Below are 50,294 nucleotides of genomic sequence, written 5' to 3'. Positions count from 1 at the left end.
TGGTCGCGCGCATCCGCGCGGCCCTCGACGCGCCGCCGACCCTCAACCCGGACTCGCACCCGGACCTGCTCAAGGCGCTCCAGTACGCGGGAGTCGGCGTGCGGTCGCTGCGCAAGTGGGAGCTCGAGCGCACGGACCACCCCGTCGTCGAGCCCCTGCTCGAGTACAAGAAGCTCTCGCGGCTCCTCACCGCGAACGGCTGGTCCTGGCTCGACACCTGGGTCCACGACGGGCGGTTCCGCACCGAGTACGTCGTGGGCGGCGTCGTCACGGGCCGGTGGTCGTCGAGCGGCGGCGGGGCGCTGCAGCTGCCCAAGCAGGTGCGCCGCGCGGTCGTCGCCGACCCGGGCTGGAAGCTCGTCGTCGCCGACGCCGCGCAGCTCGAGCCGCGCGTGCTGGCCGGGCTCGCGCACGACGAGCGCATGGCGGCGGCGGGGCGCGGGGGCGACATGTACGCGGGCATCGTCGCCTCGGGAGCCGTCGCGACGCGCGACCACGCGAAGGTCGGCATGCTCGGCGCGATGTACGGGGGGACGACGGGCGACAGCGCGCTCGTCCTGCCGCGGCTCGCGAAGGCGTTCCCCGACGCGATCGGCCTCGTGGAGCGCGCCGCGCAGGCCGGCGAGCGTGGCCAGGTCGTGTCGACCCTCCTCGGGCGGAGCTCGCCACGACCCGGCGAGTCGTGGCAGGCGGCCCAGGAGGGTGCCTACGCGGTCGAGGAGGGCGGCGCGGTGGACGTCGAGAGCGGCCGGACGGGCGCGGACGCGCAGGCGCGTGCCCGGTCGTACACCCGGGCGTGGGGGCGCTTCACGCGGAACTTCGTCGTGCAGGGCACGGCGGCCGAGTGGGCGCTGTGCTGGCTCGCCTCGATCCGCCGCAGGCTGTGGGACCTGCCCGTCGCATCGACCCCGGGCGCCGCGCCCGCGCCGTTCGCCGACCGGGCGCACCTCGTGTTCTTCCTCCACGACGAGGTCGTCGTGCACGCGCCGGCCGAGCTCGCCGAGGCGGTGGCCGACGAGGTCCGCGCGGCCGCGGCGGAGGCGGGGCGCCTCCTCTTCGGGGAGTTCCCGGTCGACTTCCCGCTCACCGTCGCGCTCGTCGACCACTACGCCGAGGCGAAGTGAGGAACGGGCGACGGGCCGCGGCGGACCCGTCGCCCGGTGGTGCCGTCGCCCGACGGCGTCAGCGCCGCGGCTCGCCGCGGTAGGTGCCGAACGGCCACAGGTTGCCCTCGGGATCCTGGAGCACGAGCTCGCGGCTCCCGTAGTCCGTGTCCCGGAGCGGGACGACGACGCGTCCCCCGGCACCCGGCGCGCGCTCGCGGAGCCGGGCGTCGAGCGCCTCGATCTCGTCGTCGGGGACGACGACGTACGTGCCGCAGGTCCCGGGCTCGCGCGACCACTCGCGGTCGGGGGAGTGGCTGCCGAGCATGATCCCGCCGCCGTGCGGCCAGTCGAGCTGGGCGTGGGCGACGTCGCGGTCGTCGCCCGCCATGACGGCCGTCGCGACGAACCCGACGACGTCGGTGAGGAACGCGACGAGGCTGCGGGCGTCGCGCGCCTGGAGGGTGGGCCAGACCCACGGTGTCGGCGGCGCGTCGGGCACCGGGGGCGGCGCCGCGGGCGTGCCGGAGGTGTCAGTCGGTGTGCGGGTGCTCTCGTGGATGCTCATGCCCCCACCCTGGCCCGTCGGTGTGGCCCCCGGCTTGGATGTTCCCGAGCTCTTCGCGCACCCAGCCGGTCGGGCTCGTGCCCGCGAACCGGCGGAAGTCGCGCACCAGGTGGGAGTGGTCGGCGTACCCGGTCTGCGCGGCGACGTCGGCGAGCGTCCGGGAGCCCCGGCCGAGGGCGAGGCGCTGCACCTGGCGGCGGGCGGCGTCGAACCGCACGAGGCCGCGCGCCGCCCGGGGCGTGACGCCGAGCTCGGCCCGGAACAGCGTCTCGAGCTGGCGCTCGCCGAGAGCGACGTGCCGCGCGACGTCGCGCACGCGTGCCCGACCCCGGGTGCGGACGAGCAGGCGCCAGGCCTCCGCGACCTCGACGCGCACCTCGCCGCGGACGGGCACGGCTCCGGGGCCGCGGGGTGGGTCCGCCGGGGCTGCGAAGGCCACGCGCACGGCGTCGAACGCGGCGGCCCACGAACCCGCCTCGGCGGCCTGCTCGCGCAGGCGGGCGGCGGCGGGGCCGAGGACGGCGTCGCCGTCCTCGACGAGGCCGAGGTCGCCCGCGCGCACGCCCAGCAGCCCCCGGCAGGCCAGCGGGTCGAGCGCGAGCTGCACGCCCGCCTGCTCTCGCGGCTGGTGGATCAGGGCCGGGCGCGTGTGCAGGCCGCCGACGAGCGACTCGTAGCGCACCGGGACGGCGTCCGGCCCGGGCGACGTCGGGACGACGCCCGCGGTGCTCACGACGAGCGTGAGCCACGGCGACGGGAGGCCGCGGTGGACGGACGGCGCGCCGTCCGTCGTCTCCGTCCGCAGGCGGTACCCGACCATCGACACGACGCCGGTCGGCAGCGCGTCCGACCGGGCTCGCACGAACTCGTGCATCCGACCACGCTAGACGCCGCGCGTACGGCTCACAGCCCGAGCGGACGGTGCCACCCGACGTCGACGCGGAGCGTGGCGCCGGACGCCTCGTCGTCGACCTCCCACACGCACCGGACCCGCCGGTCGAGGACCGACATCGCGTCGCACCGCCGCCCCGCCTCGTCGAGGCCGACCCGCGCACGGACGGCGTCGCGGTCGTGCCCGGGCCACGAGAGCGTCAGCTCGCGCCAGCAGCCGCCCGACCCGCAGCCCGTCCCCTCGTCGACGACCTGGACGCCGTCGGGGAAGGCCGGGACCGGGGGAGTGCCCGCCTCCTCGAGCTCGACCCAGACGACGGGACCGAGCAGCCACACGACCAGGAGGACCAGTCCGACGGCCGCACCGGCGACCCCGGCACGACGGCCCGCCCTGCGCTGCATCGGCGCATCGTATCGAGAGGTCAGGTCGACGGGCGCAGCCCGCGCACCGGGGGGACGTCCGTGCCCCGGGCGGCGCGACGCACGTGCGAGCGCGCGTGCTCGATCGCGTCGTCGAGCGTGTCGAAGAGGTGGTTCTCGTGGCGGAGCTCCGCGAGCGCCCCGACGTTCGTGAGGAGCGACCGGTGCCGTTCCTGGACGCCCTTGACGAGCACGGTCACGCCGCGCGCCTCGAGCCCTTCGACGAGCTCGCCGAGCGCCCTGGCCCCGGTCGCGTCGACCATGCGGAGCTGGGAGAGCCGCAGGACCACGACCGCGACGTCGTCGTGCGACGAGGCGTCGGTCACCTCGGTGAGCACGCGGTCCGCGGCGCCGAAGAACATGGAGCCTTCGAGACGAAAGAGCGCGACGTGCTCGTCGCCCGGCTGGGCAGGCCCGGGGAGGGGGTCGCGGTGCACGGCCGAGGCGCGGGCGACGGTCCGCAGCGCGAAGAACGCGGCGACGAGGATCCCGATCTCGATGGCCTGCACGAGGTCGAACGCGACGGTGACGACGGCGGTGACGACGAAGGTCGCCGCGCTCGACCGCCCGGCGCCGACCACCGAGCGGATCGTCCGGGCGCCGATCATCCGGAAGCTCGTCACCATGAGGACGCCGGCGAGCGCGGCGAGCGGGATCCGGGAGACCGGGCCCGTGGCGAGGTAGATGACGGCGAGGATCACGACGGCGTGCACGACGGCCGCGAGCCGCGTGCGGGCGCCGGACCGCACGTTGACCGCGGTGCGGGCGATGGCACCCGTGGCGGGCATGCCGCCGAAGAGGCCGCTGGCCACGGACGCGAGGCCCTGCCCGACGAGCTCGCGGTCGGGCTGGTAGACGGAGCCCCCGGGCGACCCGGTCTGCACCATGGAGGCGGCGACGCGGGCGGACAGCAGCGACTCGATGGCCGCGAGCGCGGCGATCGCGAGGGCGGCGCCGCCGAGGTCGCGCAGCGCGCCGGGGGTGAACGTCGGCAGGACGGGCGCGGGCAGGGACGAGGGCAGGGCGCCGATGCGCGGGACGGGGGCGCCGAACGCCTCGACGAGGACGGTGGCCAGCACGACCGCGACGAGCGACGCCGGGATCGCCGCGTGGGCGCGGGGGAGCAGCAGCATCGTCGCGGCGACGAGCGCGACGCACCCGAGCGTCCACAGGACCGGGGCGGGCGGGACGTCGGTCACCGCGGTGCGCACGGCCCCGACGGCGGTCACGAACGTGTTGTGACCAGGGGCGGCCTCGACCCCGACCGCGGCCGGGACCTGCTGGAGGAAGATGATGCAGGCGATCCCGAGCGTGAAGCCCTCGACGACGGGCCAGGGGATGTACGTGACGACGCGCCCGAGCCGGGCGAGCCCCGCGACGAGGACGACGAGCCCGGCGAGGACGGTGACGAGCGCGACGGAGCCCAGCCCGTGGGTGACGACGATCGGCGCGAGCACGACGGCCATGGCCCCGGTCGGTCCGGAGACCTGGTGGTTCGACCCGCCGAGCACGGCGGCGACGATCCCCGCGATCACCGCGGTGACGAGCCCGGCTGCCGCCCCGACGCCGGAGCTCACGCCGAACGCGAGCGCGAGCGGGAGGGCGACGACGCCCACGGTGACGCCCGCGAGGAGGTCGGCGCGCAGGGTCCGGGGGCGCAGGTCGTAGTCGGAGCGTCGCGGGAGCAGGTCGCGGACGGCGGCGAGGCGGCTCATGCGGAGGCGTTCGACGCGGTCGCGTCGAGCACGGCCCGCGCCGACGCGCCCGGCAGGGCGGGGAGCCGTCGCGCGGCGTCGAGCTGGTCGGACGCGCCCGCGAGGTTCGAGAGGAGGAACGCACGCGCGACGACGAGGAGCTCGGCGACGAGCGGCTCGGCGAGGCGGTACTCCACCGCGTTGCCGCTGCGGGTCGAGGTGACGACCCCGGCCCGGCGCAGCACGGCGAGGTGCTGGGAGAGCTGGGAGGGCTCGCACCCCGTGACGTCCAGCAGGTCGGACACGGGCGCGGTGTGGTCGGCGTCGGCCGCGAGGACCTCGAGCACCTGGATGCGGGTGGGGTGGGCGAGGCACCGGAAGAGCTCGGCCTTGATGCGGTAGAGGGGAGCGGTCTCGTCGGTTCCCCGGGCGCCGTCGCCGCGCGCGTCGGCGTCGGGCCGGTCGGGGCGGGGGGTGCGGGGCACGGGTCCTCCGAGCAACGGTTTGATGAATTGCGCAATCCATCAAACCACGTCGGACGGCACCCGGGCCTCCCGCGCGGGATAGCCTGCCGCCATGACCGTCGCGCCCGACCCGAGCACCGGCACGTCGACCGAGCCGGAGGCCGACGGCGCCGCGCACCCGACGCTCGGCCGCGTCGTGCGGACCCTGGACGAGCTGTACCCGCCGTCGACGGCGGAGGCCTGGGACGCCGTCGGGCTCGTGGCGGGGGACCCGGGCGCGCCCGTGCGCAAGGTGCTGTTCGCCGTCGACCCGGTCGAGGACGTCGCGGACGAGGCGCTCGCCTGGGGCGCGGACCTCCTGGTCACGCACCACCCGCTGTTCCTGCGGCCCGTGCACTCGGTCGCGGCGACGACGTTCAAGGGCTCGCTGGTGCACCGGCTCATCCGGGGCGGGTGCGGCCTGTACGTCGCGCACACCAACGCCGACGCGGCGGGGCGCGGCGTCGCCGACGCGCTCGCGGACGTCCTCGACCTGCTGCACCGCGTGCCGCTCGTCGCCCACCCGGCGCCGTCCCCGCACGAGGCGGCGTCGACCGGGACGGGCCGCGTGGGGCGCCTGGCGGAGCCGACGACGCTGCGCGGCTTCGCGCAGCGTGTCGCCGAGGCCCTTCCCCCGACGGTGCAGGGCGTGCGCGTCGCGGGCGACCTCGACGCGACCGTGGAGTCCGTCGCGGTCGTCGGCGGCTCGGGCGACTCGCTGTTCGACGCCGTCCGCGCGAGCGGCGCCGACGTCTACCTCACGTCCGACCTGCGCCACCACCCGGTCTCCGAGCTGCGCGAGCGCGCCCGGCTCGAGGGCGACGGCGAGGCCGGCACGCCCTTCCTCGTCGACGTGCCGCACTATGCCTCCGAGTGGCCGTGGCTCCGCTACGCTGCCGAGGACCTCGCGCGCGCCCTCGAGCGCGCGCAGCCGGGGACGGTCGTCGAGACGCGCGTGAGCACGCTCGTCACCGACCCGTGGACCGCGCGGATCGCGTCGGCGCCCGCGGACCCGCGCTCCGACCGGCCCGACCCCGACGCCCCGTCCGCCTGACGCCCCGACCCTGCACGCCGGCCCCGCACGGGGCCCACGAAAGGAACCACCTGTGGCCACTGCACCGCCCGCCGACCAGCTCCGCCTGCTCGACGTCCAGGAGCTCGACACGCGGGCGCAGCAGCTCGCGCACCAGCGCAAGAACCTGCCGGAGCACGCGCGCATCGCCGAGCTCGACGCCCAGATCGCGGACCTGCGCGGCAAGCTCGTCGAGTCCCGCACCGCGGTGAGCGACCTCAAGCGCGAGCTCACCAAGGCGGAGACCGACGTCGAGCAGGTGCGCACGCGCGCCGCGCGCGACCAGTCGCGGCTCGACTCGGGGCAGGTCGGGGCCAAGGACGCGCAGGCGCTCGTCGCGGAGCTCGAGTCCCTCGCGCGGCGCCAGGGCGTGCTCGAGGAGGTCGAGCTCGACGTCATGGAGCGCCTGGAGGCGCACGAGGAGGCGCTCGCGAAGCTCGAGTCGGCGAACGCCGAGCTGGAGGCCGCGAAGGCCGAGGTCGTGACGGCGCGGGACGCGCGCTACGCCGAGCTCGACGCCGAGGCCGGCCAGGTCGCGGGCAAGCGCACCGAGGCCGTCGCGGGTCTCGACGCCGGGCTCCTCGCCCTGTACGAGCGCGTGCGCGACCAGAACGGCGGCCGGGGCGTCGTCGCGCTGCGCGGCCAGCACGTGGACGGGCTCAACGTCTCGCTGAGCCCGGCCGAGCTCGCGGCGATCACGTCGGCCGCGCCCGACCAGGTGGTGCGGCTCGAGGACTACGGCCACATCGTGGTCCGGCCGGAGGGCGCCGGCGCGTGAGCGCGGCCGGTCGGCGCCACCTCGTCGTCGAGGCCGACGGCGGGTCCCGGGGGAACCCGGGGCCCGCGGGCTTCGGCGCGCTCGTGCGCGACGGTGAGACCGGACAGGTCCTCGCCGAGCGCGCCGCGTACCTCGGGGTGACGACGAACAACGTCGCCGAGTACTCGGGCCTCGTCGCCGGGCTGCGCGCCGCGGCCGAGATCGACCCCGACGCGCGGGTGACCGTGCGGATGGACTCGCGGCTCGTCGTCGAGCAGATGTCGGGTCGCTGGCAGATCAAGCACGACGACATGCGCCGCCTCGCCGCCGAGGCCGCGTCGGTGCTGCCCGCGGAGCAGGTCGCGTACGAGTGGGTGCCGCGCGCGCAGAACTCCGCTGCGGACGCCCTCGCGAACGAGGCGATGGACACGGCGGGGACGGTCGCGCGCGACTACCCGCCCGCCGCCGCTCCGGGTGCCGGCGACGACGAGCCCGACCCTGTCGCTGCCGACGCGCCCGCCGAGGTCCCGGGGGAGTCGGCCGCGTTCGACACCCCCGCCCGCCCGTCCGGTGCCGCGGTCCGGTTCGACGACGCGCCCGCCCTCACGGTCGTGCTCGTGCGGCACGGGCAGACGCCGCTCACCGTCGCGGGTGCGTTCAGCGGGTCGTCGGTGCCTGGCCCGTCGCTCACGGCGCGCGGCCGCACGCAGGCGGCACAGGCCGCCGACCTCGTGTTCCGGGTCGGGCGCCAGGCGTGGCCCGACCTTCCCCGGCCGACCACGATCGTCGCCTCGCCGATGGTGCGCGCGCAGGAGACCGCGCGGGCGGTCGGTCGCCGGCTCGGCGTCCACGTCACGACGGACGACCGGTTCGCCGAGGTCGACTTCGGAGAGTGGGAGGGGCTCACCGCCGCGGAGGTCGACGCCGCGTGGCCGGGCCGCCTGCACGCCTGGCACACGACCGGCACGACCGCGGCCCCGGGCGGCGAGTCGTACGCCGACGTCGGGGCGCGCGTCTGGCACGGGCTCCAGTACCTCGTCGACACGCTCCTGCCGGGTGCGGGGCCGGCAGGACGGACGGCCGTCGTCGTGGGTCACGCGGTGCAGGTGCGCGCCGCGGTCGGCACGGCGATCGGCGCGCCGCCGTCGCAGTGGTCGCGCGTGCGCGTGCCCCCGGCGTCGGTGAGCATCCTGCGCCTGTGGCCCGACGGAACGAGCGAGCTCACGGCCCAGGGCGTCCCGAGCGACCTCTGACGTCCCTCCGCCGCGAGGTAGAACCTCCGGTCGCGAGGTAGAGCTCCGCGCGTTCTACCTCGGAGCACCGAGTTCTACCTCGCGCCCGGGGTCCGGCGCCGTTGCGGCAGGTTCACCCCTTTCGCGGCTTCTTCACCTTGGCGGGTTCCGTGAGGGCGTGCTCGACGGCCGTCGCGACCCACGCGTCGAGCTCGTCCGGGTCGGCGACCTGCGCGCCGTCGACGAGGATCATCCCCGTCATCGCGCGACCGCCCATCTCCATGACCGTTCCGCCGCGTCCGAGCGCCGCGTCCGTGCCGTCCTTGCCGACCCGCACCATGAGGTCGTCGCGGGTGACGCCGAGCGCCATGTGCGTGTTGACGAGGAACGCGATCCCGCCGAACATCTTCCGCTCGTCGAACGGCGCGCGCGGCCCCAGGGCGGCGCGGATCCGCTCGGCGAGGTCCTCGCTGTAGACCATGGGTCCACTGTGGACCTCGTCCCGCCGGACCGCAGCGGGGGCGAGCCCTGGTCTCGGCCGATCGCTCGGTCGATCGCTCAGGCGATGACGAGCTCGAGCGTGCGCGGTCCGTTCCGCGTGGTCGCGTCGTGGAGCGTCGTCTCCAGGAGGCGATAGCTCAGTCCCGAGCCCACCTCGGTGCCGATCACCGTGCCGACGAGCTCGCCCGCGGCGTCGAGCAGCCCGTCGGCGGACGACGGCGACGCGGCGGGCCGGCGCAGCAGGTGCCCGGCGAGCACGCCCCGGGTGTGCTTGGCGTTGTGCGAGACGACGGTGCGCTTCCCGGCGTGCTCGCGGACCACCCGCACCGCGACCCAGTTGGCTGCGCGCGGCCCGGAGGCCGCGGGCTTCCAGGCGCCCACGTAGGTCGCGGACCGGCAGTCGACGACGACGTCGCCCGCCGCGCGCTCGTCGAGCACGGGGGCGAGGTGCGGGCGCCACGCGGTGGCGAGCTTCCCGACGCCGGGCAGGTCGACCGCCATGGAGAGCCGGTACGCGGGGACCCGGTCGGCGGGGGAGAGAGCCCCCCACAGCGCCGACACGACCCGGACGTCCTCGCGGGCCCGCCGCGCGGCCTCGCCGCCGGACGCGAGCGCGCCCGCGAGGTCGGCGGCGCCGTACAGCACGCCCGTGTAGACGTCGGCCGCGGAGCCCGCCGGTGCCGTCCGCAGGGACGTGTTGCGGCGCACCTCGTCGGCGAGCCCCGGCGTCGTGCCCAGGACGTCGTGCGCGTCCGGGCGCGCGCTCGCGGCGGCGAGCGCGTCGAGGACCTGCGCGCGGTGCGCGGTGAGGGCGGGAGAGCTGAGCGTGGCGAGGTCGACCGGCGCGGCGCCGTCGGGCGCGGGGGTCTTGCCCTCGGACGGGGGGAGCAGCACGAGCACGCGGCCACTCTACGAGCGCTCGCCGCGTCGTCGCGGCGGGTGACCGGGGACGACGGCGTGGGGTGCGTCACGGCTACGCTCGCCCGATGGCCCAGGTGAAGATCTACGGACGGCGCAGCGTGTGGGGCGAGCGGCGGACGGAGGTGTCCGACGCGCTGCACGACGCGCTCGTGCGCACCTGGCAGCTTCCGCCGGACAAGCGGTTCCACCGCTTCCTGCTCCTGGACGACGACGACCTGGTCGCCCCCCGCTCGGACGCGTACCTCGTCGTCGAGGTCGTGTGCTTCACGGGCCGCACGCGCGAGGCCAAGCGGGCGCTGATCGCGGCGCTGTACGACGACGTCGTGCCCGCCCTCGGCCTGACCCCGGACGACGTGGAGCTCGTGATCCTGGAGAGCCCGCGCGAGAACTGGGGCATCCGCGGGGTCAGCGGCGACGAGCTCGCGCTGTCGTACCGCGTCGACGTCTGACACCGATCCCCGAAAGCTCCCTGCGCCTCAGGTGACGGGACAGCCCCGTGCCCGGTGCGCGGCGACTCATCCCGCCTCGGCGACGACGGCCAGCACCGCGTCGCCGTATCGGGCGAGCTTGTTCTCGCCGACGCCGCTCACCAGCGCGAGCCGCTCGAGCGACCCGGGCCGGGCGGTCGCGATCCCGCGGAGCGTCGCATCCCCGAACACGATGTACGCGGGGACGCCCTGGGTCTTCGCCTCGCCCGCCCGCCAGGCGCGCAGCGCCTCGAAGAGCGGGACGTCGGCCTCGGCCAGCTCGGCGGCGGCCGCCGCCGCCTTCCGTCCCTTCGCCGCGCGCACCGGACGCGCCGGCTCGTGCCGCATCCGGACCCCGCGTCGCCGGGCCAGGACCTCCCCGCTCGCCGCCGTGAGCACGAGCGTCCCGTGCGCGCCCTCGACCGTGAGCAGCCCCTGGGCGAGGAGCTGCCGCACCACGGCCCGCCACTCGTGCTCGGACAGGTCGTTCCCGACCCCGAACACCGACAGCTCCTGGTGCCGGAACCGTCGGACCTTCTCCGTGTCCCGGCCCAGGAGGATGTCGACGACCTGCCCGACGCCGAAGCTCTGCCCGCGCTCGCGGTCCAGACGGAACACCGTCGAGAGCACCTTCTGTGCCGCGACCGTCCCGTCCCAGGCCTCGGGCGGGGCGAGGCACGTGTCGCACGACCCGCAGCCGCCCGGGTGCTCCTGCCCGAAGTAGGCGAGGAGCTGGGCGCGGCGGCACTCGACGGTCTCGCAGAGGGCGAGCATCGCGTTCAGGTGCCGGCCCAGGTTGCGGCGGTGCGCGGCATCGCCGTCGGACGTCTCGATGAGCTTGCGCTGCTGCACGACGTCGGCGAGGCCGTAGGCCAGCCAGGCGGTGGACGGCAGTCCGTCACGCCCGGCGCGCCCCGTCTCCTGGTAGTACCCCTCGACGGACTTGGGCAGGTCGAGGTGCGCGACGAACCGGACGTCGGGCTTGTCGATGCCCATGCCGAAGGCGATCGTCGCGACCATGACCACGCCGTCCTCGCGCAGGAACCGGGACTGGTTCGCGGCGCGCACCGCCGCGGGGAGCCCCGCGTGGTAGGGCAGCGCCTCGATCCCGTTCTCGACGAGCGTCGCGGCGGTCTTCTCCACCGACGCGCGCGAGAGGCAGTAGACGATCCCCGCCTCCCCGGCGTGCTCGGTGCGCAGCAGGTCGAGCAGCTGCTTCTCCGGCCGGTCCTTGGGCACGATCCGGTAGGTGATGTTGGGCCGGTCGAAGCTGGAGACGAAGTGCCGCGCGCCCTCCAGGTCGAGGCGCTGGGCGATCTCGGCCCGCGTCGCGGCCGTCGCCGTCGCGGTCAGCGCGATGCGCGGGACGGACGGCCAGCGCTGGTGCAGCACCGACAGCTCGAGGTAGTCGGGCCGGAAGTCGTGGCCCCACTGGGACACGCAATGCGCCTCGTCGATCGCGAAGAGCGCGATCTGCGTCCTGTCGAGCAGGTCGAGGGTGGCGCGGCTCCGAAGCCCTTCCGGTGCCACGTAGAGCAGGTCGAGCTCGCCCGCCACGAGCGCGCGCTCCACGGCGCGGCGGTCCTCCGAGGACAGCGTGGAGTTGAGGAACGCCGCGCGGACGCCGAGCGCCGCGAGGGCGTCCACCTGGTCCTGCATGAGGGCGATGAGCGGGGAGACCACGACGCCGGTGCCCGCACGGACCAGGGCGGGGATCTGGTAGCACAGCGACTTGCCCCCGCCGGTGGGCATGAGCACGAGGGCGTCGCCGCCGCCGACGACGGTGTCGATGACGGCCGCCTGCTCGCCCCGGAACGCGTCGTACCCGAAGACCCGCCGGAGCACGTCGAGCGCGGGGTCGATCGCAGTCATTGTGGCCACGCGGGCACCCTACCGAGGAGATCCGACACGGCCGTCCCCAGCGCGTCCGTCCCGCGCGCCGATGCGCCCGTCACGGGCGGCGGAGCTCGGCAGGCAGGTCGTCCCGGTGGCGGACGGCGAGCGACGTCACCGCGCGGGTCAGGCAGACGTACAGCCGCCGCAGGCCCGTGACCCGGTCGGGCTCGCCCCGGACGACGCCCTCCGGGTCGTCCAGCACGACGTGGTCGAACTCCAGCCCCTTCGCGAGCGACGCGGGCACGAGGTCGAGGCGTGCGTCGAACTCGACCGTGCCGGCGTCGTCCGTCGCCTCGCCGACGACCGCGAAGGGGAGGCCTGCCGCGGCGAGCGCCGTGCGTGCGGCGTCCGTGCCGGCGTCGGGCACGATGAGCCCGACCGACCCCTCCCGGTCGAGCGCCGTACGGACCAGGTCCACGAGCGGATCCGTGGTGAGGACCAGCTCGCCCCGGGCGCGACGGACGGCGACGGGCGGGTCGAGGTCCGGCGCGATCGAGGGGAGCAGGCGGGCCGCGTACTCGATGACGTCGCCGGGCACGCGGAAGCCGGCGGTGAGCTGCTCCACGTGGCCGTCGGGCTTGCCGAGGTGCGTCAGCGCGTCGGTCCACGAGGAGACGCCCCACGGCGTCGTCGCCTGGGCCAGGTCGCCCAGCACCGTCAGGGAGCCCGTGCGCGCCCGGCGTCCGAGAGCGCGCAGCATCATCGGCGACAGGTCCTGCGCCTCGTCCACCACGACGTGCGCGACCGACGCGCCGCGGGTCAGCAGGTCAGCGACCTCGTCGAGCAGGACGAGGTCGGCCAGCGTCCAGCGGGCCGTCCCCGGCGTCCGGGAGGGTCGCTCCGGACGCAGCAGCTCCTGCTCGGCCGCGGTGAGGACGCCGTCGGCGCTCGCGGCGAGGAACGCGGGGTCGACGAGGAGCCGGTGCAGCAGCGCCGTCGGCGTGACCTTCGGCCACACCGCGGCGGTGTAGTCCCGGATCGGGCGCGTGCGCGCGAGCGCGTCCCACGCCCGCTCGTCGAGCGCCTCGCCGGACTCCTCGATCTGCACGAGGATCCGGTGCGCGAGCGCGTGCCGCAGGTGGTCGCGACCGGCCTCGAAGCGCGGCTCCCGGCCGACCACCTGCGCCACGCACTCGCGCGCCTCGTGCGCGGCGACGCGCCAGCGGCGCGCACCGCGCGGCAGCACCAGGGCCTCGCTCGGCTCGGCGACGTGCGACCACACCGCGCGGCGGAGCACCTCGGCCAGGCGCCCGTCGCCCTTGAGCCGCGCGACGTCCGCGGGCTCCGTCCCGCGCAGGCGACCGTGCGCGGCGACGATCTGCTCGACGGTGGTCTGGGTCGCGTCGACCTCGCCGAGGGCGGGCAGCACGTCGCGGATGTACCGCAGGAAGCTCGCGTTGGGCCCCACGACGGTCATCCCGGCGCGGCTCACCCGCTCGCGGTGGGAGTACAGCAGGTACGCGGCGCGGTGCAGCCCGACGGCGGTCTTGCCGGTGCCGGGCGCGCCCTGCACGACGACGGTCCGGTCGAGCCCGCTGCGCACGATGACGTCCTGCTCGGGCTGGATGGTGGCGACGATGTCGCGCATCGGCCCGGTACGGGGCCGCTCGATCTCGGCCTCGAGGATCGCGGAGGTCTCCGCACCTGGTCCGGGGGCGGTGAGCGCCTCGTCCTCGAAGCCGGTGAGGGCACCGCGCTGGAAGCCGTAGCGGCGGCGGGCCGTGACACCCATCGGCTCGGTGCGGGTGGCGCGGTAGAAGGGCGTGCTCACCGGGGCGCGCCAGTCGACGACGAGCGGGTCGCCCTCGGGGTCGGAGACGTGGCGGCGCCCGATGTGGAAGACCTCGGCCGGCTCGTCGTCCGTGCCGTCGAGGTCGATCCGTCCGAAGAAGAGCGGGACCTCGGGGTCGTCGGCGAGCTGGGCGAGCCGTCGGGCGAGCGCCGCCTCGAGATACTCGGCGCTGACCCGGTCGCCCGCCAGGGCGTCGAGCGACCCGGCCTGCTCGCGCATGCGGGCGAGCTGCGAGCGGGCCTCGGCCAGGAACTCCTGCTCCCGGGCGAGCTCGCCCGAGGTGTCTCCGGCGGGTGCCGCGGACGAGGTGTCGGGGGCGGACGGTACGGCGGGGGCGGGCACGACAGACCTCCGGGAGCCGGCTTCGAGGGGGTGGGACATCCTACGGGGCAGCACCCTCCGGTCGACCGGTCGCTGGTTCGACGAGCCGCCCGGGAGCGGTAATCTTGCCGGTGCGGACGAGTCGGTCGGGCGGTCGCGTCGAGGGGCCTCGGTCCCTCGCCGAGGAACGTCCGGGCTCCGAAGGGCAAGGTGGTGGGTAACGCCCACCCGGGGTGACCCGCGGGACAGTGCCACAGAGAACAGACCGCCGCGTCGGAAGGGCTCCGGTCCCGCCCGGTGCGGTAAGGGTGAAACGGTGGTGTAAGAGACCACCAGCGGACCGGGTAACCGGTCCGGCTCGGTAAACCCCACCTGGAGCAAGGTCAGACAGACTGTGTCTGAGGGCTGCCCGCCCGATTCTCCACGGAGAAGCACAGTCGGGTAGACCGCTCGAGCCCTGCGGCGACGCAGGGCCTAGATGGATGACCGTCGCCCGCGCGAGGGCGACCTCGCGCGGGAACAGAACCCGGCGTACAGACCGGCTCGTCCGCCCGCCTCTCCCGGCACGACCGGGAGGACGGCACTCCGTCCTACTCGTGCCGAGGAGCACCATGTCCCACCACGACGCGCACACGCCTCCGCTCGCCTACGTCATCGCCGGATCCGAGGCCACCGGCGGCGCCGGCATCCAGGCCGACCTCAAGACGTTCCAGGAGCTGGGCACGTACGGCGTCGGCACGCTCACGTGCATCGTCTCGTTCGACCCGAAGAACGACTGGGGCCACCGGTTCGTCCCCGTCGACCCGCAGGTGATCGCCGACCAGTTCGAGGCGGCGACGGTCACGCACGAGCCGTCGGTCGTGAAGATCGGCATGCTCGGCACGCCCGCGACGATCGACGTCGTCGCCGAGTCGCTGCGCTCGCGCACGTGGGAGCACGTCGTGCTCGACCCGGTCCTCATCTGCAAGGGCCAGGAGCCCGGTGCCGCCCTCGACACCGACACGGCGCTGCGCGCACAGGTCCTCCCGCTCGCGACCGTCGTCACGCCCAACCTCTTCGAGACGCGCACGCTCGCGGGCGTCGAGTCGATCGAGACGGTCGAGGAGCTCGTCGAGGCGGCGCGCAAGGTCCAGGCGCTCGGCCCGCGCGCCGTCGTCGCGAAGGGGGGCGTCGAGCTGCCCGGCCCGGACGCGGTCGACGTGCTGGTCGACGGCGACGAGGTGCACGTGCTGCGCACGCCGAAGATCGGCGAGGAGCGCGTGAGCGGCGCGGGCTGCACGTTCGCCGCCGCGATCACCGCGGAGCTCGCCAAGGGCGCGTCGGTGCTCGACGCCGCGCGCGTCGCCAAGGACGTCGTCACCGCCTCGATCGAGGACCGCGTGGCGTCGAACGCGCCCTTCGACGCCGTCCGCGTCGGCGCGCGCCGCTGACGGCGACCGGTCCGGTGGGTCGCAGGCCGCGACCCCCTGTCGACCGGTGCTCGACCGACGATCACCCCTCGGACGCCTGCACGTCCCCTGACGGTCAAGGAATACTCTCGTCACCGTGAACGACCTCTCCCCTTCGGAACTGTCCCCGTCGCCGGGTGCTGCCGACGGCCCTGACCGGGCCGCCGCCGACGTCTCCGACGACACCGGGCACGCGGGGCGCGGCCTCGCCCGCCACGACGTGCCCGCCCCGCTGCGCGACGACGTCCGCCTGCTCGGTGGGCTCCTCGGAACCGTGCTCCGCGAGACGGGCGGCCAGGACCTGCTCGACGACGTCGAGCGCCTGCGCGAGCTGTCCATCCGCGCGTACGACGACCCGTCCGGCGCCGTGCTGGCCGAGGCGGAGACGCTCGTCGAGGGCCTCTCCATGGCCCGCGCCGAGCAGGTCGCCCGTGCCTTCACGTGCTACTTCCACCTCGCGAACCTCGCGGAGGAGTACCACCGCGTGCGCGTCCTGCGCGAGCGCGAGGCCGAGTTCGCGACCCGCGCGACGACGCCCGACGACTCCCTCCCGGAGGCGTTCGAGCAGCTCGTCGGCGAGGTGGGCCGTGAGGAGGCGCTGCGTCGTCTCCGCGGCCTCGAGTTCCGCCCGGTGCTCACGGCGCACCCGACCGAGGCCCGCCGTCGTGCGGTGTCGGGCGCGGTGCGCCGCATCGCGACCTTGCTCGACGAGCGGGACGCCCAGCGCCTCGGCGGCACGTCGCTCGCGGAGAACGAGCGCCGCCTGCTCGCCGAGATCGACACGATGTGGCGCACCGCCCCCATCCGCGAGCACAAGCCGTCCGTCCTCGACGAGGTGAAGACGGCGCTCGGCGTGTTCGACGCGACGATGTTCGACACGTTCCCGACCGTCTACCGCCGCCTCGACGACTGGCTGCTGGGTGACGAGGCGGGCCGCGAGGAGCCCCTCGTGCGGCCGTTCGTCAGCCTCGGCACGTGGATCGGCGGCGACCGGGACGGCAACCCGAACGTCACGGCCGAGGTCACGCGCCAGGCCGCCGCGATCGCGGCGGACCACGCGCTCGCCGCGCTCGAGCAGCAGACGCGCCTCGTGGGGCGCAAGCTCACGCTCGACCAGGACGGCACGCCGCCGTCGGACGGGCTGCGCGCCCTGTGGGAGCGGCAGCGCCGGCTCTCGGAGGCCGTGACCGTCGCCGCGTCCGAGGCGTCCCCGCGCGAGCCGCACCGCGCGGTGCTGCTCGTCGTCGCGGACCGCATCGCCGCGACGCGGGCGCGCAACGCCGACCTCGCGTACCCGAACGCCGAGCAGCTCGAGTCCGACCTGCGGGTCGTCCAGGAGTCCCTCGTCGCCGCGGGCGCGCCGCGCGCCGCGTACGGGGACCTCCAGCAGCTTGTCTGGCAGGTGGAGACCTTCGGCTTCCACCTCGCCGAGCTCGAGGTGCGCCAGCACTCCCAGGTCCACGAGGGCGCGCTCGCCGAGATCGCGGAGAAGGGCCTGCGCGGCGACCTGTCCGACCGCACGCGCGAGGTGCTCGACACGTTCCGCGCGCTGGGCGCGGTCCAGCAGCGGTACGGCATCCGTGCCGCACGCCGCTACATCGTGTCGTTCACGCAGAAGCCGGAGCACCTCGCCGCGGTGTACGAGCTCGCGGAGCTCGCGTTCGAGGGCTCCGACGAGGCGCCCGTGGTCGACGCGATCCCGCTGTTCGAGACGTTCGCCGACCTCCGGGCGAGCGTCGACATCCTCGAGTCGATGCTCACGCTGCCCCAGGTGCAGCGCCGGCTCGCCGAGAACGGGCGCCGCGTCGAGGTCATGCTCGGCTACTCGGACTCGTCGAAGGACGTCGGCCCGGTCTCCGCGACGCTCGCCCTCCACGACGCGCAGAGCCGCATCGCGCACTGGGCCGAGCGGCACGACATCACGCTCACGCTGTTCCACGGCCGCGGCGGTGCCCTCGGACGCGGCGGCGGCCCGGCGAACCGCGCCGTGCTCGCCCAGCCCCCGGGCTCGGTGGACGGCCGGTTCAAGCTCACCGAGCAGGGCGAGGTCATCCTCGCGCGCTACGGCGACCCGACGATCGCGTCGCGCCACATCGAGCAGGTCGCCGCGGCGACGCTGCTCGCGTCGGCGCCGTCCACCGAGAAGCGCAACGCCGAGGCGACCGAGCGCTACCGCGACCTCGCGGCCGCGCTCGACGAGTCGTCGCGTCGGCGGTTCCACGACCTCGTGCGGGCGGACGGGTTCCCGCAGTGGTTCTCCCAGGTGACCCCGCTCGAGGAGGTCGGCCTCCTGCCGATCGGCTCCCGGCCGGCACGTCGCGGCCTGTCCGTCTCCTCGCTCGACGACCTGCGGGCCATCCCGTGGGTGTTCTCGTGGTCGCAGGCCCGCATCAACCTCGCCGGGTGGTACGGGCTCGGGACGGCGCTCAAGGAGTTCGGCGACCTCGAGCTGCTCCGCGAGGCGCACCGCGAGTGGCCGCTCTTCGCGACGCTGCTGGACAACGTCGAGATGTCGCTCGCCAAGACGGACGAGCGCATCGCCGAGCGGTACCTCGCGCTCGGGGACCGCGACGACCTCGCGCAGGCGATCCTCGACGAGCTGCGCCTCACGCGCGAGCAGGTCTTGGCGGTGACGGAGAACGCGTGGCCGCTCGCCGGGCGCCGGGTGCTGGGCCGCGCGGTCCAGCTCCGCAGCCCGTACGTCGACGCGCTCTCGCTGCTCCAGGTCCGCGCGCTGCGCGGTCTGCGCTCCGGCGCGGAGGGTCCGGTCAAGGACGAGCTCCAGCACCTCCTGCTGCTCACCGTGAACGGCGTCGCCGCCGGCCTGCAGAACACGGGCTGACGCCCCCACGCTCCCCGTCACGACGGCCGCCACGCCGACCCCGCACGGGGTCCGTGGCGGCCGTCGCCGTCTGGACACCCGTCCAACTGTTGAATGAATCCTCAACGATCGCTCCGGGGAACGATGTGGAGACCGCCCTGGGTAAAGTCTTCGCCAGAGGCCTACCAGCCAGCGGCATCCGTGGGGTACGCTGGCGACGTCCGATCACGCCGGAGCCTTCTCGTCGCCCGATGACGTACGACAGCAGGCATCGACCGATCGACAGCGTCAGGCAGGTGGCGCGTACTCGTCGGGGTGGGCGAGGCAGGGGCAGGACGAAGGGCGGGGCAGTGTTGGTGCAGGAGCTGGAGCGGAGCGACGTCGAGGCGGGAACGGGCGGCATCCGGCTGCTCGAGGAGCCCGAGGCGAGCGTCGTGGACATGTGGGGCGAGATCGACGTCGCCCTCCGCAGCGAGGCGAGCGCCGCGCTCGCGAACGCGCTCGAACGGGACGTCCCCGTGGTGATCGACACGTCCAAGGTGACGTTCATGGACTCCACGGGCATCGCGTTCCTCGTGCAGTTCTACACGATCGGCTCCGAGGAGGGGCTGTCCGTGACGCTGCGCAACCCGCCGACGGTCGTCACCGACGTCCTCGAGATGCTCGGCGTCATCGACATCTTCGGCACGGAGCGGCACGAGGTCACCACGAGCTGACCTCCCGTCGCGGCCCGACGGCGGGGCGGCCACCCGGCGCGCCCGCGCTGGTCAGCGCGCGTCCGCCGCCAGCGACGCCGCGCCCACGATGCCGGCCGCGTTGCGGAGCCGGGCCGGGACGATCGGCGCCCGCAGGTGCAGCAGCGGCAGGAAGTGCTCGTGCTTCTTGCTCACGCCGCCGCCCACGACGATGAGGTCGGGCGAGAACAGGTCCTCCACGACACCGAAGTAGCGCTGGAGCCGCTCGGCCCACTGCGCCCAGTCCAGGTCCTCGCGGTCCCGGGCGGCGTCGGACGCGCGCGTCTCGGCGTCGTACCCGTCGATCTCGAGGTGCCCGAGCTCGGTGTTCGGGAGCAGGTGGCCGTCGACGACGATCGCGCTGCCGATCCCCGTGCCGAGCGTCGCGACGAGCACGGCCCCGTCCGCCTCGCGCGCGGCGCCGTACCGGACCTCGCCGATCCCGGCGGCGTCGGCGTCGTTGACCGCGACGACGTGGCGCCCGGTCTCGCGCGCGACGAGCGCGGGCAGGTCGACGCCGGTCCACGACTGGTCGAGGTTGGCGATGAACCGCACGACGCCGTGCTGGAGCGGCGCGGGGAACGCGACGCCGATCGGCACGTCCGGCGGGAGGTCGTACTCGCCCACGAGCTCGGCGATCACCTCGGCGACGGCCTGCGGCGTCGACGGCTGCGGCGTCGGGATCCGGTGGCGCTCCTGCGCGAACTCGCCGGTGGCGAGGTCGACCGGAGCGCCCTTGATGCCGCTGCCGCCGACGTCGATGCCGAACGCGGTGCGGGGGCGGTCGGTGTGCGCCGGAGGCGCGGCGTGAGAGTCCTGGTGAGCGTTCATGGCAGTGTGAGGATCTCCGCTCCGTCGTCGGTCACCAGCAGCGTGTGCTCGAACTGCGCGGTCCGCGAGGCGTCCGCGGTGACTACCGTCCACCCGTCGTCCCACATCCGCCACTCGGACGTGCCGAGCGTGAGCATGGGCTCGATGGTGAAGACCATCCCGGTCTCGATGACGGTCGCGTGGTCGGGCGCGGCGTCGTAGTGCGGCACGACGAGCCCCGAGTGGAACGCCCGTCCGACGCCGTGCCCCGTGTACTCGCGCACGACCCCGTACCCGAACCGGGCGGCGTAGCGCTCGATGACGCGCCCGACCACGTTGATCTGGCGGCCGGGGGCGACGGCCTTGATGCCGCGGGCGAGGGCCTCGCGCGTGCGCTCGACGAGGAGCGCGGACTCCTCGTCGACCTCGCCGACCGTGAACGTCGCGTTGGTGTCGCCGTGCACGCCACCGACGTACGCCGTGATGTCGACGTTGACGATGTCGCCCTCGACGAGCACGGTCGAGTCGGGGATCCCGTGGCACACGACCTCGTTGAGGGACGTGCACAGCGACTTGGGGAACCCGCGGTAGCCCAGGGTCGACGGGTACGCGCCGTGGTCGAGGAGGAACTCGTGCCCGATGCGGTCGAGCTCGTCGGTCGTCACGCCTGGCGCGACGTGCCGCCCGACCTCCACGAGCGCCTGCGCGGCGACCCGCGACGCGGCGCGGATGCGCTCGATCGTCTCCGTGTCGTTGACCTCGCTCCCGGTGAACGGCCGCGGGCCGGGCCGGCCGACGTACTCGGGACGCTCGATGGACGCCGGCACGGCGCGCGGCGGTCCGACGACCCCGGGCACGAGCGGGCCGCGGCGTCCCGCGGGTGGGGGAGCGACGGCGTCGGGCGAGGTCGGGGACGGCGTGGGGCTCATGACGGCCAGTCTACGAACGTGCGGGGTCGTGGACGGCCGGGCGGGCCGAGATGGGGGAGGATCGGGTCATGAGCACCGGATCACGCTTCACCGACGACGGCGAGCCCGCGGCCGAGGACGAGTACTACTTCGACACCCGCACGGGCGAGGTGCATCGCGGCCCGAGCGGCTCGTGGTCGCACCGCATGGGCCCGTACCCGACCCGCGAGGCCGCGCAGAAGGCGCTGGAGACCGCGCGCGAGCGGTCGGACGCCTGGGACGAGGAAGACCGCCGCGAGCGCGGCGAGTGACCCACGCCCCTCCACCCGGCCCGCGACGCGTCTGGTCGGGCCGCCTCGGCCTGCTCCTCGCCGGGCTCGCCGTCGGCGCGCTGACGTTCCTCGTCGCGCTGCAGGTCCGCGCCGGGCCCGGGGGTGGCCCGACGACGCTCGCCCCCTCGGGCGACGCGGTCGCCTCGGCCCCCGAGCCGGAGCCGACGACCGCCTCGCCGGACCCGGCGGTCACGGAGACCGGGCCGCCGCCCCCGCTCGCGGGCGTCACCGTCGCCGTCGACCCCGGGCACAACGGCGGCAACGGGGCGAACCCCCTCACGGTCAACGCGCCCGTCCCCGACGGGCGGGGCGACACCAAGGCGTGCAACACGGTGGGCGCGTCGACGGACGCGGGCTACGCCGAGCACGCGTTCACCTGGGACGTGGGCAGCCGCCTCGCGGAGGGGCTCACCGAGCTCGGCGCCGTCGTCGTGCTCACACGCCCCGACGACGCGGGCGTGGGGCCGTGCGTCGACGCGCGGGGCCGCTTCCCCCAGGAGAACGACGCGGACGTCCTCGTCTCGATCCACGCCAACGGCACGGAGGACCGGAGCGCGCACGGGTTCTTCGCGATCGTCTCGGACCCGCCCGTCGTCGACGCCCAGGGGGAGCCGAGCGTCGCGCTCGCGCACGAGCTCGTGGCGGCATTGACCGCGGCCGGGTTCGCGCCGTCGTCCTCGGTCGTCGCGGACGACGGCCCGATCCAGCGGCGCGCCGACCTCGCGACCCTCAACCACGCCGAGCGACCCGCGGTCATGCTCGAGCTGGGGGAGATGCGCAACCCCGACGAGGCTGCGGTCATGGAGTCCGAGGAGGGGCGCCAGCGCTACGCCGACGCCCTCGCTGCGGGCCTCACGGCGTGGGTGGCCGACGGCGGCGCGGACGTCGGCTGAGCGCTGCCGTGTCGCCGCCGTCCCGCCGCCCCGTGGCGGGCCCGGAGGTCAGCGCGCGAAGCTGTGCGCGTCGTCGGGGAAGGTCCCGCCGCGCACGTCCGCGGCGTAGTCGGCCGCCGCCTGGCCGAGCGCCGCGCCGATCTCGGCGTACCGCTTGGCGAAGCGGGGTGACCAGTCGGTCATGCCGGCCATGTCCGTCCAGACGAGCACCTGGCCGTCGCACGCGGCGCCCGCGCCGATCCCGATCGTGGGGATGCGCAGGATCTCGGTGATCCGCGCCGCGACCTCGACCGGCACCATCTCGAGCACGACGGCGACGGCGCCCGCCTCGGCCACGGCGAGGGCGTCCTCGCTGAGGCGCTCCGCCGCGTCGTCGCCCCGGCCCTGGACGCGAGGCCCGCCGAGCGCGTTCTCGGACTGGGGCGTGAAGCCGAGGTGGCCCACCACGGGGATGCCGGCGTCGGTCAGCGCGCGGATCTGTGCGGCGATGCGGCGCCCGCCCTCGAGCTTGACGGCGTTCACGCCGGTCTCCTTGAGGAACCGCACGCCCGTGGCGAGCGCCTGCTCCGCGCTCGCCTCGTACGAGCCGAACGGCAGGTCGACGACCGTGAACGCGCGGCGCGCGGCGCGCGCGACGGCGCGGGCCGGGGGGATCAGGTCGTCGACCGTGACGGGGAGCGTCGTCGCGTGCCCGTGCATCGTGTTGCCGATCGAGTCGCCGACCAGCAGCATGTCGATCCCGGCGTCGTCGAAGATGCGCGCGGTCACCGCGTCGTACGCCGTGAGCATCGTGATCTTCTCGCCGCGCGCCTTCGCCTCGGCGAGGTGGTGCACGCGGACGCGGCGCGGTCCCGTGCCCCCGGTCGTGGCGGGCTCGGGGGCGGTGTGAGCAGACATGACGGCCTTTCCTGGGTGCGGGGTACGGGGCGGACGGCGCGCGGGGTGGCCGGCGCCGTCAGTCGATCGGCTCGCGCCAGCGGTTGGTGATGGGCAGGCGGCGGTCGCGGCCGAACGCGAGGGCGGTGACCTTGGGGCCCGGCGGGTACTGCCGGCGCTTCCACTCGGCGCGGTCGACGAGGGTGACCACCTTGTCGACGACCTCGGGGTCGAACCCGCGAGCGAGCAGCTCGGCGCGGCCCTCGGCGTGCTCGATGTAGGCGTCGAGCACCTCGTCGAGGAGGTCGTAGGGCGGCAGCGAGTCCTGGTCGGTCTGGCCCGGGCGCAGCTCCGCCGACGGCGGCTTGGTGATGGACGACTCGGGGATCGGCGGGATCTCGCCCCGGTCGACCGCCTGGTTGTTGCGCCAGCGCGCGAGCTGCCAGACGCGCGACTTGTCGACGTCCTTGAGGGGGGCGAAGCCGCCGATGCTGCCGGCGTCGTAGATCGTCGCGTACCCGGTCGCGAGCTCGGACTTGTTGCCGGGAGCGACGACGAGGTGGCCCTCGCGGTTGGAGATCGCCATGAGGATCACGCCGCGCACCCGCGCCTGGAGGTTCTCCTCCGCGACGCCCTCGAGCGCGAGCTCGCCCTGGAACGCCTCGACCATCGGCGCGATGGGCTGGACGCGGTAGTCGGCGCCGAGCCGCTTGGCGAGGTCCGCGGCGTCGTCCTTGCTGTGGTCGGACGAGTACTGCGACGGCATCGAGACGCCCACGACGTTCTCGCCGCCGATCGCGTCGGCGGCGATCGTCGCGGTGAGGGCGGAGTCGATCCCGCCCGAGACGCCGAGGAGGACGGAGCGGAAGCCGTTCTTGCGGACGTAGCCGGCCAGGCCGGTGACGCAGGCCCGGTACACCTCCTCGTCGGGGTGCAGCTCGGGGGCGCGCGGCCCGCGGGGTGCGCCGTCGGACGGCAGCTCCCACACGAGCAGGTCCTCGACGAACTGGGGCGAGGTCGCGACGACGGCGCCCGCGGCGTCGGTGACGAACGAGCCGCCGTCGAACACGAGGTCGTCCTGGCCGCCCACGAGGTTCACGTACGCGACCGGGGCGCTCACCTCGCGCGCGCGGCGCGCCGCGAGGTCGGTGCGCACGTGGCCCTTGCCCTCCTCGTACGGGGAGCCGTTGAGCACGAGCAGCAGGTCGAGCCCGTTCCCCGCCTCGTCGAGCGTCGCCATCTCGGCGACCGGGCCGCCGTCCTGCCAGATGTCCTCGCAGATCGCGATGCCGACCCGGCGGCCCTCGACCTCGACGACCGTCGTGGTCTCGCCCGGCGCGAAGATGCGGAACTCGTCGAACACGCCGTAGTTGGGCAGGTGGTGCTTGTCGTACGCGGCCTGCACGACGCCCTCGCGCAGCACGACCGCACGGTTCGTCGGGAGGTCCGCCGGCGAGCCCGAGGCCTCGCGCTCCGCCGCGCCCGCGCCGCGCGGCGCTCCGGAGGTCCCGACGGTGCCGAGCACCACGGTGATCCCGCCCAGGCCGTCGGCGGCGAGGCGCGCCGCGATGTCCGCGGCGGCGTCCCACGCCGCGCGGCGGAACGACGCGCGCAGGGCGAGGTCCTCGATCGGGTAGCCGGTGAGGGTCATCTCCGGGAACGCGACGAGATGCGCGCCCGCCGTCGCCGCCTCCCGGGTGCGCTCGAGGACGAGGGCGGCGTTGCCGTCGAGGTCCCCCACGCACGTGTCGACCTGTGCCAGCGCGACGCGCAGATCAGCCATGCCGCCAGCCTAGACGAGCGGGGGGACGCGGCCGGTCCGAGCGGCCGTCCCGACGCGCGACGTCCGCCACACGGCCGTGTCACCCGTTCGTCACACGGATCAGGCAGGATGTACCGCATGGACAGGCAGCAGGAGTTCGTGCTCCGCACGGTCGAGGAGCGCGACATCCGCTTCATCCGACTCTGGTTCACCGACGTGCTCGGCATGCTCAAGTCGGTGGCGATCGCGCCGGCGGAGCTCGAGTCGGCGTTCGCCGAGGGCATCGGGTTCGACGGCAGCTCGATCGAGGGCCTCACGCGCGTGTACGAGGCCGACATGATCGCCAAGCCGGACCCGACGACGTTCCAGGTGCTCCCGTGGCGCGGCGAGCGGCACGGCACCGCGCGCATGTTCTGCGACATCCTCACGCCCGACGGCGAGCCGTCCCTCGCGGACAGCCGCAACGTGCTCAAGCGCGCCCTCGCCAAGGCGAGCGACAAGGGGTTCACGTTCTACACGCACCCCGAGGTCGAGTTCTACCTGTTCAACCAGCCGGCCGACGCCGAGCACGGCCTCGTGCCCGTCGACCAGGGCGGGTACTTCGACCACCTCGCGCGGGGATCGACGCACGACTTCCGCCGCGCCGCGATCACGATGCTCGAGTCCATGGGCATCTCGGTCGAGTTCTCCCACCACGAGGCGGGACCGGGCCAGAACGAGATCGACCTGCGCTACGCGGACGCGCTGACCACGGCAGACAACCTCATGACGTTCCGCACGGTCGTCAAGGAGGTCGCGCTCGAGCAGGGCGTGTTCGCCTCGTTCATGCCCAAGCCGATGGCCGACCAGCCGGGCTCGGGCATGCACACGCACCTGTCGCTCTTCGAGGGCGACCGCAACGCGTTCCACGAGCCGGGTGCCCAGTTCGAGCTGTCCAAGACGGCGCGCCAGTTCATCGCAGGACTGCTGGTGCACGCCGCGGAGATCACGGCGATCACCAACCAGTACGTGAACTCGTACAAGCGCCTGTGGGGCGGCGCCGAGGCGCCGAGCTACGTGTGCTGGGGCCACAACAACCGCTCGGCGCTCGTGCGCGTACCGATGTACAAGCCGGGCAAGGGCAACTCGAGCCGCGTCGAGTACCGCGCGCTCGACTCGGCCACGAACCCGTACCTCGCGTTCGCCGTCATGCTCGCCGCGGGCCTCAAGGGCATCGAGGAGGGCTACGAGCTCCCCGAGGCCACCGAGGACGACGTCTGGGAGCTCACCGACGCCGAGCGCCGCGCCCTGGGCATCAAGCCGCTCCCGCAGTCGCTCGACGAGGCGATCGCGGTCATGGAGAAGTCGGAGCTCGTGGCCGAGACGCTCGGTGAGCACGTCTTCGACTTCGTGCTGCGCAACAAGCGCCAGGAGTGGGACGGCTACCGCGCGCAGGTCACGCCGTTCGAGCTGAAGCGGTTCCTCCAGGTCCTGTGAGCGGGCCCACGACGACGTCCGGTCGGTCCGGCGGCTCCCGCCGGCCGACGCTCACCGGTCGACTCGCGCGCGTCGGCTTCGCCGACATCTCGCGCTCGGCGAGCCTGCTCGCGGACCCGGACCTCGCGCTCCTGCTCGACGGCGGGCGGGGCCCAGGAGCGGACGCTCCGGAGGGCGTGGAGCCGGCGTCCGTCGTCGACGACGAGCTCCTCGCCGCCTTCGGGGCGGCGGCCGACCCCGACCTCGCGCTGCTCCAGGTCGTGCGGCTCGCGGGCGCGCTGCGCCCCGACGTCGAGGCGCGCGGCCCGCTCGCGGACGTCGCGCGGCGCGCCCTGCGGCCCGGCGAGGCGCGCGACCGCCTGCTGGCGGTGCTCGGCGCCTCGGTCGCGCTCGGCGACGACGTCGTGCGCCGGCCCGCGCTGCTCGACGTCGTCGCCGACCCGACCCCGGGGACCGGCGTCGACGTGCGCGCCGTCCGGGCCGAGCTGCTGCGCGCCGTCGGTGCAGACCCCGAGGCCGCCGTTCCGGTCGCCGACCAGCCCGGGCCGGAGCGCGTGGACGCGCTGCGCCGCGCCTACCGCGAGCGGATCCTGCGCATCGCCGCGACGGACCTCACGGTGACCGACCCCCTGACCCGCATGCCCGCGGTCGGGGCGGCGCTCGCGGACCTCGCTGCCGCCGCGCTCGAGGGCGCCCTCGCGATCGCCCGCGCCGAGCTCGACGACCACGGCGCGGGCGTGCGGCTCGCCGTCATCGGGATGGGCAAGTGCGGAGCGCGCGAGCTCAACTACATCTCCGACGTCGACGTCATCTACGTCGTGGAGCCCGCCGAGGGGTACGACGAGGCGTACGCGACCAGCGTGGGTGCGCGGCTCGCGACCGGCCTGGCGCGCGTGTGCTGGGGCACGTCGGGGGAGCCCGCGCTGTGGCAGGTCGACGCCGCGCTGCGCCCCGAGGGCAAGCAGGGCCCGCTCGTGCGCACCCTCGCGAGCCACGTCGCGTACTACGAGCGCTGGGCCAAGACCTGGGAGTTCCAGGCGCTCCTCAAGGCGCGCACGGTCGCGGGGGACCGGGACCTGGGCCGCGCGTACGAGGAGGCGATCGCCCCGTTCGTGTGGTCCGCGGCGGGCCGCGAGAACTTCGTCGAGGACTCGCAGGCGATGCGTCGGCGCGTCGAGGACCACGTGCCCGCGGCGGAGGCCGACCGCCAGCTCAAGCTCGGCAAGGGCGGCCTGCGCGACGTCGAGTTCACCGTCCAGCTCCTCCAGCTCGTGCACGGGCGCGCGGACGAGTCGATCCGCAGCCGCGGGACGCTCACGGCGCTCGCCGAGCTCGCCGCGGCCGGGTACGTGGGCCGCGAGCACGCGGCGCGGCTCGGGGTCTGCTACCGGTTCCTGCGCTCGCTCGAGCACCGCATCCAGCTCTTCCGGCTCCGGCGCACCCACCTCGTGCCGACCGCCGAGGACGAGCTGCGCCGTCTTGCACGGTCGCTCGGGATGCGCGCCGAGGGCGCCGACGGGCTCACCGAGCGGTGGCGGGCGACGCGCCGCGAGGTGCGCGGCCTGCACGAGGAGATCTTCTACCGCCCGCTCCTGCCCGCCGTCGCGCAGCTCTCCCCGGACGAGGTGAGCCTCGCGCCGGAGGCGGCGAAGGCCCGCTTCGCGGCGATCGGCTACCGCGACCCCGCGGGCGCGATGCGCCACGTCACCGCGCTCACCGAGGGCGTGAGCCGGCGCGCGGCGATCCAGCGCCAGCTCCTGCCCGTGATGCTCGGCTGGTTCGCCGAGGGCGCCGACCCCGACGCGGGCCTGCTCGCGTTCCGCACGCTCTCCGAGACGCTCGGCGCGACGCACTGGTACCTCAAGCTGCTGCGCGACTCCGGCTCCGCGGCGCAGCGGCTCGCGCACCTGCTCTCGAACTCGCGCTACATGGCCGACGCGCTCGGCCGGTCGCCCGAGTCGGTCCGCTGGCTCGCGGCGGACGCCGACCTCGCGCCGCGCGGGATCGAACGGCTCACGGCCGAGACCGACGCCATCCTCACGCGCGCCGACGAGGTCGAGCCCGCGACCGTGAGCCTGCGCGCGGTGCGGCGCCGCGAGCTCGCGCGCACCGGTGCCGCCGAGCTGCTGGGCGTCGTCGACGCGGTCGACGCGGCCCGGAGCATCTCCGACGCCGCGGACGTCGTGCTCGCGGGTGCGCTCCGGATCGCGGAGTTCGTCGCGCGCGGCGAGCTCGGGTACGACGCCCAGGACCCCGGATCCGCCCCCGCGCGCCTCCTCGTCGTCGCGATGGGTCGCCTCGGCGGGCGCGAGATGGGCTACGGCTCGGACGCCGACGTGATGTTCGTGCACGACCCGGCGCCGGGCACCGAGGGCGCCGACGCCCAGGCGTACGCGCTCGCCGTGGCGACCCGGCTGCGCCAGCTCCTGTCCGCCGTCGGCCCGGAGCCCGCGCTCCCGGTCGACGCCGACCTGCGGCCCGAGGGTCGCAACGGCCCGCTCGTGCGCTCGCTCGCGTCGTACACCGAGTACTACGAGCGGTGGTCGAGCGTCTGGGAGGCGCAGGCGCTCCTGCGCGCGCGCCCGGTCGCGGGCGACCTCGACGGTCTCGGCGAGGCGTTCACCCGCGTCGTCGACGGCCGGCGCTACCCGCAGGGCGGGCTCGACCTCGCGGAGGTGCGCGAGGTGCGGCGCATCAAGGCGCGCGTCGAGTCCGAGCGGCTCCCGCGCGGCGTCGAGGCGTCGCGCCACCTCAAGCTCGGCCGCGGGGGAGTGTCCGACGTCGAGTGGACCGTCCAGCTCCTCCAGCTCCAGCACGCCCGCGACGTGGCCGGGCTGCGGACGACGTCCACCGTGGACGCGCTCGAGGCCGCCGTGGCCGCGGGTCTCGTCGACGCGGACGACGCCGCGGTGCTCGGCGAGGCGTGGCACCTCGCGTCCCGGCTGCGGAGTGCGCTCGTGCTGTGGTCCGGCCGGACGACCGGGACGACCGTGGACGTCCTGCCGCACGACCGGTTCGCGCTCAACGGTCTCGCGCGCGTGCTCGACCTCCCGGACGTCGACACGGGCGCCGAGCTCGAGGAGCACTTCCTGCGCACCGCGCGCCGCGCCCGGACCGTCATGGAGCGCGTCTTCTACGGCGAGGACTGACCGTGGTCCGGCGCGACCAGCCACCCGTCCCGGGACTGCTCGAGCGACGCGAGCCGCGCGTGCTCGGTGATGCGGGCGACCGCCGCGCGGCGCCGGGGCGCAGCCGTCGGGACGCCGGGTCGTTCTACGGCGCGCGCCTGCGCTGGGCGGGGTGGATCGCCTGGGCGCTCGCCGCGTTCGCGGTGGTGCTGACCGTCGTGTGGCAGCGCCCCGAGCCCCTGGGGGCTGCGGCCCTGTGGGGCCTGGCCGGCGTCGGCTGTCGGCGCTCCGCGCGCCTCGTGGAGGGCCCGCTCCGACCGGCCCGCGCGTTCGCGCTCCTCGGCCTCGTGCTCGCGCTCCTCGTGCTGCTGATCGTGGGCGCGGGCCTCGTGGCCCGGGGCGAGCACGCCTGACGCGCCCGCCCCGGGACCGGGTCAGATCGTGCGGGGCGCGCGGGCGAGGTTCTGACGCAGCTCGCCGGCGTCCTGGCGCGCGACGTACGCCGGGCGGTCGCGCTCGACGCGCCACGACTCCGCGAGCGGGCTCGTGTCGACGGCGTCGAACCCGAGCTCGTCGTAGAACCGCACGACCCACGCGGCGGCCTCGGGGAAGTCGCTCGCGGTCGCGAGCGCGCGGCGTCCGGGGGTGCCCGCGGGGGTCCCGTCGGTCGTGATGTCCGTCGACCGGATGTGGTTGAACGCCTTGGCCACCTTCGACCCGGCCAGGTGGTCCTGGAGCAGGCCCGACGACGTGGCCTCGCCCCGGTCGAGCGCCTCGACGTGCCCGTCGCGCTCCCAGTAGTAGTTGTTCGCGTCGAGCACGATCTTCCCGTCGAGCGGCTCGACGGGGACCTCGCGGTACGCCCCGAAGGGCACCGCGACGAGCGCGACGTCCGCGTCCCGCGCCGCCTCCTCCGCCGTCGCCGCCCGCGCCCGCGGACCGAGCTCGGCGACGAGGTCGTCCAGGGTCCGGGGGTCCCGCGAGTTCGCGATGACCACGTCGTAGCCGTGGGCGATCGCCGCCCGTGCGACCTGTGAGCCGATGTTGCCTGCGCCGATGATCCCGAGAGTCGTCATGGTCATCGACAACGCACCGGCGCGCCCCCTATTCCGCCGACCTCCCGGACAGGGCGACGTGTGGCATCCTGACGTCCCAGGGGGTGCCCATGATCGATCCGCTGGTCGCGACCTTCGTCATCCTGGCGCTGGCGGTCGTGGGCTTCATGACCAACCGGCTGCCGCTCGTGGTCGTCGCGCTCTTCGTGCCCGTCTCCCTGTGGGCGACCGGGGTGCTCACGCTCGACGAGGCGCTGGGCGGGTTCAGCGACCCGATCGTGCTGTTCATCGCGACCCTGTTCGTGCTCAGCGACGCGCTGGACTCCACCGGGATCACCGCGTGGATCGGGCAGTGGCTCGAGCGGCGCGCGTCCCTCGGCCGCGCCGGGCTGCTCGCGCTGATGGTCGGGGTCGCCGCCCTGCTCGCGGCCGTCATCAGCATCAACGGCGCCGTCGCGGCGCTCCTCCCGGTCGCGGTCGTGGCGGCCGCGCGGGCCGGCATCGTGCCCTCGCGCATGCTCATCCCGCTCGCGTTCGCCGCGGGCGCCGGCTCGCTCCTCACGCTGACCGGGACGCCCGTGAACATCATCGTCTCCGAGGCGGCCGCGGAGGCGGGTGGTCAGGAGTTCGGCTACTTCGAGTTCGCGCTGGTGGGGATCCCGCTCGTCCTCGCCACGGCCGTGCTCGTCGTGACGCTCGGCGACCGGCTGCTGCCGGAGCGCGTCCCCGAGCACCTCGCCGACACGGCCACCGACCCGCGCGAGCGGGTGCGCTCGTGGCGCGAGAGCTACCCCGCCGAGCTCGACACCGGCCGCCTGTTCACGGGCGGCACCGGGGTCGTCGAGGTGCTCATCGCGCCACGCTCGACGCTCGTGGGGCGCCGGGTGAGCCCCGGCATGACGACCCGGGACGAGGGCCTCGTCGTGCTCGCCATCCGCCGCGGCGACGGCAGCTCGACCGGGCCGGACACCGAGGCCCCGTCCGGCCCGATGATCCTCCAGCCCGGCGACGCCGTGCTCGTGCGCGGGCCCTGGGACGCGCTCCACCGCTACACGCAGTCGCCCGACGTCATCGCCGTCGACTCCTCGAAGAGCCTCCAGCGCGGCGTCCCGCTCGGGCGCGGCTGGCGGCGCTGCCTCGGGGTGCTGGTCGCGACGATCGTGCTGCTCGCGACCGGGGTCGTGCCGCCGGTCATCGCGGGTCTGCTCGCGGCCGGTGCCCTCGTGCTCCTGCGGGTCGTCACCGTGCCGCAGTCGTTCCGCGCGATCTCGTGGGACACCGTCGTGCTCATCGCGGCCCTCATCCCGCTGTCCGCGGCGTTCGTCTCCTCGGGTGCGGCCGACGCGATCGCGGACGTCGTGCTCCGGGTCACGGGCGGCGGCTCCCCGCACCTCGCGCTCCTCGTCGTGTGCGTGCTCACGCTCGTGCTCGGCCAGTTCATCTCGAACGTCGCGACCGTCCTCGTGATGGCGCCGGTCGCGGTGTCGTTCGCGCAGACGCTCGGGGTGAGCGTGCGGCCGTTCATGATGGCGCTGACGGTCGCGGGCGCCGCGGCGTTCCTCACCCCGATCGCCACGCCGGTCAACCTCATGGTCCTCCAGCCGGGCGGCTACCGGTTCGGCGACTACTGGCGCCTCGGCCTGCCCCTCGCGGTGGTGTTCCTCGCCGCGGCCGTCCTCTACGTCCCGCTCGTCTGGCCGTTCTGACCGACCCCGCGGGAGCGCCTGCCCGCCGTGGCAGGAAGCCCCTGTGCGTGGGACGGTATACCGCGTCGCACGGGCCGTTCGCCCTGCGGCGTCCGGACGGAACTGGGACAGGGGAGCGGTGCATGGACGATGTGGCGAGCGGCGGCGGGACGTACGACGCGGTCGTTATCGGGGCGGGATTCTCGGGGCTGGCGATGCTCCACCACCTCCGGGAGGTCGGCCTCTCCGTCCTCGTGGTGGACGGTGCCGGGGGAGTCGGCGGGACGTGGTGGGCCAACCGGTACCCGGGCGTGCGCACCGACTCGGAGTACCTCGCGTACGCGTTCTCGTTCTCCCGCGAGGTGCGGGACGAGTGGGACTGGAGCGAGCGGTACCCGCGCGGCGAGGAGATCCGTGCCTACCTGGAGTTCGTCGCCGACCGGCTCGACCTGCGGCGCGACATCCGGCTGGACGCGACCGTCGAGCGCGCCGAGCACTCGGACGCCACGAACCTGTGGACCCTCACGCTCGCCGACGGCTCGACGCTGCGCGCCACGTACCTCGTCTCGGCGACGGGGCTGCTCTCGCGCCCCCTGTACCCGGACCTGCCCGGCCTGGACACCTTCGCCGGGCCCGCGTACCACTCGGCCCGGTGGCCGCACGAGGGGGTGGACCTGTCCGGCAAGCGCGTCGGGCTGGTCGGCGTCGGCGCCTCGGGGATCCAGATGCTCCCCGAGCTCGCCGCCCAGGCGGCCCACGTCACCGTCTTCCAGCGCACCCCGAACTACGTCCTGGAGACGACCAGCCCCGCGGTCACCCCGGAGGAGCTCGCCGCGCTGCGTGCGGACTACGACGCCGTCTTCGAGCGCGCGGCCCAGCATCCGTTCGGTGTGCCGATGGAGATCCCGACGCGGTCCGCGCTCGAGGTGGACGACGACGAGCGGCGCCGCGTGTTCGAGTCGCGCTGGGAGGCGGGCGGTTTCCGCTTCGCCAACGAGTGCTTCACCGACCTCGTCTCGAGCCCCGAGGCGAGCGCGCTCGCGTCCGAGTTCCTCCGCGGCAAGATCCGGGAGATCGTCACCGACCCGCGGACGGCCGAGGCGCTCAGCCCGTCCACCTACACGTTCATGGGCAAGCGCCCGCCCACCGGTCACGGCTACTACGCCGCGTACAACCGGGAGAACGTCGAGCTCGTCGACGTCCTCGCGACCCCGATCACGCGGGTGACGCCCCGCGGCGTCGTCGTGGGCGGCTCTGTGGACGGTGCGGCCGAGGTCGAGCACGAGCTCGACGTGCTCGTGCTCGCGACGGGGTTCGACGCCATGACGGGGGCGCTCACCGCGTTCGACGTCGTCGGGCGCGAGGGCATCACGCTGCGCGAGCGGTGGGAGCGGGACGGCTTGCGGACCTACCTGGGGATCTCCGTCCACGGGTTCCCCAACTTCTTCCTGTCGCTCGGCCCGCAGACGCCGCTGTCCAACCTCACGGTGCCGGTCCAGCGCGGCGCGCAGTGGCTCCAGCGCGCACTCGCGTACGCGCGGGAGAACGGCGTCGCGCAGCTCGAGGCGACGCGCGAGGCCGAGGAGTGGTGGTACGAGGAGACAGAGCGCGCGGGCCGCGCCACCGTCATGTACGAGGAGGGCAAGAAGGCCGGTGCCTGGTTCGTCGGCGGCAACGTCCCCGGCAAGCGCGCGGAGATGGCGGTGTACCTCGGCGGAGGGCCCGTCTACCAGGACGAGTGCGCACGAGCCGCGGCCGAGCAGTACGCCGGGTTCCGCCCGGGCTCCGGGCTGCCGACGGCCCACGTGCCCGCCGCCGCGACGGAGACCGCCGCGGTTCCTGCCGCAGGCTGACAGGCGGGTGCGGTGCGCCCCCTGCGCGCACCGCACCCGCCTCGCTGCACGCGGGACAGCCCGGTCAGCAGTACAGGCCCGAGCCCGGGGCCACGCCCAGGACCTCGGTGATGCGCACGTACCGGTCCACCCGCGACTGCACGGACGTCGGGTTGCCGCCGTCGCACTCGAGCGCACCGTTGAGCGAGTTGATCGTCTGGCCGAACCCGGCGCCCGAGACCATCGCCTGGTGCGACGTCATCACCCCGGGTCCGTTCTGCGTGTTCCAGTACCAGAGCGCCGTCTGCCAGGCGACCGACGGGTCCTCCTCGACGAGCCACGGGTCGTTCAGCAGGTCGATCCCGAGCGCGTCACCCGCGGCCTTGTAGTTGAAGTTCCAGCTGAACATGATCGGCCCGCGGCCGTAGTACGCCGTCCGGCCGGCGGGGCAGCCGAACGGTTGCTCGTCGTCACACTTGATCCAGTAGTTGGCCTCGTTGATCTCCTTCACGTACCGCAGCCCGACCGACTCGAAGTCCGCGTGGGTGAGGAACGCGGCGACCTCGCGCGTCCGCGTCTCGGGCGTGCCCGTGCTCGCGAACGCCGGGTAGGCACCCAGCGCGTCGACGAACCCGTCGTACGTGTAGAACGGGTGCCGGTTCGGGAAGATCGCGTCGAACTCCGCACGGCTCACGACGAAGTCGTCCCCGCCCCCGACGCAGCGACCCGCGTCCACCCAGACGCTCGTCGACCCGGGCGTCTCGCGCTGCGTCCACCAGCGGGCCGTCCAGTTCCGGCCGTGGTGCGACGCCGTCTGGCCGCCCGAGTACGCCGTCGTCGGCGACCACGTCGCGGCGCACGCGGCGGCGCTCGCGGCTGGGTCGGCGCTCGCGGTGGTCACGGTCGCACTCGCCGGAGTGGCGAGCGACGCCGCCACGACGGTCGACACCAGCGCGGACGCGACGGCCGTGAGGGCGCGTCGAAAGCGTGTGCTCATGGATCCCCCTGCTCTCGTAGCGGCATCGTTACCGCCGCTCACAAACCCAGCGAGTGGATCACGGTCGGGCAAGGGATCAGCAGAATCGGCGAGAGAGACGACGGCGGCCCGCCACCGGGAGGGTGGCGGGCCGCCGTGAGACCTGTCGGCGTGACCGATCAGATGTCGTAGTAGAGCTCGAACTCGTGCGGGTGCGGGCGCAGGCGGATCGGGTCGATCTCGTTGGTGCGCTTGTAGTCGATCCACGTCTGGATGAGGTCCGGCGTGAACACGTCGCCCTGCGTGAGGAACTCGTGGTCGGCCTCGAGGTTGTCCAGCGCCTCGGCGAGCGAGCCGGGGACCTGCTGGATCTGCGCGTGCTCCTCGGGCGGCAGCTCGTACAGGTCCTTGTCGATCGGCTCCGGCGGCTCGATGCGGTTCTTGATGCCGTCGATGCCGGCGAGGAGCTGCGCGGCGAACGCGAGGTACGGGTTGGCCGACGGGTCCGGGACGCGGAACTCGACGCGCTTCGCGGCGGCGGACGAGCCGGTCACCGGGATGCGGATGCACGCGGAGCGGTTGCGGGCCGAGTAGACCAGGTTGACCGGGGCCTCGTAGCCCGGGACCAGGCGGTGGTAGGAGTTCACCGACGGGTTGGTGAACGCGAGGAGCGACGGGGCGTGCTTGAGCAGGCCGCCGATGTACCAGCGCGCGAGGTCGGAGAGACCGCCGTAGCCCTTCTCGTCGAAGAACAGCGGCTTGCCGTCCTTCCAGAGGGACTGGTGCGAGTGCATGCCCGAGCCGTTGTCGCCGAAGATCGGCTTCGGCATGAACGTGACGGACTTGCCGGCCTCGAACGCCTCGTTGCGGATGACGTACTTGAACTTCATCAGGTCGTCGGCCGCGTGGAGCAGCGTGTTGAAGCGGTAGTTGATCTCCTGCTGGCCGGCGGTGCCCACCTCGTGGTGCGCGCGCTCGACCTCGAGGCCGACCTGCTCCAGCGTCGCGCACATGTCGTCGCGCAGGTCCGCGAAGCGGTCGGACGGGGAGACGGGGAAGTAGCCGCCCTTGTAGCGCGTCTTATACGCGAGGTTGCCACCCTCCTCCTCGCGGCCCGTGTTCCACGCGGCCTCGATCGAGTCGAGGTAGTAGAAGCTCGAGTGCTGGTTCGTCGCGAAGCGGGCCTCGTCGAAGAGGTAGAACTCGGCCTCGGGCGCGAAGAACGCGGTGTCGGCGATGCCGGTGGAGCGCAGGTACGCCTCGGCCTTGGCCGCGATGTTGCGGGGGTCGCGCGAGTACGGCTCACCCGTGAACGGGTCGACGATCGAGAAGTTCACGACCAGCGTCTTGCGCTTGCGGAACGGGTCCACGAACGCGGTCTTGACGTCCGGCACGAGCTTCATGTCCGACTCGTGGATCGCCTGGAAGCCGCGGATCGACGACCCGTCGAACATCAGGCCGTCCTCGAACGCCTTCTCGTCGAACTGCGAGACGGGGATGTTGAAGTGCTGCATGATGCCGGGCAGGTCGCAGAACCGGACGTCGACGAACTCGACGCCCTCGTTCCGCGTGAAGGCGATTGCCTCCTCCGCGTTGTTGAACATCCGTTGCTCCTTGATCGGGTGGTGCCGTCGGGCTGCGCGGCGAACCTGCCGCTGACGTGGCGCCCACGAACCTAGGCCGAGGCGGTTTCCCCGCCGTGTACCCATTGTTTCGGTCGTGTTACGTCCCGCGTCCCCGTGTGACGTTCGTGCTACACGAGGGCACGCGGCAGCCGCCGGCGGGCGGTGTGCCGTTCGGCACGATACCGCCGCGCGCGCCCGAACCGTCGAGGCCGTCCACCGACCGGCACGTACCCTGGTCCCGTGGTTTCACGCGAGGACATGGGTTCGTGGCTCGAGGGCACTCCGGGCGGTCAGCAGGACGGTCGCGGCGCGCGGCTCGGTCTGCCGCCGGACGGACCGGGTTCGCTCGCGACCCTGGGACGGCGCGTCGTGGCGCTCGTCATCGACTGGGTGCTCGCGACGCTCGTCGCGTTCCTCTTCTTCCGGCCTGCCGCGCCGGGCTTCTTCGAGGGCATCTCCGCGCTGCCGGTCTGGTCCCAGCCGCTGGTCTTCGCGATCGAGAACGTCCTGCTCGTGAGCACGCTGGGCTTCACGGTCGGGCACCGGGTCATGGGGATGCGGGTCCGCCGCCTGGCCGAGCCCGCGCGGATGGTCGGCATCGGCCGCGGTCTGCTGCGCACGGTGCTGCTGTGCCTCGTCATCCCCGCCGTCGTGTGGGACGCGGACGGGCGCGGGCTCCACGACCGTGCGGCCGGCACCGTCCTGGTCCGCACCTGAGGCTGGTCCGACCACGGCTGGTCCGCGACCAGCGTCCCGCCGCAGAGTCCTCCGGACGACGACGCCCGGCCGGTGAGGAGCGATCCTCGCCCGGCCGGGCGTCGTCGTGCAGCAGGAGTAGGTCGGGGTCAGCGACCCTTGAGGCCCTTGCGGTCCGGGCGCGCACGCGTCGGGTCGATGCCCTTGGGGATCGGCAGGCGCGAGACGCCGAGGGCGCGCAGCCGCTTGGACACCTCGGCCGTCTCCGGCTTGGTGAGCGACGGCTTGAGCTTCTGCACCGCGCGGGGAAGCTTGGGGAGCGCGACCTGGCCCTCCTCGTCGCCGACCTGGATCGTCGTGATCGGCACGTTCGGCAGCACGCGCGCGACGCGCTTGCGCTCGGCGTCGAGCTGACGCTTCGCGCGGTGCGCCGGGCCCTCGCTCACCAGCACGACGCCGGCCCGGCCGACGCCGCGGAACACCAGGTCCTGCGTGCGCGGGTCGATCGCGACGGGCTCCTCGTCGAACGTCCAGCCGCGGCGGATCGTCCCGAGCGCGGCGCGGGCCGCGCCGGGCTGGCCCTCGATCTGCTGGTAGGCGGCGCGCTCGGCGCGACGCGTGAGCACGAACATCGCGCCCAGCGCCGCGAACGGGATGCCGACGATCAGGGTGTAGACCCACTGGCCCCACCACAGGCCGATGCCCAGCGCGACGGCGAGGATGCCGACGAACACGCCGAGCATGACCCACGTGACCGCGGGGTCCTGCTTGCGCGTCATCTGGTACGCGGCCCACACCTGGTGGTACCAGCGCTGCTTCTTGGGCTTCTTCTGCTTCGCGACCTGCTCGCCGGCGGCGGGCGCGCCGGTGCTGTCCGAGTTCTTGCGGGCCATGCGGGTCAGTCTAGTGGGGTGCGCGGGCCAGCAGGCTCGCGGCCTCCTGGCGGGACGTCGTCGGCTCGGCGAGGTGCGCGAGCGCCGGGGGGATCTCCATGCCGCGGCGCGTCATGGCCTGGCCCCACAGGCGACCCGCGCGGTACGACGACCGCACGAGCGGGCCGGACATGACCCCGAGGAAGCCGATCTCCTCCGCGGCGTCCGACAGCTCGACGAACTCCTCGGGCTTGACCCACCGGTCCACGGGGTGGTGGCGCAGCGACGGGCGCAGGTACTGCGTGATCGTCACGAGGTCGCAGCCGGCGTCGTGCAGGTCCTGCAGCGCCTCCTTGGCCTCGTCGATCGTCTCGCCCATGCCGAGGATGATGTTCGACTTGGTCACCAGGCCGGCCTCGCGCGCCCGGGTGAGCACGGACAGCGAGCGCTCGTAGCGGAAGCCGGGGCGGATCTGCTTGAAGATGCGCGGCACGGTCTCGAGGTTGTGCGCGAGCACCTCGGGACGCGACGCGTTCACCTCGTCGAGCAGCTCGGGGATCGCGTTGAAGTCGGGGATGAGCAGCTCGACGCCCGTGCCCGGGTTGAGCTGGTGGATCTGGCGGACGGTCTCCGCGTAGAGCCAGGCGCCGCCGTCGGGCAGGTCGTCACGCGCGACACCCGTGATCGTCGAGTAGCGCAGGCCCATCGCCTGGACGGACTCCGCGACGCGACGCGGCTCGTCGGCGTCGAAGTCGGCCGGCTTGCCCGTGTCGATCTGGCAGAAGTCGCAGCGCCGCGTGCACTGGTCGCCGCCGATGAGGAACGTCGCCTCGCGGTCCTCCCAGCACTCGAAGATGTTGGGACAGCCCGCCTCCTCGCAGACCGTGTGCAGGCCCTCGCGCTTCACGAGGCCCTTGAGCTCGGAGTACTCAGGACCCATCGTCGCGCGGGTCTTGATCCACTCGGGCTTCTTCTCGATCGGCGTCGCGGCGTTGCGGGCCTCGACCCGCAGCATGCGCCGTCCTTCAGGTGCGATCGTCACGGGTGTCTCCCGGTCGTCGTGGCGAGTGAGCGCCGACGTCGCGCCGAGCAGGCAGGCGGGCGGCGCACCGTTCGGGTGCGCGTGCCCTGGTACGACGCCGGACTCCGGTCAGACTACGCGCTCGCGCTCGTCGTCTCCCGCGCGTCGCTCACCCTGTGGACGTGACGTCAACGACACCCCGGTCACGACGAGCAGGACCGCCGCGACGACGGGCAGCGAGAAGGCGGTCGTCGTCGAGACGGCGTCGGCGAGCGCGCCGCCCCCCGACGCGCCGATCGCGACGCCGACGACGTTCGCGCTCGCCACGAGCGTCATGGCCGACGCCGTCCGGCCGGCGGGCGCGCGCTCGCCGGCGACGGTGAACACCGTGACCATGACGGGCCCGACGAACAGGCCGGTCGCGGCGACCGCGACGACGACGGCCGTCAGCGAGCCGCTCGCGGCTGCGAGGACCAGCGCGATCGTGCCCGCGACGAGCCCGGCGGCGAACGTGATCCACCGGCTGCGCAGGCCCCAGCGACGGGGGAGCGCGACGACCGACAGGGCCGTGACGGCTGAGCCCACCCCCATCACGGCGTAGACGAGGCCCGCGCTCCCGGGCACGCCCGTGTCGCGGGTCAACGCCGTGAGCGCGGCCTGGGTCCCGCCGAACAAGAGACCCATCGCGAGCATCCCGACGAGCACGACGGCCTCGCGCCGCACGAGCGCGAGGACACCGCCCGCGCCCGTCGCGCCGGCGCCCGGCCCGGCGTCGGGGAGGGCCCCCGTGGTCGTCCGGGAGCCGGTCGCGCGCGCCGTCGGGTGGAGGGCGAACGCGATGCCGAAGACGGCGATGCCGGCCGCCGCGACGAGGACCGCGACCTGGGGCGAGCCGGCCGACGCGAGCACCCCGACGAGCGCGGGCCCGAGGACGAAGCTCACCTCGTCGGCGGTGCTCTCGTAGCTCATCGCGGCCTCCACGGTGCGCGGCTCGTCGGCGGCGAGCCGGAGCCAGCGCACGCGCGCGAGCGGACCGACCTGCGGTGCGCTCGCTCCGGTCACCGCCGCGGCGGCCAGGACCGCCGCCGTCGCGCCGGGCGCGGCGGCTGCGAGCACGAGGCCGAGCACGGCGAGCGTCGCGACGGGGACGGCGACGAGCAGGACCCGGCGCTGACCGACGCGGTCGGCGAGCGCCCCCTGGGTCGGGCCGCCGAGGGCGGTACCGAGCGCGGTCGCGGCCGACGCGAGGCCGCCGAGCGCGACGGACGACGTCGTCGACGACACGAGGAGCAGGGTCCCGATGGTGAGCATCGAGAACGGGAGCCGGGCGAGGAACGCCACGGGGAGGAACGCGCGCCCCGCGAGCTGCGGCAGGCGCGCGTAGCCGCTGCGAGCCGGCGCGTCGGGGCGGGGTGACGAAGGGAGGGGTGAGGTGGTGCGGGCGCGCGACGTCGGGCGCGCGGGGGTGGTGGTCATGCGGTCCAGGTCCTCGGGGTACGTCCTACCGCGCGCCGACCCACCCGTACTCCGGCGCGCGAGGATTCCCTGGAGTACCCAGCCTAGCCCGCGAGCGCGTCCTGCGGGACGGCGAGGTGGGCGGTACCCGACGCGGTCGCGGCGAGCAGCGGCGCGAGCGATTCCTCCAGCGCGGCGACGAGCAGCGGCGCGACCTCGGCGAGCGTGACCTCGCGCCCGAGCTCGGCGGTGAGCGACGTCACGTCGGCGTCCTCGATGCCGCAGGGGACGATCCGGTCGAAGCGGGAGAGGTCGGGGACGCAGTTGAGGGCGAGCCCGTGCATCGTCACGCCCTTGGCGACGCGCACGCCGATCGCGCAGACCTTGCGCTCGCGGCGCGTCGCGTCGGCCGCGACCCACACCCCGCTGCGCCCCTCGACGCGCATCGTCACGAGGCCGAGCCGCGCGCACACGCCCATGACGGCCTCCTCCAGCGCGCGCACGTACGCGACGACGTCGACCGGCTCGGCGAGCCGCACGATCGGGTAGGCGACCTGCTGGCCCGGGCCGTGCCACGTGATCTTCCCGCCGCGGTCGACGTCCACGACGGGCGTGCCGTCGTCGGGCCGCTCGTCACGGCGCGTGCGGCGGCCGGCGGTGTAGACGGAGGGGTGCTCGACGAGGATCAAGGTGTCCGGCCGGGTGGCCGCGACGACGTCGTCGTGCACCGCGCGCTGGAGGTCCCAGGCCTCGTGGTACTCCGTGATCCCGGGCAGCGCGAGCAGGTCCATCGGCCCAGGCTAACCCTCGTCCTGGGGTGAGCGGGGGAGCGTCTTGAGGAGCGCGAGCAGGGCCTCGCGCAGCGCGACGACCTGCGCGTCGTCGAGCCCGCGCGTCGCGAGGTCCTCGGCGGGCCGGCGACGCGCCGCGGCGAGCCCGGCGTCGCGCCCGGCCGCGGTGATCGCGACGGCACGGCGGCGCCGGTCGGCGGGGTCGTCCGTGCGCGTCACGTACCCGGAGCGCTCGAGCCTCGCCACGACCCGGCTCATCGTCTGCTCGGTCACGCCCGACTCCTCGGCGAGCACGCGCTGCGAGCGCGGGCCGGCGAGCAGGTGCATGAGCACGGGGAAGCCCGCGTGGTTGAGGTCCCACTTCCCGAGGTGGGCGTTCCACTCCCGCTCGATCCGGCGCGCGACGGCGAACAGGAGGCGGCCGGTGGCCCACTCCTCGGGATCTGTGGGGGTGGGGTCGCCGACGTCCGGGTCGGCGTACGGCCCGGTGCGGTCCCTCGGTGAGTGCTCCAACGTGCATTCCTCCCTCCACCATGGCACCATTCCTCAGCATGCTGAGCAATCGGACGGGCGGGTTCCTCCGCGGACTGATCATTGTCGCAGTCATCGGTCTGTGGATGGCGATCGGCGCACTGGGCGGCCAGGCGCAGGGTCAGCTGAGCAGCGTGCAGACCAACGACGCCGCGGCGTTCCTCCCCGCGAGCGCGGAGTCGACGCGCGCCGCCGAGGTCGCGCAGGAGTTCACGGACTCCGAGACGCTCCCCGCGCTCGTCGTCGCGACCACGGGGGACGGCAGCGCCCTGACGCCCGACGACCTCGCCGCGCTCGACGCCTACGCGCAGGCCGTGCCAGGTGCGCCGCTCGAGGGCACGTCGGGCGACGAGCCCGCGACCGTGGGCGACGTCTCCGTCGCCGACCCCGTCGTCGTGCCGTCCGAGGACGGCGAGGCCGCGCTCGTCGTCGTCTCGCTCGACGCGTCCGTGGCGTCCGACCGGATCGGCGCCGACGAGGACAGCGTGAGCGAGCTCGCGGTCGGCGCGCTGCGCGACCTCGCCGCCGCGGACGCGTCCGAGGGCGGGCTCGCGGGCACCTCTCTCGAGGTGTGGGTCACCGGTCCTGCCGGGTTCGTGGCCGACCTCGTCACCGCGTTCGGCGGGATCGACACCGTCCTCCTGCTCGTCGCGCTCGGCGCCGTGCTCGTGATCCTCGCGATCGTCTACCGGTCGCCGATCCTGCCGTTCCTCGTCATACTCACGGCCGTGCTCGCGCTCACGCTGGCGGGCCTCGTCGTCTACCACCTCGCCGCGGCCGACATCCTGACGCTCAACGGGCAGTCGCAGGGCATCCTCTCGATCCTCGTCGTCGGCGCCGCCGTCGACTACTCGTTGCTCGTCGTCGCGCGGTACCGGGAAGAGCTGCGCCTCGTCCGCTCGACCACGACGGCGCTGCGCCGCGCCGTGCGCGCGTCCGTCGAGCCGATCGCGGCGAGCGCCGGGACGGTGATCGCGGGCCTGCTGTGCCTCCTGCTGTCCGACCTGTCGTCGAACCGCAGCCTGGGTCCGGTCGCCGCGATCGGCATCGCCGCGGCGTTCGTCGCCGCGCTCACGCTCCTGCCGGCCCTCCTGCTCGTCGCCGGGCAGCGTTCGCGCGGGCTCTTCTGGCCGCGCATGCCCCGCTACGAGGGCGCGCACGCGGAGCACGACGGCGGCGCGGCGGACGCGCAGCCCGCGACCGCCGAGAGCGACGACGCGGTGAGCGTCGAGGGGCACGGCGTGTGGTCGCGCGTCGCGAGCTTCGTCGGACGGCACGACCGGCGCGTGTGGGTCGTCACGGCGCTCGTGCTCGCCGCGTGCGCGGCGTTCGTCCCGACGCTCGACGCCGAGGGCACCGGCGACTCGGAGGTGTTCCTCGCGGACGTCGACTCCGTCGCCGGCGAGGAGGCGCTCACCGAGCACTTCGAGGGGGTCTCCGCCCAGCCCGCGACCGTCATCGCGCCGGAGGCGGACCTCGACGCGGTCGTCGCGGCGGCCGAGGGCACGGAGGGCGTCGCCGCGGCGACCCCCGTCACGGACCAGCCCGCCGTCGCCCCCGGCGCGCCCGCGCAGGGCGACCCGGTCGTGGTCGACGGGCAGGTGCGCGTCGACGTCACCACGGACGCGCCGTCCGACAGCCAGGAGGCCGTCGAGACGGTCTCGGCGCTCCGCGACGCCGTGCACGACGTCTCGCCCGAGGCCGTCGTCGGCGGCGCGGCCGCCGAGCGCCTCGACACCCAGCTCGCGGGCCAGCGCGACCTGCGGATCATCGTGCCGGTCGTCCTCGCCGTGATCCTGCTCATCCTCGTCCTGCTGCTGCGGTCGATCGTCGCGCCGGTCCTGCTCATGCTCGCCAACGTGCTGTCGTTCGGCGCCGCGCTCGGCGTCGCCGCGATCGTCTTCAACCACGTGCTCGACTTCCCGGGCGCCGACCCGGCCGTGCCGCTCTACGCGTTCTGCTTCCTCGTCGCGCTCGGGGTCGACTACTCGATCTTCCTCATGACGCGCGTGCGGGAGGAGAGCCTGCGGGTCGGGACGCGGCGCGGTGTGCTGCGCGGCCTCGCGGTCACCGGGTCGGTCATCACGTCCGCGGGCGTCGTCCTCGCGACGACGTTCGCCGCGCTCGGCATCATCCCGCTGCTGTTCCTCGCCCAGCTCGCGTTCATCGTCGCGTTCGGCGTCCTCGTCGACACGCTCGTCGTGCGGTCGCTGCTGGTGCCCGCGCTCGTGCACGACGTCGGTCGTCGGGCCTGGTGGCCGAGCGCCCTCGGGCGCACCGACCGGGGGCCGGGTCAGCCCGCGGGGACGGGCTCGGAGGGGCAGTCCTCGAGCACGCGCGCCATCGCCTCGGACTCCGACGGCGTGACCGCGAGCTCGTAGGCGGTCTTCACCGCGATCTGCCGCGCCACGTAGGGGCAGCGGAACGCGTGGTTCGGGGGCAGCCACGCCGACGCGTCGCGCGCGCCCTTGGACTGGTTCGCGGGGCCGTCGGACGCGAGCAGGTTGAGGGGGTCGTTGGCGAACTGCCGGCGCGTCTCGTCGTCCCAGGCGCGCGCGCCCTTGCGCCACGCGTCCATCAGCGGGACCACGTGGTCGATCTGGACGGCCATGCTCGTCGCGTTGCCGCGGCGGAAGTCGATGGTCTCGCCCGTGTACGGGTCCTGGAACGTCCCCGTCCGCACCTCGCAGACCTCGCCCCGCGTCGAGAAGGTGAGGTCGGTGAGGTCGCGGGCGAGGATGTCGTTGCGGGTGTCGCACCCGTTGCCGTCGACGTCCGCCCACGCGGGTCCGAAGAGCTCTCGCTCGTAGCCCGTGTCCGGGCCCGGGCCCTTGACCTCGAGCCGCGCCAGCGCCTCGAGCGCGGTGCCCGGGGCGGGGTCCGGCTCGTCGTCGGCGGCGACCGACTGCTGGTTGATGACGTTCGCGACCACGATGGCGACCGCCAGCGCGATCAGGACGTAGCGCAGGACGCTCCGACGAGGGACGCGACGGCTCGTGGTGCTCAAGGGACGACCTTCCCGAAACCGATTCTCGGCCCGACCCGCGCGAGACGGTACGCAGCGCTCCATACCGGACCAACGCGCACATTCTGCCAGGTCGCGGAGAGTGCTCGGACCACTCCGCAGGACGGCTCCGGTCGCGGCTAGATTGGGCGGCATGGACACCGCCGCACGCACGCTCAGGGTCGGGATCGTCGGGTACGGGGGAGCGGGACGCGGCATCCACGCGCGCCTCGTCCGCGAGGCCGGGCACGTCGTCACGGCGGTCGTCGTCCGGTCGCCCGAGCGCCGCGCCGCCGCGGCCGAGGACTGGCCCGACGTGCACCTGCACGACGACCTCGACGCGCTCCTCGCCGACCGGACAGCCTACGACGTCGTGGTCGTCGCGAGCCCGTCCGCCCTGCACGCCGACCACGCCACCGCGCTCGCCCGGGCCGGCGTGCCGGTCGTCGTCGACAAGCCGCTCGCGCTCGGCGCCGCGGCGTCCCGCGCCGTCGTCGCCGTCGCCGAGGAGGCCGGCACGCCCCTCACCGTCTTCCAGAACCGTCGCTGGGACCCCGAGCAGCTCACCCTGCGCTCCGTCCTCGACCGCGGCGAGATCGGTCGCGTGCACACGTTCGAGCGCCGGTGGGAGCGGTGGCGCCCCGTGCCGCAGCAGCGCTGGAAGGAGAACGACCTCGTCGGGGGCGGCCTGCTCCTCGACCTCGGGCCGCACCTCGTCGACTCCGCGACCCAGCTCTTCGGGCGCGTCACCGGCGTGTGGGCCGAGCTGCGCTCGCACACCACCCCGACCGAGGACGACGTGTTCCTCGTGCTCCACCACGAGCCCGACGCCGACGGGAACGCGGTCGTGAGCCGCCTCTGGGCCGGCTCCGTCGTCGGCGCCCCGGGGCCACGCACGCGCGTGCTCGGCACCGCCGGCGCGTACGTCGTCACGACGTTCGAGAACGACGCCTCGCCGTTCGAGGTCTTCGACGACGCCGCGCCCGTGGGCACGCTCGGCTGGGTCACGCGCGGGCGCGAGCGCGAGCCCGTCGCGCAGGCCCCGGGCGGTCACGCCGACTTCTACCGTGCCGTCGCGGCCTGGATCCTCGACGGGGGCCCCGTCCCCGTCGACCCGCACGACGCCGTCCGCACCGCAGAGGTCCTCGACGCCGCCCGCCGCAGCGCCCGCGAGGGTCGCCTCCTCGACGTCTGACCGCGCGCGGGCGGAGCCCTGCTCGGTCGAGGTAGAACCGTGGTCGCGCGAGGGAGGACCGTGGTTCCTGTGCGCGACGGCGTCCGACGAACCACGGTTCAAGCTCGGCCAACCCGGGTTCTCCCTCGGCGGGCCGACCGCGATCCGGCCTGTGGACAACGGCGCGTCGGGGTTCTCCGTGCGGTGAGATGAGTCATGCCGTCGTCGACGTCGCGCCAGCCGCGAACGCCCGTGGAGACCGTCGTGGACCTCGTGCCGGTGCTGGGTGCCGCGGGGTGGCCGGTACGGCGGGAGCCCGGGGCGCCGGGCGGTGTGGTGGCGTACGACGACGCCGGGACCGTGTGCGAGGTCGCGCGGCTGGACGTCCCCGAGGGACCGGGGCTTCGTGCCGCGCTGGTCGAGCACCTGCACGCGCTCTCCGAGGACCACGAGCACCTCGTGGCGGTGCGTGGTGTCGTCGAGGCAGGGGAGTCGTCGCTCGTGGTCCTCACCGACCACGTCGACGGGCTGCGCCTCGACGAGCTCGCCGCGGCCCGGGAGCCGTTCCGGGCCGCCGAGGCGGTCACGGTGCTGGTCCCGGTCGCGCAGGGCCTGGCCGCGCTCCATCGTGACGGCCGTGCCCACGGGAGCCTGGACGCGGCGTGCGTCGTCGTGGCGTCGAGCGGTCGTGCGGTGCTGCGTCCGCCCTTGACGCCCTCGAGCGGTGCGCCCGCCGACGACGTCCGCGACCTGGCGCGGCTCGTGCTCGACCTCGTGCCGCCTCCGGCGTCGAGCCATCCGTCCTACCAGGCGAACGCCGACCCGGAGGAGGCGCGTGATCTCGCGGCGCTGCACGCCGAGCTCGCGGTCGCGCTGCGCGACGAGCCCTCTGCCCGCCCGGCCGCGGGGACCTTCGCCGCGCGCTGCTACGACGCCGTGGAGCCGCGTCCGGTCGTGATGCCCGACGCCGCGCGTCTCGTCGCGGGGGCGTTCGGCGGACGGCGGACCGTGCGACCCGGCGTCGGGGGGTCGACGGCCGGCGGTGGCGGCGTGCGTGGCCGGACCAGGACCGGCGGCCGGGGTGCTCGGGCCCGGCGGCGGCGGACCGTCCGGGCGGTCGCCACGAGCGGGGGGATCCTCGTCGGGTGCGCTGTGCTCGTGGTGCTGCTGGTCCTCCTCGGTCCGTCCCGCACGACGCCGCCCGACGCCGATGACCCGGTGCCGAGCGCGGCGACCGCCGCGGTCGAGCCGGACGGGGACGCCGACGCGGTGCTCGACCCCGACGCGGTGCTCGATCCCGGCGACCCCGCCGGCGCCGCACGCGCGCTCACCGCGCTCCGCCTCGCGCTGCTCACCGAGGGTGCGGGCGACCTGTCGTCCGTCGTGGTCGCGGGCTCGTCGGCGGAGGCGCGCGACGCCGCGGTGCTCAAGGAGCTCGACGGCGTGGACGTGCTCGACGCGCGGGCGGAGGTCTTCGACGCCCGGCTCGGCGAGGACTGGTCGCCCGCGCCGGCGGGGGCGACTCCCACCGACGCGGTCGTCGAGGTGGACTACGCCGTCAGCGCGCACCGGCAGCGCACGGACGACGGCGAGCTGCACGTGCCCGCGACGCCGCGGACCACCGTCGTGCTCGTGCTCCGGTGGACCGACGACGGGTGGCGCGTCGCCGAGGTGCGGTGACACGTACCGTCGCTCACTCGGCTCGGCTCGGCGCGGGACAGCGGTCGGAGCAGGCGTCAGCGGCGCTCCGCGACTCGGCGCGCGGCGTCGGCGAGGAGGGGGTCGGCGAAGGTGAAGCCGCTCGCCTCGAGGACGCTCGGGAGGGCACGCTGCGAGCCGAGGATGTCCGACGCCAGCTCGCCGAGCACGACGCGCAGCGCGACGGACGGGACCGCCAGCGCGGCCGGGCGGTGGAGCTCTCGCGCGAGCGCACGCGTGATCTCCGCGTTCGTCGCCGGGTGCGGGGCGCAGAGGTTGACCGGGCCGTGCACGGGGGCGGTGAGCAGGTGGCGCAGCGCGTCGACCTCGTCGCGCAGCGTGATCCAGCTCCAGTACTGCGTGCCGGGGCCGAGCCGACCGCCCACGCCGAGGCGCAGCAGCGGCAGGAGCCTGCCGAGGGCGCCGCCCTCGGACGAGAGCACGATGCCCGTCCGGGCGTGCACCACGCGGACGCCCGCCTGCTCGGCGGGCGCCGTCGCTGCCTCCCACTCCCGGACGAGGCGGGCGAGGAAGCCGTCGCCCGACGCCGACGTCTCGGTGAGCACCTGCGCGCCCCGGTCACCGTAGTAGCCGATGGCGGAGCCCTGGACCCAGACGGGCGGCGGCGCGTCGAGACCGGCCATGGTCCGCGCCAGGAGGCCGGTGGTCCGGGTCCGGGACGTGACCAGGGTGCGCTTGTACTCCGTGGTCCAGCGGTGGTCGCCGATCCCCGCGCCGGCGAGGTTCACGACGGCGTCGGCGCCCTCGAGCACGCGGGGGTCCAGGCTGCCCGCGTCGGGGTCCCACTCGTGCTCGTCGGAGGTCTGCGGGGCGCGACGGACGAGCCGGCGCACGTGGTGGCCGTCCTCGCGCAGCCGCTCGAGCAGCTCGGCACCGATGAATCCGTGCGAGCCCGCCACGACGATGTCCATGGGGCCACGCTACGGGGCCGCGACTGCCCTGCGCACCCGCGGCGGGGATCTTCTCCCGCAGGCCCGACGTCGGGTCCTGCCACAAGGACGCCGAGAGGCCTCGACCACGACGGTCGAGGCCTCTCGGCGGTGCCTCAGGGGAAGCGGCGTGTCAGAGGCCGACCTCGGCCTCGAACGCGCCCTCCTCGATGCGGTTCTTGATCGTGGTGAGGAAGCGCGCGGCGTCCGCACCGTCGACCAGGCGGTGGTCGTAGGACAGGAAGATGAAGCACGTCGAACGGATGCCGATCGTGTCGTTCCCGTCCGCGTCCGTCACGACGACCGCGCGCTTGGTGATGGTCCCCGTGCCGAGGATCGCCACCTGGCCGACCGGGACGATCGGCGTGTCGAAGACGGCGCCGCCCGAGCCGGTGTTGGTGATCGTGAACGTCCCGCCCGCGAGCTCGTCCGGCCCGACCTTGTTGGCGCGCGTGCGCGAGCCGAGGTCGGAGATCTTGCGGGCGATGCCGGCGAGGTTGAGGTCGCCCGCGTCCTTGATCACCGGGACGACGAGGCCGCGCTCGGTGTCGACCGCGATGCCGACGTTCTCCTGGCCGTGGTAGGTGATCTCGTCCTCGGCGAAGGTCGCGTTGATCTTCGGGTAGGCCTTGAGCGCCTCGACCGCGGCGAGCGTGAAGAACGGCAGGAACGTGAGGTTGGCACCCTCGCGAGCCTTGAAGTCGGCCTTGGCGCGGTTGCGCAGCGCGGCGACGCGCGTCACGTCGACCTCGACCGCGGTCGTGAGCTGAGCCTGGGTGGTCAGCGCCTCGACCATGCGGCTCGCGACGAGCTTGCGCAGGCGGCTCGTCTTCTCGGTCGTGCCGCGCAGCGGCGAGACGGCCGGGACGGAGGCCTTCTTCGGAGCACCACCGGCCGCGGGTGCCGTGGGAGCGGCGGCGGGGGCGGCCTTGGCCTCCTCGGCCTTGCGCGCGGCCTCGAGGACGTCCTCCTTGCGGATGCGGCCGCCGACGCCGGTGCCCGTCAGGGTCGACAGGTCGACGCCCTTGTCCGCGGCGAGCTTGCGCACGAGCGGCGTGAGGTAGGTGCCACCGGCCTTGGCGGCCGGGGCCGGGGTCGCGCCCGGGGCCGACGGCGCAGCCGGCTTCTCGGCGGCGGGAGCGGGGGCGCTCGTCGCCGGGGCGGGCGTCTCCTCCTGCGCGGCCTGGGCGGGGACGTCCGCCTCGCTCGCGGGCGTGCGCGCCTCGGTCGGCGCCTCGGCCGGAGCGGACTCCTGCGTCGGGGCCTCCTGCGCGGGCTGCTCGGCCGGGGCCGCGGGGGCCGCGGCCGGGGCGGCGCCCGAGCCGACGATCGCGAGCACGGTGCCGACCTCGACCGTCTCGTCCTCCTGGACGAGGATCTGCTGGACGGTGCCCGCCACGGGGGAGGGGACCTCGGTGTCGACCTTGTCGGTCGAGACCTCGAGCAGCGGCTCGTCGACCTCGACGGTGTCGCCGACCGACTTGAGCCACCGGGTGACGGTGCCCTCGGTGACGGACTCGCCGAGCGCGGGAAGCTTGATCTCCTCGCCGTCCCCGGAGGACTGCGGCGCCGGAGCGGCCTGCTGGGCGGGGGCGGGCTCGGC

The 50,294-nt window shown here is 74.6% G+C and carries 43 protein-coding genes and 1 other RNA gene; 20 read left to right on the top strand and 24 right to left on the bottom strand.

The window, feature by feature from the left end; genetic code table 11:
- A partial coding sequence (locus tag FB00_RS16315) for a bifunctional 3'-5' exonuclease/DNA polymerase (RefSeq protein ID WP_047233961.1) occupies positions 1-1,124 on the top strand: 1,124 nt, incomplete at its 5' end.
- Between the two features lie 58 nt (positions 1,125-1,182).
- Here FB00_RS16315 and FB00_RS16310 read toward each other — a convergent pair.
- From FB00_RS16310 to FB00_RS16290, 5 genes are read right to left on the bottom strand one after another with little or no spacing between them, the layout of a single operon-like run.
- On the bottom strand, positions 1,183-1,671 hold the full coding sequence (locus FB00_RS16310; protein ID WP_231581902.1) for a VOC family protein: 489 nt from the start codon (positions 1,669-1,671) through the stop codon (positions 1,183-1,185).
- Positions 1,637-2,545 carry a helix-turn-helix domain-containing protein gene (locus FB00_RS16305; protein ID WP_047233959.1) on the bottom strand — a complete coding sequence of 303 codons (909 nt, stop codon included), beginning with the start codon at positions 2,543-2,545 and terminating at the stop codon, positions 1,637-1,639. Before FB00_RS16305 ends, FB00_RS16310 begins: the two co-directional genes overlap by 35 nt.
- Before the next feature lie 29 nt (positions 2,546-2,574).
- Entirely contained in the window at positions 2,575-2,964 is a 390-nt protein-coding gene (locus tag FB00_RS21265) for a hypothetical protein (protein WP_052877734.1), read from the bottom strand.
- 20 nt (positions 2,965-2,984) lie between these two features.
- The gene (locus FB00_RS16295) at positions 2,985-4,697 is read right to left on the bottom strand and encodes a SulP family inorganic anion transporter (protein ID WP_047233958.1); all 1,713 of its coding nucleotides are present in this window, start codon (positions 4,695-4,697) and stop codon (positions 2,985-2,987) included.
- Complete coding sequence (locus FB00_RS16290) at positions 4,694-5,161, bottom strand: ArsR/SmtB family transcription factor (RefSeq protein ID WP_082141415.1); 468 nt, start codon at positions 5,159-5,161, stop codon at positions 4,694-4,696. Before FB00_RS16290 ends, FB00_RS16295 begins: the two co-directional genes overlap by 4 nt.
- Positions 5,162-5,252: 91 nt before the next feature.
- Between FB00_RS16290 and FB00_RS16285 the strand changes: the two genes are divergently transcribed.
- The 3 genes from FB00_RS16285 to FB00_RS16275 are packed head-to-tail and all read left to right on the top strand — an operon-like array spanning position 5,253 to position 8,261.
- On the top strand, positions 5,253-6,233 hold the full coding sequence (locus FB00_RS16285; protein ID WP_082141414.1) for a Nif3-like dinuclear metal center hexameric protein: 981 nt from the start codon (positions 5,253-5,255) through the stop codon (positions 6,231-6,233).
- A gap of 52 nt (positions 6,234-6,285) precedes the next feature.
- A complete protein-coding gene (locus FB00_RS16280; protein WP_047233957.1) occupies positions 6,286-7,029 on the top strand; it encodes a zinc ribbon domain-containing protein in 744 nt (247 codons plus the stop codon).
- Positions 7,026-8,261: a bifunctional RNase H/acid phosphatase gene (locus FB00_RS16275; RefSeq protein ID WP_047233956.1), complete on the top strand. Its 1,236-nt coding sequence runs from the start codon at positions 7,026-7,028 to the stop codon at positions 8,259-8,261. Before FB00_RS16280 ends, FB00_RS16275 begins: the two co-directional genes overlap by 4 nt.
- Positions 8,262-8,373: 112 nt before the next feature.
- Here FB00_RS16275 and FB00_RS16270 read toward each other — a convergent pair whose 3' ends face one another.
- Positions 8,374-8,721, bottom strand: a complete 348-nt coding sequence (locus tag FB00_RS16270) for a TfoX/Sxy family protein (protein ID WP_047233955.1) — start codon at positions 8,719-8,721, stop codon at positions 8,374-8,376.
- Between the two features lie 77 nt (positions 8,722-8,798).
- Positions 8,799-9,641, bottom strand: a complete 843-nt coding sequence (locus FB00_RS16265) for a YaaA family protein (protein WP_047233954.1) — start codon at positions 9,639-9,641, stop codon at positions 8,799-8,801.
- Between the two features lie 86 nt (positions 9,642-9,727).
- Here FB00_RS16265 and FB00_RS16260 point away from each other — a divergent pair, with 86 nt between their 5' ends.
- Positions 9,728-10,111 (top strand): tautomerase family protein, encoded by a 384-nt coding sequence (locus FB00_RS16260; RefSeq protein ID WP_047233953.1) that lies wholly within the window; start codon positions 9,728-9,730, stop codon positions 10,109-10,111.
- Positions 10,112-10,177: 66 nt separating this feature from the next.
- Here the strand turns inward: FB00_RS16260 and recQ are convergent, their stop codons facing one another.
- A complete protein-coding gene (gene recQ / locus FB00_RS16255; protein ID WP_047233952.1) occupies positions 10,178-12,001 on the bottom strand; it encodes a DNA helicase RecQ in 1,824 nt (607 codons plus the stop codon).
- A 79-nt stretch (positions 12,002-12,080) separates the two neighbouring features.
- Positions 12,081-14,159 (bottom strand): HelD family protein, encoded by a 2,079-nt coding sequence (locus tag FB00_RS16250; protein ID WP_047233951.1) that lies wholly within the window; start codon positions 14,157-14,159, stop codon positions 12,081-12,083.
- A 117-nt stretch (positions 14,160-14,276) separates the two neighbouring features.
- Between FB00_RS16250 and rnpB the strand changes: the two genes are divergently transcribed.
- The 4 genes from rnpB (at position 14,277) to FB00_RS16235 (ending at position 19,123) form a co-directional block, all read left to right on the top strand.
- Positions 14,277-14,688, top strand: an RNA gene (gene rnpB / locus FB00_RS21270) — RNase P RNA component class A.
- Positions 14,689-14,749: 61 nt separating this feature from the next.
- A complete protein-coding gene (thiD, locus tag FB00_RS16245) occupies positions 14,750-15,568 on the top strand; it encodes a bifunctional hydroxymethylpyrimidine kinase/phosphomethylpyrimidine kinase (protein WP_047233950.1) in 819 nt (272 codons plus the stop codon).
- Positions 15,569-15,806: 238 nt separating this feature from the next.
- Positions 15,807-18,428: a phosphoenolpyruvate carboxylase gene (locus FB00_RS16240; RefSeq protein WP_047233970.1), complete on the top strand. Its 2,622-nt coding sequence runs from the start codon at positions 15,807-15,809 to the stop codon at positions 18,426-18,428.
- A 329-nt stretch (positions 18,429-18,757) separates the two neighbouring features.
- A complete protein-coding gene (locus FB00_RS16235; RefSeq protein WP_231581901.1) occupies positions 18,758-19,123 on the top strand; it encodes an STAS domain-containing protein in 366 nt (121 codons plus the stop codon).
- A 51-nt stretch (positions 19,124-19,174) separates the two neighbouring features.
- On the opposite strand, the gene ppgK is transcribed toward FB00_RS16235, so the two are convergent.
- On the bottom strand, positions 19,175-19,972 hold the full coding sequence (ppgK, locus tag FB00_RS16230; protein WP_047233949.1) for a polyphosphate--glucose phosphotransferase: 798 nt from the start codon (positions 19,970-19,972) through the stop codon (positions 19,175-19,177).
- Complete coding sequence (gene map, locus FB00_RS16225; RefSeq protein WP_082141412.1) at positions 19,969-20,880, bottom strand: type I methionyl aminopeptidase; 912 nt, start codon at positions 20,878-20,880, stop codon at positions 19,969-19,971. Before map ends, ppgK begins: the two co-directional genes overlap by 4 nt.
- A gap of 68 nt (positions 20,881-20,948) precedes the next feature.
- Here map and FB00_RS16220 point away from each other — a divergent pair, with 68 nt between their 5' ends.
- Both FB00_RS16220 and FB00_RS16215 read left to right on the top strand, forming a co-directional pair.
- Positions 20,949-21,170 (top strand): hypothetical protein, encoded by a 222-nt coding sequence (locus tag FB00_RS16220; protein WP_047233948.1) that lies wholly within the window; start codon positions 20,949-20,951, stop codon positions 21,168-21,170.
- A complete protein-coding gene (locus FB00_RS16215) occupies positions 21,167-22,084 on the top strand; it encodes an N-acetylmuramoyl-L-alanine amidase (protein WP_052877733.1) in 918 nt (305 codons plus the stop codon). The genes FB00_RS16220 and FB00_RS16215 overlap by 4 nt, the downstream gene beginning before the upstream one ends.
- Positions 22,085-22,132: 48 nt before the next feature.
- On the opposite strand, the gene panB is transcribed toward FB00_RS16215, so the two are convergent.
- Both panB and FB00_RS16205 read right to left on the bottom strand, forming a co-directional pair.
- Positions 22,133-22,981, bottom strand: coding sequence for a 3-methyl-2-oxobutanoate hydroxymethyltransferase (gene panB / locus FB00_RS16210; RefSeq protein ID WP_047233947.1), 849 nt, complete (start codon positions 22,979-22,981; stop codon positions 22,133-22,135).
- A 58-nt stretch (positions 22,982-23,039) separates the two neighbouring features.
- Complete coding sequence (locus FB00_RS16205) at positions 23,040-24,743, bottom strand: NAD+ synthase (protein WP_047233946.1); 1,704 nt, start codon at positions 24,741-24,743, stop codon at positions 23,040-23,042.
- Between the two features lie 117 nt (positions 24,744-24,860).
- Here FB00_RS16205 and glnA (FB00_RS16200) point away from each other — a divergent pair, with 117 nt between their 5' ends.
- From glnA (FB00_RS16200) to FB00_RS16190, 3 genes are read left to right on the top strand one after another with little or no spacing between them, the layout of a single operon-like run.
- Positions 24,861-26,198: a type I glutamate--ammonia ligase gene (gene glnA, locus FB00_RS16200; protein ID WP_047233945.1), complete on the top strand. Its 1,338-nt coding sequence runs from the start codon at positions 24,861-24,863 to the stop codon at positions 26,196-26,198.
- Positions 26,195-29,347, top strand: coding sequence for a bifunctional [glutamine synthetase] adenylyltransferase/[glutamine synthetase]-adenylyl-L-tyrosine phosphorylase (locus FB00_RS16195; protein WP_047233944.1), 3,153 nt, complete (start codon positions 26,195-26,197; stop codon positions 29,345-29,347). Before glnA (FB00_RS16200) ends, FB00_RS16195 begins: the two co-directional genes overlap by 4 nt.
- A 2-nt stretch (positions 29,348-29,349) precedes the next feature.
- On the top strand, positions 29,350-29,739 hold the full coding sequence (locus FB00_RS16190; protein ID WP_047233943.1) for a hypothetical protein: 390 nt from the start codon (positions 29,350-29,352) through the stop codon (positions 29,737-29,739).
- A gap of 21 nt (positions 29,740-29,760) precedes the next feature.
- On the opposite strand, the gene FB00_RS16185 is transcribed toward FB00_RS16190, so the two are convergent.
- Positions 29,761-30,408 (bottom strand): NADPH-dependent F420 reductase, encoded by a 648-nt coding sequence (locus FB00_RS16185; protein WP_419865530.1) that lies wholly within the window; start codon positions 30,406-30,408, stop codon positions 29,761-29,763.
- 83 nt (positions 30,409-30,491) lie between these two features.
- Between FB00_RS16185 and FB00_RS16180 the strand changes: the two genes are divergently transcribed.
- Complete coding sequence (locus FB00_RS16180) at positions 30,492-32,087, top strand: SLC13 family permease (RefSeq protein WP_231581900.1); 1,596 nt, start codon at positions 30,492-30,494, stop codon at positions 32,085-32,087.
- Between the two features lie 122 nt (positions 32,088-32,209).
- On the top strand, positions 32,210-33,919 hold the full coding sequence (locus FB00_RS16175) for a flavin-containing monooxygenase (RefSeq protein WP_082141410.1): 1,710 nt from the start codon (positions 32,210-32,212) through the stop codon (positions 33,917-33,919).
- Between the two features lie 64 nt (positions 33,920-33,983).
- On the opposite strand, the gene FB00_RS16170 is transcribed toward FB00_RS16175, so the two are convergent.
- Both FB00_RS16170 and glnA (FB00_RS16165) read right to left on the bottom strand, forming a co-directional pair.
- Positions 33,984-34,895: a glycoside hydrolase family 19 protein gene (locus FB00_RS16170; RefSeq protein WP_082141409.1), complete on the bottom strand. Its 912-nt coding sequence runs from the start codon at positions 34,893-34,895 to the stop codon at positions 33,984-33,986.
- A 158-nt stretch (positions 34,896-35,053) separates the two neighbouring features.
- A complete protein-coding gene (gene glnA / locus FB00_RS16165; RefSeq protein ID WP_047233942.1) occupies positions 35,054-36,478 on the bottom strand; it encodes a type I glutamate--ammonia ligase in 1,425 nt (474 codons plus the stop codon).
- 261 nt (positions 36,479-36,739) lie between these two features.
- Here glnA (FB00_RS16165) and FB00_RS16160 point away from each other — a divergent pair, with 261 nt between their 5' ends.
- On the top strand, positions 36,740-37,216 hold the full coding sequence (locus FB00_RS16160; protein ID WP_047233941.1) for an RDD family protein: 477 nt from the start codon (positions 36,740-36,742) through the stop codon (positions 37,214-37,216).
- A gap of 128 nt (positions 37,217-37,344) precedes the next feature.
- On the opposite strand, the gene FB00_RS16155 is transcribed toward FB00_RS16160, so the two are convergent.
- The 5 genes from FB00_RS16155 to FB00_RS16135 all read right to left on the bottom strand — a co-directional run bounded on the left by FB00_RS16155 (position 37,345) and on the right by FB00_RS16135 (position 41,847).
- On the bottom strand, positions 37,345-38,088 hold the full coding sequence (locus FB00_RS16155; protein WP_047233940.1) for a DUF4191 domain-containing protein: 744 nt from the start codon (positions 38,086-38,088) through the stop codon (positions 37,345-37,347).
- 10 nt (positions 38,089-38,098) lie between these two features.
- Positions 38,099-39,109, bottom strand: a complete 1,011-nt coding sequence (gene lipA, locus FB00_RS16150) for a lipoyl synthase (protein WP_047233939.1) — start codon at positions 39,107-39,109, stop codon at positions 38,099-38,101.
- A gap of 108 nt (positions 39,110-39,217) precedes the next feature.
- Positions 39,218-40,564, bottom strand: coding sequence for an MFS transporter (locus FB00_RS16145; RefSeq protein WP_047233938.1), 1,347 nt, complete (start codon positions 40,562-40,564; stop codon positions 39,218-39,220).
- A gap of 83 nt (positions 40,565-40,647) precedes the next feature.
- On the bottom strand, positions 40,648-41,334 hold the full coding sequence (gene lipB / locus FB00_RS16140; RefSeq protein ID WP_047233937.1) for a lipoyl(octanoyl) transferase LipB: 687 nt from the start codon (positions 41,332-41,334) through the stop codon (positions 40,648-40,650).
- 9 nt (positions 41,335-41,343) lie between these two features.
- Positions 41,344-41,847, bottom strand: coding sequence for a MarR family winged helix-turn-helix transcriptional regulator (locus tag FB00_RS16135; RefSeq protein WP_052877731.1), 504 nt, complete (start codon positions 41,845-41,847; stop codon positions 41,344-41,346).
- Between the two features lie 38 nt (positions 41,848-41,885).
- Here FB00_RS16135 and FB00_RS16130 point away from each other — a divergent pair, with 38 nt between their 5' ends.
- Positions 41,886-44,246 carry an MMPL family transporter gene (locus FB00_RS16130; RefSeq protein WP_047233936.1) on the top strand — a complete coding sequence of 787 codons (2,361 nt, stop codon included), beginning with the start codon at positions 41,886-41,888 and terminating at the stop codon, positions 44,244-44,246.
- Here FB00_RS16130 and FB00_RS16125 read toward each other — a convergent pair.
- On the bottom strand, positions 44,159-44,872 hold the full coding sequence (locus FB00_RS16125; protein WP_047233935.1) for an HNH endonuclease family protein: 714 nt from the start codon (positions 44,870-44,872) through the stop codon (positions 44,159-44,161). The genes FB00_RS16130 and FB00_RS16125 overlap by 88 nt on opposite strands.
- 151 nt (positions 44,873-45,023) lie before the next feature.
- Between FB00_RS16125 and FB00_RS16120 the strand changes: the two genes are divergently transcribed.
- Positions 45,024-46,064, top strand: a complete 1,041-nt coding sequence (locus FB00_RS16120) for a Gfo/Idh/MocA family protein (RefSeq protein WP_047233934.1) — start codon at positions 45,024-45,026, stop codon at positions 46,062-46,064.
- A gap of 243 nt (positions 46,065-46,307) precedes the next feature.
- A complete protein-coding gene (locus tag FB00_RS16115) occupies positions 46,308-47,723 on the top strand; it encodes a hypothetical protein (protein WP_156186430.1) in 1,416 nt (471 codons plus the stop codon).
- A 56-nt stretch (positions 47,724-47,779) separates the two neighbouring features.
- Here the strand turns inward: FB00_RS16115 and FB00_RS16110 are convergent, their stop codons facing one another.
- Positions 47,780-48,673 (bottom strand): TIGR01777 family oxidoreductase, encoded by an 894-nt coding sequence (locus FB00_RS16110; RefSeq protein ID WP_047233932.1) that lies wholly within the window; start codon positions 48,671-48,673, stop codon positions 47,780-47,782.
- 151 nt (positions 48,674-48,824) lie between these two features.
- Positions 48,825-50,294 (bottom strand): 2-oxoglutarate dehydrogenase, E2 component, dihydrolipoamide succinyltransferase (gene sucB / locus FB00_RS16105; protein WP_047233931.1); only part of this gene is annotated, 1,470 nt, incomplete at its 5' end.

It is taken from the genome of Cellulosimicrobium funkei (assembly GCF_001019615.1).
Taxonomy (GTDB): Bacteria; Actinomycetota; Actinomycetes; order Actinomycetales; family Cellulomonadaceae; genus Cellulosimicrobium; species Cellulosimicrobium cellulans_E.
The sequence above is the reverse complement of the archived record's forward strand: the minus strand, read 5'-3'. Positions and strand labels throughout refer to the sequence as shown.

Coding starts and splice junctions, on each gene's coding strand:
- FB00_RS16120 (WP_047233934.1), top strand. CDS start 45,024: ATGGACACCGCCGCACGCACGCTCAGGGTCGGGATCGTCGGGTACGGG.
- FB00_RS16295 (WP_047233958.1), bottom strand. CDS start 4,697: ATGAGCCGCCTCGCCGCCGTCCGCGACCTGCTCCCGCGACGCTCCGAC.
- FB00_RS16270 (WP_047233955.1), bottom strand. CDS start 8,721: ATGGTCTACAGCGAGGACCTCGCCGAGCGGATCCGCGCCGCCCTGGGG.
- FB00_RS16155 (WP_047233940.1), bottom strand. CDS start 38,088: ATGGCCCGCAAGAACTCGGACAGCACCGGCGCGCCCGCCGCCGGCGAG.
- FB00_RS16205 (WP_047233946.1), bottom strand. CDS start 24,743: ATGGCTGATCTGCGCGTCGCGCTGGCACAGGTCGACACGTGCGTGGGG.
- FB00_RS16305 (WP_047233959.1), bottom strand. CDS start 2,545: ATGCACGAGTTCGTGCGAGCCCGGTCGGACGCGCTGCCGACCGGCGTC.
- glnA (WP_047233945.1), top strand. CDS start 24,861: ATGGACAGGCAGCAGGAGTTCGTGCTCCGCACGGTCGAGGAGCGCGAC.
- FB00_RS16285 (WP_082141414.1), top strand. CDS start 5,253: ATGACCGTCGCGCCCGACCCGAGCACCGGCACGTCGACCGAGCCGGAG.
- FB00_RS16130 (WP_047233936.1), top strand. CDS start 41,886: ATGCTGAGCAATCGGACGGGCGGGTTCCTCCGCGGACTGATCATTGTC.
- FB00_RS16220 (WP_047233948.1), top strand. CDS start 20,949: ATGAGCACCGGATCACGCTTCACCGACGACGGCGAGCCCGCGGCCGAG.
- FB00_RS16170 (WP_082141409.1), bottom strand. CDS start 34,895: ATGAGCACACGCTTTCGACGCGCCCTCACGGCCGTCGCGTCCGCGCTG.
- FB00_RS16110 (WP_047233932.1), bottom strand. CDS start 48,673: ATGGACATCGTCGTGGCGGGCTCGCACGGATTCATCGGTGCCGAGCTG.
- thiD (WP_047233950.1), top strand. CDS start 14,750: ATGTCCCACCACGACGCGCACACGCCTCCGCTCGCCTACGTCATCGCC.
- panB (WP_047233947.1), bottom strand. CDS start 22,981: ATGTCTGCTCACACCGCCCCCGAGCCCGCCACGACCGGGGGCACGGGA.
- FB00_RS16180 (WP_231581900.1), top strand. CDS start 30,492: ATGATCGATCCGCTGGTCGCGACCTTCGTCATCCTGGCGCTGGCGGTC.
- recQ (WP_047233952.1), bottom strand. CDS start 12,001: ATGACTGCGATCGACCCCGCGCTCGACGTGCTCCGGCGGGTCTTCGGG.
- ppgK (WP_047233949.1), bottom strand. CDS start 19,972: ATGAACGCTCACCAGGACTCTCACGCCGCGCCTCCGGCGCACACCGAC.
- FB00_RS16145 (WP_047233938.1), bottom strand. CDS start 40,564: ATGACCACCACCCCCGCGCGCCCGACGTCGCGCGCCCGCACCACCTCA.
- glnA (WP_047233942.1), bottom strand. CDS start 36,478: ATGTTCAACAACGCGGAGGAGGCAATCGCCTTCACGCGGAACGAGGGC.
- FB00_RS16260 (WP_047233953.1), top strand. CDS start 9,728: ATGGCCCAGGTGAAGATCTACGGACGGCGCAGCGTGTGGGGCGAGCGG.
- FB00_RS21265 (WP_052877734.1), bottom strand. CDS start 2,964: ATGCAGCGCAGGGCGGGCCGTCGTGCCGGGGTCGCCGGTGCGGCCGTC.
- map (WP_082141412.1), bottom strand. CDS start 20,880: ATGAGCCCCACGCCGTCCCCGACCTCGCCCGACGCCGTCGCTCCCCCA.
- FB00_RS16185 (WP_419865530.1), bottom strand. CDS start 30,408: ATGACCATGACGACTCTCGGGATCATCGGCGCAGGCAACATCGGCTCA.
- FB00_RS16175 (WP_082141410.1), top strand. CDS start 32,210: ATGGACGATGTGGCGAGCGGCGGCGGGACGTACGACGCGGTCGTTATC.
- FB00_RS16310 (WP_231581902.1), bottom strand. CDS start 1,671: ATGAGCATCCACGAGAGCACCCGCACACCGACTGACACCTCCGGCACG.
- lipB (WP_047233937.1), bottom strand. CDS start 41,334: ATGGACCTGCTCGCGCTGCCCGGGATCACGGAGTACCACGAGGCCTGG.